This window comes from Flavobacterium calami (assembly GCF_038290035.1).
GTDB lineage: Bacteria > Bacteroidota > Bacteroidia > Flavobacteriales > Flavobacteriaceae > Flavobacterium > Flavobacterium calami.
The window spans coordinates 57672-115342 of record NZ_JBBYHS010000011.1 but is presented as its reverse complement, the minus strand read 5'-3'; the positions used below and the strand labels follow the sequence as shown (position 1 = coordinate 115342).

Here is a 57671-nt window from a genome sequence, read left to right as displayed (position 1 = left end):
TTTGATGATTTCAATTTTTTCGGCTGAAATTCCAATTTCTTCATGCGTTTCCCGTAAAGCCGTTTCCTGAAAATCAGCGTCAGAAGTCTCATATTTCCCACCGGGAAACGCAATTTGCGAGGAATGAACGCCGTTGTAAGCATTTCGAACAATTAAAATCAGATGTGTCTTTTTATTTTTAGGATACAACAACATCATTACAGCGGCAATTCTGGGATTCTTAGTCGATAAATCAAGATTCTTCATTAGCTGAACACGCTCTAAAGGAGCCATTTTTACATGTGCTTTTTCGGCCGGAAGTTCGGCCGGAATTATATTAGGAAGATGTTGCAAAAAATCTTGAAAATCCATAATCAAAGTTTATTTTTGTACTTTCAAACAAATAAAATATAAATATAGTCCAGAAAACGCGCTTGCACAAGTTTTCTAAAATCAAATCCCTGAAAATGTACAGCAGAGAAGAATCACAAAAAATGAAAAGAGAATTTTGGGTGGCTTTCGCCGAAAAGTATCCGCGTAAATGGATCCTATATGATACCAAAATTAAAGACTTTTCTTTTAAATTTTATGTCGACAATAAAAAGGCACAGGTTTTAATAGATATCGAACACCGAAGTGACGAAAAACGAAATGCCTATTTTGAAAAAATTGAGGCTTTAAAAAATATTCTGGAAGAGGAATTTGTTAAAGATTTGGTTTTCGAAAAAAACTATACTTTAGAAAGCGGCAAAACCATAAGCCGAATTTGGGTTGAAAAATCCGGTATTGGCTTTAGCAACCGAAATAACTGGGACGACATTTTTGATTTTTTCAACGAAAAAATGCATGCCCTGGAAATGTTCTACTTAGAATATGATGAGTTCATTAAGGATATTGAATAATTGTTAAACTTCTGAAAAACTCCCTAAAAGAAACCCTGCAATTTATAAAAATTGCAGGGTTTCTTTTTTTTTTAACTCTTAGACCGTAAAAATATTATAAACAAAAATATGATCGTCGTAATTAATATAAAGCTGCTTACGATAATCCTGTTTTTTCCGGGTTATAATTGAAAGTTTGCAATCTCTTCCTTCGTTGTCTTTACAGATAAAAGAATACACAATATCTGTATCGTTTTCTTCTCTATCAATATAATCCAGAATATTAAAAAGCTGAATTTCCTGAGAATAAACTACAATTCTATGTTTATCGGTATCTAAAACCACGGAAAGATTTACCAAATCTAAATTAGACCACTCTCCCCATTGTCCTTTTTGATTTTTCTGTAAAACACTAAAACCTGAAGTTTTGAAACGGTACGACTGCCCGTAAGATTGCTGTACAGAAAATGCTAAAAAAAGAAGAAAAATATAGTTGCGTAAAATATTCATAATGTAGTTTGGGGCGATTAAAATTCAAATTTACTTTTTTCCTGACAGGCAGCGTCAAAATCGGACATTATTTGCTGTATAATTTGATCAACAGGCAAAATATCATGAATTAATCCTGCAATTTGTCCTATTTCAAGTTCTCCTTCCTCAAGATCGCCTTCAAACATTCCTTTTTTTGCTCTCGCCCTTCCTAAAAGTTTTTCCAGGTCTTCTTTTGAAGGGCATTTTGCATATAAATCCTGAACATCCTGATAAAACTTATTTTTAATCAACCGAACGGGTGCCAGCTCTTTCAGTGTTAATTGAGTCTCTCCTTCTTTTATACTCACTATTTTTTCTTTGAAATTATTGTGGGCTGAAGATTCCAGAGATGCTGCAAAACGGCTTCCAATCTGTACACCATCTGCCCCCAGAACCATTACCGCCAGCATTCCTCTTCCGGTAGCAATTCCACCTGCAGCTATAATTGGAATATTGATTTTTTCTTTAACCATCGGAATCAGTGTCAGAGTTGTTGTTTCGTCACGACCGTTGTGGCCTCCGGCTTCGAAACCCTCTGCTACTATTGCATCTACACCTGCTTCCTGAGCTTTAACAGCAAACACACTGCTGCTCACAACATGCACTACAGTAATACCTTTTGATTTTAAAAAAGAAGTCCAGGTCTTAGGATTTCCTGCAGAGGTAAAAACAATTTTTACTCCTTCAGCAACCACTATATTCATGATTTCTTCAATATTTGGATACAACATCGGAATATTGACACCAAATGGCCTATCTGTAGCCTTTTTACATTTCTGAATGTGCTCCCGTAAAACTTCGGGATACATTGATCCCGCTCCGATAAGTCCCAAACCACCAGCATTACTAACAGCAGAAGCCAATTTGTAACCGCTGTTCCAAATCATTCCCCCCTGAATTATTGGATATTTTATATTGAAAAGCTGAGTGATTTTATTCATTCAAAAATTGTTATTGTTTTATAATTTTTCCTGTTTTGTGCAAATCGCCGGCATTTATAATGTAAAAGTAAAGTCCGCTTTTTAACGATTCTACAGAAATAACCGAATTTTGTTCCGTAATTTTTTTGTCCAATACCTTTTGCCCCAAAACCGAATAAACTGAAACTACAGCATCATTAATTTCGTTCAAAAACGAAAATGTAATATGTGTACTTGCGGGATTTGGATATACCTTAAAGTCGCTGTTTACAAAACTATCAACTTCCAAAGTTGTTCCAAAATTAGGGATTCCGTAACCGTAATTATTATCCGGTGTTAAATACTTATCAGAAGACTGCATAACCATATTTCTAATTTCCTGATTCGTTTTTTCAGGAAAAGCCTGCCATAAGCAAGCAATCATTCCGGCCATAATTGGACATGAAAATGAAGTGCCCTGAGAAGTACCAATGTTTCCTGAAGTATCAGAAATTACAACAGTCTCTCCTTGTGCCATAACATCAGGTTTTATTCTTTTGTCATAACTTGGACCTATAGAACTAAAAGATGATCTTGATTTGGCTGCGCTAACAGCTCCAACCGCAATAACAGAAACGGCATCGGCAGGCCCGCCAATATGTTTTTCGGTCTGTCCTCCTTCGTTTCCGGCAGAAGCCACCACAATTATCCCTTTACTAAAAGCTATTTCTGCACCACGCGAAATAAAAGTAGTCACTCCATTCATATCACTATAGGTATAATTATATCTTGAATTGTCACGATCCGCAAAATATCCTAATGAAGTGGTAATTATATCGACACCTAAACTGTCTGCTTTTTCAGCTGCTTCTACCCAAAGTGATTCTTCAACCGGATTTTCTTCTGCATCAATTTCTGTTCTAAACAGATAATAAGATGCATCCGGAGCTGTGCCAACTAAAGCATTTTCTTTATAACCGCCCATTGTAGAAAGCACCATCGTTCCATGATTTCCACCAGCATAAAAATTAGTATTTCTGGAAACAAAATCATATCCCCCTAAAATCAGGTTATTATCACGTAGTCTCTGAAAGGGCTGAGCCGTGTTTACACCCGGAAAACCTGCATCCATAACGGCAATTATTTTTCCGGTTCCGGTAAAATTTTGCTGATGTAAAACATGTCCGTTAAGCATCTGAATTTGGTTAGCCGAAGAGCCATAGTTATAATTAACTGTTGTATTTAGCTTTTCGCCTGTTTGGGAAATTTTAGTTTCTGCAGCTTTTTTTCCGGTTAAATTCAAAGATTTATCTGCAAAAACTACTTTGTCCACAAAGGCAAATATCTTTAAAGCATTAATATTAACCTGAGTTCCTCTGATATGAAGTGCATTCAGCCATTTAGACTGCGCCATTATCGTGATTCCTGTGCTTGCTTTTACCTGATTCACATAAGTGGTTTCCAAAGGGACATCGGAAAAATTTAAAGCAATATTTTGATTCGTCCTGCGGTCCAGAGCACGCTGCGAAAGCATTAATAAAGGAGAATCCAGATAAGTCTGAGCATTGGGTTTAGCATTAAAATATACCCAGGCCTCTTCCTGTGAAAACATCACAGTCGAAATCAATAAAAATAAAAAAGCGTAGTGTTTCTTCATAAAATATACTTTTTTAAGGTGAGAACCTTTTTAAAAAAGTATAAAGCTATGAAATTACTCCCGAACCTACTAATTCATTTTCTAAATGCCAGGCCACAAATTGCCCTTCTGTAATGGCTGATTGAGGTTCTTCAAAACTTACATACATTCCGTCTTCGAACTGATGCAAAGTTGCTTTTTGCAAAGGCTGACGGTAACGAATTCTTGCCATTACTCTCATACTTTCTCCCGCTTTCAAAGCCAAATCGGTACGAATCCAGTGCACTTCGGATTTTTCTATAAACAATGCTTTTTTAAACAACCCTGGGTGATTGCTTGTAAGACCTGTATAAATGGTGTTGGTTTCAACATCAGTTGCAATAACAAATAACGGATCAGTGGTTCCGCCCACATTTAGTCCTTTTCTTTGTCCAACAGTAAAATAATGAGCACCCTGATGTTTACCCATAAATTTCCCCATATCAGGACTATAATTTAATTTTTTGGCTTCAATTTTTAATTCTTCTTCTAAAGATAATCCGGCTGGTTTTTCAACAGCATAAATAGGATCATTTTTATCAATCTGAACAATTTTCCCCTCCTTGGGCTGTAATTTTTGCTGCAAAAATTCAGGCAAACGGACTTTTCCGATAAAACAAAGTCCTTGCGAATCTTTCTTTTCTGCTGTTACCAAATCCATTTCAGCAGCTATTTCCCTAACTTGTGGTTTTGTCAAAGCTCCGATTGGAAACAACGCTTTTGACAACTGATCCTGAGATAACTGACATAAAAAATACGACTGATCCTTATTATTATCTTCTCCGGCGATTAACTGATAAACTGGTTTACCGTCAACTTCTATTTCGTTTTTTTGACAATAATGTCCTGTTGCCACATAATCGGCACCAAGACCCATGGCGATTTTCATAAAAACATCAAATTTGATTTCGCGGTTACAAAGGACGTCAGGGTTTGGAGTTCTCCCCTTTTCGTATTCGTTGAACATATAGTCAACGATTTTTTCTTTGTATTCTTCGCTTAAATCAACGGTCTGAAACGGTATTCCAAGTTTTTCTGCTACCAATAATGCGTCGTTACTGTCTTCTAACCACGGGCATTCATTGGAAATAGTAACGGAGTCATCGTGCCAGTTTTTCATAAAAAGGCCAATAACTTCATATCCCTGCTGCTGTAGCAAATAAGCGGCAACACTGGAATCTACTCCTCCGGAAAGTCCGACAACTACACGTTTCATTCTAAATTGTTTATGTTTTTACAAGGGTGCAAAGATACATCAAATTATAGATAATCCGGGCAGTTTTCATCAGTTTATCCAATCCCGGAACAGATAAAACTTATTGTTTATTTAATTACTTTTAATGTTCAATAAAAAAGTCATGAAAAAACATTTTTACAGTCTGTTTTTATTTTTCATAATGGCATCCCTGAGTGCTCAACGTCATTCATCTTCCTTACCAAATTACGAAGCTTTTAAGGCCTTTCGGGGAAAACCTTTGTCTGATAAATTTTCGAATATTGAATCGGTAAAAGTTGTCTTTGATTTAAAAAAACAAAAAATGTATTATTTCGACAGCAGTTATATTCCGCTGCATTTTGAATTCGTTACCAATTATTTAGGTTACGACAAAGACTTAGAGATTTTCAACAATAACAATTACAGCAATACCGAAAAAAACAGGGAATTTTTACTTGGAAATCTGAATCATATTAAAGGTACTGACAAATGGATTTTTGAACTTGCCGCATCTGACCACATGCCAATTGTACTTACTGAACGCTTTTTTAATCTAATTGTACAATCGACTTTTATTGGAAAAAATTTAAAATTTTATCTCAACAACCCTGAAAAAACAGAATGGTATCAAAAGGGTAAATTTAAAATCCCCTGTGTAAAATCAGATTATATTTTTAACGAAGTTACCTATCAGGAAGTGGTTTCCGGAAACAATATTGGCATACTGAAACAGTATAAAATAAAGGATTTAGAACGTGTAACACCAAAACTTGATGAAATTATCATTTTAGACGGAACCCCTGATATTCTTCCCAACGTAAGAGGCATTATTGTAAACGAACTTCAGACTCCGTTGAGTCATTTGGTTCTTTTAGGTAAAAACAGAAAAATCCCGATTATGGCATACACAACTGTTGATAAAGACATTAATATCAAAAGATTACTTTCAAAAAAAGTAGAATTAAAAATTGAAACCGACACCTTTTTCATCAAAGAAAGCAGTAAAAAAATAATTGCAAAGATTAATTCAAAGAAGAAAAAATTAAGCATCGACAGCAGCGTCACTCAATTGGTAGATTTATCCAAAGTCCCTAAAAAAGGAGTGAATTATATTGGCTCGAAGGCTCAAAACATGGCTTATCTCATTGCCATTTCAAAAGAAATATCGTTTAAAACACCTGAAGATGCTTATGCCATTCCGTTTTATTTTTATTTAAAGCACACTCAGAAAAAAACCATTTCGCCCTTGATAAAAGAACTTTTATCTTCACCACATAAAGACTCAGTACAATGGGTCAATCAGCAGTTAAAAAAAATTAGAGATGCTATAAAAAAAGAACCCATTGATCCCGAACTAATTGCAAGACTGAATAAAAATTTTGAAAACAGGGTTTTTAAAAACTTCAGGTTCCGCTCTTCAACCAATGCAGAAGATTTAGACGATTTTAATGGTGCGGGTTTGTACGATTCGAAAACCGGAATTTTGGGAGACAGTATCAAAACTTTTGAAAAAGCGATTAAACAGGTTTGGGCGAGCACATGGAACGAAGGTTCTTACACCGAAAGAGAACTTTTTGGTATTGACCAGCAAAACATTGCCATGGGTGTTCTGGTACATCGGTCTTTTCCGGACGAACTTGCCAATGGCGTTGTAATCACAAAAAATATTTTTAGAAAAGATTTACCAGGTATTACTGTGAATGTTCAAAAAGGAGAAAACTCGGTTGTTAAACCTGAAAAAGGCGAAATCTGCGAGCAATTTGTTGCCTATTATTTTAATTCTGAAAAGGAAGAAGATTTTGAAGCCGATTATACTTCGAACTCTAATTTAAACGACAACAAACCTTTATTGACGAGAAAAGAAATGAGCTGGCTTTTTCAGGTCAGCAGGACAATTGAAGAAAAAATGTACCGTTACTGGAAAAAAAACCGATATCATCCTGTAGATATCGAATTTAAGATTGTCGGCGGGAAAAGAGACTTATATATTAAACAAGTCCGACCTTTTAATGAATAATCAATAGAAAACCAATACCTCAATTTCGTTTAAAACTCCATTTATACTGACAATTTTAAAATCAAAATCTTTGATATTAATTTTTTCCTGAACAGATTTCCGAATGGCCTGATTGTTTAATACAAAACTGGTTTCTAAAGCAATTTTTACCTCAACTGAATTAAGATATTTAGAAGCTTTTTTATTTACAATTACAGAAGCGATAATATAGAAGCCGATAATTATCAACTGAAAGAACAACAAAATTTCAATCTTTTCAAACGGATACATTATATCCAGAATAGAAAGTGTAATAGTAGCAAAAAGAAAAATAATCGCATTTACGGTAAACGATTGTGTTCTGAACCTTAAAATGGAGAAAATAGCAAATAATCCAAAACCTATTCCGACTCCAATTTCAATTTTGGTAAACAGATAACAAAGCGAAAAAGTACAAAGTCCAACAATGACCATCAACGGGTTTATAGTCTCATTATCTTTTCTATTGGAGAAAAAACACAAAACCAGAACTGAAAAAAACAATAAAAAAAATCTTCCTGAAAGTTCGTTTAAATCCATTTAAATCAAAATTTTAGCAAATCAAATTTAAACAATTTATCTTTTAAAAAATTTCATCCAAATCTATTATTTGGATGAAATTTTTAATTACTTTTTCCAGTTATATTCTGTAGACCATGTATAGAATTTCTCAAGTTCTGCCTGATTTTCCTGAAGCCATTTTGAAACATCTTCATTTCCTGAAGCTGCGAAAGCAATATATCCAAAAGGTTTAATCATTTTTTTCTTATTCATTTCTATAAAATAAGGAGTCAGGTTTTCCCAATAAAACCCCGAATTGCCTTTTTTGGTTTCATCAAGTGAAGCACAGATTGTTTCAAATTTCCCAATAAATTTTTCAACATCAGTTTTGTTTAGATTCTTTTCGTCAAAATCCAAAGCTGCAGCCATAGATAAAATCAAATCTGCCTGTGAAAAATCATTTTCTTTCTTTTTATTTTTTGAATCAGAAACTACATCAGAATTAATATTAATTGTAATCCCCTTATCCTCTTGCTTAACTCCCTGCATTAAGAGGTTTTTCAGGCTTCCAAGATTTTTTTCAGCTCTTGGTGTTTGCGGTTCTAATATTAAAAACCTTGAAAATGCAAGAATTGAAGGGATTCGGTTGCTTTCCGCTTCCATGATTGCGATTGCGTTTAATGAGCCCGGATGATTAGGATTAACTAAAAGTGCTTTTTGAAAACAGCCAATAGCTTCATGCGGTTTGTTGGTATTGGCATAACATATTCCTTTATTAAAATATAGCTGATAGTAATTTGGAAACTTCTGAATTCCCTCTTCATATATTGACAGCGCCTCATCCGTTTTTTTCAGGTGATCTAAAGAATTTGCATAACTAACATAAACATTACTTAAATCTTCATTTGAATGAGTAGAAATAATCTGTTTACAAGCTTTTATCGCTTCGTCATATTGACCTGAGGCACTTAAAGTCAATGCTTTTTCCGACAGCGCCATCAAGTTGTTTTTATCAACTTCCAGCGCTTTGCCATACTTGGCAATTGCTCCTGGATAATCACCTTTGTCATGAAGCTCAATCCCTTCTTCAACAAGTTTTTCGGCTTCAGCCGGATTTTGGGCATAAGATGCTGAGAAAAATAAAAATAGTAGTAAAGTTTTAACTTTCATAGATTAAATATTTTAGGTTATAAACTTACTATATTTAATTTAAAAAAGCATCGTTTTACCAAGAATACACCTACTCCATTTTAGGCTTTGAGTCTGCCTGATAATTGCTTTTCGGATCACTCATATTGACTTCTTTCGTTAATTTTCCTTTTAGGTAAAATTGCCACATCCCCACTTTTTTTCCGTTTAGAAATCTACCTTTTGAAGCCACTGCCCCGTCTAAATCATAAAAAACAGCCTCACCGTTAAACTGGTCTTTGACATAAGTTGTTTCCTCCTGAATAATACCGTTCTGCCCGATTTTTTTATAAATACCTTCTTTCATACCATTTTTGTATGTTACTTCTTCAGCAATTTTTGCATTCGGATAATAAACCGTCCTTTTTCCTTCCAGTTTTCCGTTTTTATAATTTTCTACAGTCATTAAAACTTTTGAAGCTTTATGGTAATATTTCCATTCACCCTCATAATTTTTCCCAACCACTTTTCCTTCACTTACAATATTTTTCTTCTGATCGTAAAAAATAGTATAGGCACTTCCGTCATTAGCACTAAAATCGCGTGTTGCTATAACGTCTCCTTTTTTAGTGTCATCAAAAAACTTAAAAACACCAACTTCTTTTCCGTGACTAAAAGTACCTTCGTAACGTAGTCTTTTAGAAACCTCATAAGTACCTTTCCAGACGCCATCTTTTTTACCATTGGAATCCAGTTTGTTAAAATCCTGAGCAAACGCAACAGCTCCCATTAAAAACAAAAACCAAAAATTTTTCATATTTTTCTTTTTCTATATAACAGCAAACATTGTTTTTTAGTATTGCAAATGTATAATCATTTCGAGAGAAACATATTCATTTCGCCAATAAAAAATTCATAAATAACTCAAAATAAAGCCTGTTTTTTTTTTACAATAAAATTTTAAAAAGCTTTAATAATTTATAGAATAACTGTTCCAATTTAAACTATATTCGCAAAAAAGAAATACCAAAAATTATTATAAACCCAAGTATTAAATCCATACCCTTGATGAAATCCTTAAAATTACTTTTTTTAACCTTTTTTATCGGTGCATCACAATTACATGCACAAGCTAAAATTGAAGCTATTACCTACAAATACCATCCCCATTTTATGACAACAGACGTAGGTCAGCCTGTTGCAGGAACTTATTTAATTGAAGGAAAAAAACAACCTATAATTCAGATAAATGCTGATGGAACGGGAATTTTTCAATTGGAAACTCTGTCTAAAAAAGAGATGATATGGGGAATCGAATGCACCGATGAAGGTATTCCTATTTATAAAGAAGGATACAACAGTTCGTCTTATACATTCTGGTACAAATTAAAAGGAAGCGGTGAATGGCTTTATACGCAATTTTTGATTCTTCCAAACAAGAAAAAAATGTATCTTTTGGGAGATCGTGTAAAATATTATGGCGATCCAAATGAAGTAAAAGATCCGGAATCTGAATAAAATCTGTTTATGCGAAAATAAAAATGTTTTTGCTCCTTTTTAAAACACATTCTTAAATTTCGGATTTTATTTTACCAAAATAAAAATTTTATCTATTTTTTATTTAATTTGCGATAAAATCAATAAATCTTATAAAATGGTTACAATCACTCGCCTTTTTGATTTTCCTTATTATCAACAAGAGACCTACAACCTTCAGGTTGCATTGGCTACCAAAAAAAACGGGGTCTGGGAAAAAACATCCAGCAATGACTATATTGCCAAAGCTAATGCTGTTTCAAGGGCATTGCTGCGTCTGGGTGTTCAAAAAGACGACAAAATTGCCTTAATCACTTCAAACAACCGCACAGAGTGGAATATCATGGATATTGGTATCCTGCAAACCGGAGCTCAAAACGTTCCGATTTACCCAACCATTGCAGAAGAAGATTACGAATATATCCTAAACCATAGCGGCAGTATTTATTGTTTTGTTTCTGATGAAGAAGTATTGCAAAAAGTTAATGCCATAAAAGCAAATGTACCTACTTTAAAAGACGTTTATTCGTTTAACGAAATTGCCGGCTGCAAACACTGGTCGGAATTACTGACTTTGGGTGCTGACGAAAGCAATCAGGCAGAAGTTGAAGCCCGAAAAAACAGCATAACGACAGACGATTTAGCTACTATTATTTATACTTCCGGAACTACAGGAAAACCAAAAGGCGTTATGCTTTCGCACAAAAATATTGTTTCCAATGTTTTAGACAGTGCACCAAGGATTCCGTTTGACGCTGGAAAAAGCACTGCACTGAGCTTCCTTCCTATCTGCCATATTTTTGAAAGAATGATTTTGTACATCTATCAATATTATGGTGTTTCGGTTTATTTTGGAGAATCAATTGAAAAAATCAGTGATAACTTAAAAGAGGTACGACCTACTGTTATTACAGCAGTACCAAGGCTTTTAGAGAAAGTTTACGATAAAATTTACGCAAAAGGATCTGATTTGACCGGTATCAAGAAAAAATTATTTTTCTGGGCTATTGACTTAGGATTGCGATATGAACCATACGGAGCCAATGGTTTCTGGTATGAATTCCAGTTAAAAATTGCCCGCAAGCTTATTTTTAGCAAATGGAAAGAAGGTTTGGGCGGAAGACTGGATTTAATGGTTTCAGGAAGTGCTGCTTTACAACCCCGTTTATCCAGAGTTTTTGCTGCTGCCGAAATTCCGGTAATGGAAGGTTATGGTTTAACGGAGACTTCTCCTGTAATTGCCGTAAACGACCAAAGAAATAAAGGTTTCAAAGTTGGAACCGTTGGTAAACCTATTCGTAACGTTGAAGTTAAAATTGCTGAAGACGGTGAAATTATTTTAAAAGGTCCAAATGTAATGTTAGGCTACTATAAAGATCCTGAAAAAACAGCTGAAGCTTTACAGGACGGATATTTCCATACGGGAGATATTGGAGAAATTGACAGCGAAGGTTTCCTTAAAATTACCGACCGTAAAAAAGAAATGTTCAAAACATCAGGAGGAAAATACATTGCCCCTCAGCTGATTGAGAACGCCATGAAACAGTCTCGTTTTATTGAACAGATTATGGTAATTGGTGAAGGCGAAAAAATGCCGGCAGCTTTTATTCAGCCAAATTTTGAATTTGTAAAAGAATGGGCAAAAATCCATAAAATTACTTTAGGAAATTCTACCGCTGAAATCGCCTCAAACCCTGATGTGATTAAACGCATTGATGAAGAAATTGAAGGCATCAACAAAAAATTCGGACACTGGGAACAAATCAAACGTTTTGAACTTACTCCTGATGTCTGGTCTATCGATGGAGGACAATTGACTCCAACCCTAAAATTAAAAAGAAAAATTATTAAAGAAATCTACAAAGATCTTTACGCAAAAATCTACGGGAATATTCAATAAATCAAAATAATACAAACCAACTAGAAACGGCTGCCTTTGAGGACAGCCGTTTTTTATTTGGAATATTTTACTTAAACAAAGACTTTGTCAATCTGACTTAAAATAGTCGGGTCCTGAATTTCATTGTCTTTGGCAAATAATAAAACTTTAGACATTACTTCAGCCGATTTCGGATCATCATCTGCAAATGGAAGAAACAAACGTCCTCTATGCTGCGAATGAATTGGCAGAACCGATAAATATTTACCCGGAAGCTGATGTACAACTGCACTTCCTAAATGTACACTATAATCGGCAAGTTTTCCTTTGATGATGGCATGGTTTTCTTTGATTTCAACATTTTTGACTTTAAACAATCGCAATGTTTCTCTCAATAAAACGCCTCTCATTTCGATAGAAGAATGACTTGCTTCCGGATCTACTCCACCAACATGCGCAACGCTTACCACCAAATCAATATCGCGCATTACTTCTGAGAAAATCCTCGGATTGATATCTTCGAAAGCAATATTTTTATAATCTTTTAAAGAATGGAATTCAATTGTTTCTAAAGTCGGACTTTCAACATCTGCCGGCGAAAACCAATCTGCCATGGCGTACATTTTGACCTGATAGCCTTCTTTGTGAAAAACTTTCTGCAAGCCTTCTTCATAATCTACTTTCCAGCCTCTTGTTTTCAATAAGGCCAAAGTTTGGTTTGGCTGTACCTGATGTCCGGCATAACGTCTTGAAATAGATTTCTCTTTCAATTCGTCTGGCGTTGGAACATATAATTCTCTGAAAATTTGTTTAAATGGCTGTTGCAATTTGTTATCAAAACAATATTTCTGATAATCTGTCCAAACATTATTTTTATGCAAATCAAAACAGTGTGCAATTCTAAAAGTTTGTTTTTCGTTTAACGAAATCATTTCACCTAAACCCGTTACCAAACTTCCATCGACATAAAAACCAATTTTATCGTCATTAGAAATAAAAACTAATTTCTCCAGGTGTTTTGAAATAATTGGATGCTCAAAAAGGTTTTGCATTTCTGCGAATAAAAACTCATCTCCGCGAATCATACTTTCCTCTAATCCTTTTCTTGAACGTGTCCATTGCTCGCGCATGGTTTTTCTGTAATTCGTTAATTCCAGAATACCTTTGTCTTTTTTGTATTTTGGCGGAATCGATTTTAATTCTTTCCCTGCTTTATACGTAACTAAATCTGCTTTTCCTTCTTTGTTAATGACCAAGCTAATTGTGACATCGTCTAAAACCACTTCGGTTTCTTTTGATAAGATATTCTGAACTTGCTTCGTTTCCATAGCCCAGGTCAGACGAACCGGATCCGGGTAACCGGCATTTCTGGCTAAGTTTTCTAAAGCCACACGAATCGCCAAAGCTTCGCTCGCCTGTTTCATCGAACCGAATTCTTTACTTTCTTTTTTAAATTGCTGTAAATATTCGTAACGCGCCAAAATATCTTTTTCCGGACTTGATTTACTTAACGGAACCAATCCATACACCCTTAAATAATCCTGATCGCGTTTGTCTTTTACCTTAGCGGTAACTTCTCTAATTTTCAAATCTCCCGTAATCGTATCAGCATACAATCTCGCACGTCTGTGACCATTTCCGTCTGTTACGTATTTGGCAGATTCGTATAAAAGTTCCCATTTTGCTCTTCCTAATTTTTTGTAAGCCGATGTAAACCAGTCTTTATCTACAGCGCCATCTTTAAAATCCTGCAAATCTAAAGTCGAAAATCTTGCTGCTTCACTTTCCAGTTCTGAATTAGTAGCACTATAAGACGCTGTTTTGGTGTGCGCATGAAACCACCAGATTCCTTCATCCAGACCCTTCCAGTCTAAATAACTGCTGATAAAATTTTGCCATTGCGGCGCATAAATCGCAGTCTGAATCAATCTTTCTTCTGAGATTTTGGCTTTTTTAATTAATGCATCAAAACTTTCCTGTGTATCGGTTTCTAACGGATAACATCTTTTCAATAAGAAACTGAATAATTTCTGTTTCGTTAAATCCGTATACCCCCATGAATAGATATAACCTTTGTACAAACTTGCTTTTCCAAGAGCCGTAATCAATTCGACCAAACGATTGGCACCAAATATCTTTTGGAAACTCTGCACCAAATGTGTGACCGAAGTATTAGAATCTCCTCTTTTTACCTCAACATCCAAAAATGTTTCCCTGATTTTGTCCATCATCGGAACCAGAAAAGGGAATCTTTTAATTAAATCCTCACTACCAAAATGTCTGTAATGTTTACTTTCACTAGTTAAAACTGAAATTCTTTCGCTTTCTAAAATTCCTTCGTACAATTCGCCTTCAGTAATTAATTTTTGCTCAAATGCAACACAATACAAATGAATTGGCGGCTTAGCAAAAGGTCTGTTTTTTTCTAAACCGTTTAATTGTCTCCACCTGTGCAGATTCCAGACTTTAGTATTTTGTTCTTCTGTTAAATCAAGTAAATCGATTTTATTCAGGTAGATATCAAAAAAGCCCTGACTCTGCCAGCCGTTCCCGTTGTTGTTATTGTAATAATACTCGTCTTTAGCAGGTTTGTAATCAAACTCGATTACCGATTTCGGAAGATCAGCATACAAAGTACTGCAGGCGTCGATTAGGAAATCGGCTTTTTCTTCAAAGGAATATTTTAATTGTAAAGCATTTAAAATCTGCAAAATAGCATTATCCCAATCGTAACCTCTTTTGTTTTGGTGCGGCAATAATTCTTTATAATAAAAAACATGCTTTTCCAGAAAATCCCTCCAGATTTTTCGGTCACAATTGCTTACCAGCGTCATTAAAAACAAATCTCTTTCGGCTAAACCTGAATTTTCAAACCAGTCCGCCCAAACCTCATACAACGGATAATTGGTTGCTGCTAATTCTGAGTCTTTTTCGTCTTTTAGATTTTTTAATGGTCTAAATGTATTGCCAAGCAAAACAGTCGATTTGCTGTTGTCGTAGTTCTCAATTTCGTATTCGTAATTTTTATTCGCTTCATATAATTTATAAAGCTTCGCAATCTCAGTTTTAATATGCGACATCGATTTGAAGAAACCGTATTGTTCTGCTTTTACCGCTTTTGTATACAAAGAATCTGCTTTTGGTTTTGGCAGTTCGTAAGGAGAAAATTCATTTGGCGTAAAAAATCCATAACCGTTTTCTGCACTTAAAAGATCTTTCTTTTTAGAAGGTTCTAGCTGCTCAATAAATTTGGTTTCTTTCTCGGTAATTTTCGGTCTTTGCTGATATTCTTTTACCCAGTCGTTTACTTTGTCTGTCAGTTTGTTATTTTTCTGAAGCTGGAGCATCAAATCCAAAACCGACATACGCTGTTCTAAATCGCCTTTTTCTAAAGTCTGATGAACAAAATTGATCACTTTTTGATCTTCCTGCTTTATCAGAATTGCCGTTAAATTCTTCTTTAAATTCGAATTTTTACGTTTAAACAATTCCTGAAAACCGGCTAATTCCTCTTCCGTTAAACTCAGATTATTCAAAACATTAACCGCCGAAGCTACAAGAGATTCTCCCCTGTCTTTTAGAATACGCAATGCAAAACTTCTCTGAAAATCGGTTGGTTCAGTTTTCGTTTGATTGTTATTATTTTGCTGACTGTAGAACGAATAGCTGTAAAAACTGCCCAATAAATTTCTGGTCAGTTTCTCTCTCAAATTGATAGAAAAGCCTTCAAAATGTTGTAGAACGGCTTCTAATCTTTCGTTGTTATCACCCACCAAATTAATCGCTGCGGCAAAAAGCGTATCTCTTTCGAACTTGATATTCAGCCACGAAAAAACTTTCCCTTCAAACGTTTTTTCTTTTTCGGTAATAGTTTGCGCAAGATGATACACTTTATCAAAGAAGTTCGGATAATCTGTATTTTCGATATAAAACTTCGATTTTGTGTTCGCTTCCAGCAAAGCATTCATTCTGGGAACTGCAAATGCCAGAACCTGTAAATTTTCATCTTCTAAAGCTTTAAAATACAGCGGCATTTCGATATACGGATCATTGGTTTCCCCTGCAAATTTCAGTGCCAGCGATTTCTTTTCAACCGTACCGTTTTGTAATAATTCGTGCAGATACGGAACTGTTTTCTCGACATCTAAAACGCCCTGAACCCAAAGTGCCATATACACTTCGTTATTATTTTTGCTTTTAACACCATTCGGAATCGTTTCCGGATTGGTAAAATATCCATGAGCCAATTCGATAATATTTCGAACCGTAGTTTCTTTTTCAGATTCCCAACCCAGACCTGTCCACGTATCGATTGCTCGTACGACCGATGAAAAACGGGTCAGCTTATTATCTATCAGCACTTTAATCATGTATTGCAAAGCTCCGATACTCGTTTCGTCTAAGGCTTCTAAAACCGTCTGACGCAAGCCTTCCTGACGCTGTGCAGCCAGAAGTAACTTTTCTACCAGTTCCCAGTTTTCCTGCTTTTCGCTGTTTAAAAGAGCTTTGATAATATTTCTGGACACTTTTCCGTGTGGCTCTTTATTGAAGATTATGTCTTCGAATAATTGAAAAAGACCTTCTTTACCTGCATCCAACGCTGCCGACCAAACCATGAACTTATTAACCGAATTTGAAATCTCCGTATCATAACGAATTTCATCTTCGATACTCAAATCATAATAAAAAGTAGTGCTGTCCTGATAATTGTATTTACTCGGTCCGTTTAATAAAGAGCGCAGAAAATTGACCTGATTAACCAACAAATAATTTTTATGGTTTGGCGCCCTAAAAGAACGTCTTGTATAGCCATCCTGATACATTTTTTGAGGCAGTCTGTTCCATGCTTCTTTTACGTAAGCAGCGTTTTCTTCTCCGAAAAAATAAAGCAGCAAATCGTAGTAATTTTTGTCTTCCCACAAATTCTCTTGTATCAAAGCCGCAAACTTTTCGGCTTCTTTTGATCCTAAAGAAATATAATTACTGTAATAATTGTCCTTAAGTTTCAGCAGTTCGAGACCGAACTCCGCCACTTCTTTTTTCAGTTTTGTTTTTGAAAGCAACTTCGAAAGCAGACTGCTGTTTACGATTTCTTCCAGTTCTTTTTTAAATCTCTTAATTGGATTTTCAATTACTTTACTTTTTAAAAGATCTTCTATTGTCATATATTTTTATTTTTATTTTTGAAATGTGAAATGTGAAATGTTAGATGTGAAATGTGGTTTGTTTTGTGTGAAATGTGAGATATGTGAAGTAGATTGTTTAAATCGAGTTTACAAAATGTTTAATGTTTTACTTATTACGACTTACAAATAACTTTTTACATTTTACAATTCACATTTTACATCTCACAATTCACAATTCACAATTCACAATTACCAATAGCTTCCCGCCAAAAAGGTCAGTCTGATAAACGTAATCGCTTTATTTTGAGATAAATCAATTTGTTCCGTTAGCGTTTCCAGTTGATCGTCGCCGTAGAAAATAGCATATAAACCGTCTTCGAAAGCCTGAATCGCTGTTTCCTGCGCTTTTATCAGATTGACTTTGTTGTGGTTGTAAATTGCCCCGAAACCTGCTTTTCCGGTATCGGTAAGGATAGGTAAATAGTTTTCTTTTGGAAGATGGATTTTGTCTTCGTCTTCAAACTCAAATGAAGAAGCATGGAATAATTGTACCTGATGATCTACAATCGATTCTATGAGCTTTTGCGTGGTAATTACAGGATTTTCTATTGCCAGCGCTATACTTTTTTCCTGCAGGAGCGGATGTTTTTTTCCTAATTTTTTAACTGAGATGCTTATATTCATTGATACCGGCTTTTATTTTGAAAGATGTAAAATACTAAATTAAAAAATAGGATTATACTGAGATAACCTTATTTTAATGTTAAAAATAATGCTTACAACCTGACTATAAAAGTAGTCTTTGATTTCCAAAAAAATACCCTGCCAATTGGTATTTGCGGGGTTTGGGTTTTTATTGGGATGATTTAGATTCTTTTCTTCTTTACTTTAGAAGTACTTACTTCACTGATCCATTTTGCTTGTGCTCTTGCTTGTTCTAAAGTAACTCCTTTCTGTTTGGATATTTGCTCCATGCTTAACTTGGCTCTTTCTTTAAAAGTTAATTTGCAGTTCATATTTTGTGAAATTTATAATGAAAATATCAAAGATTTAATTTATTACTTCTGCCAAATGGTTTATTACCCTCAAATGACTTCGAAAAGCATTACTTTTAGATTTTAGAAATAAACAAAAAATCACGATTATCGACTCTATATTTTGATTTTGTTTTCATGCACTATCCATGCTTTATCCATGCTTTATCCATGCTTTATCCATGCTTTATCTATGCTTTATCTATGGCTAAGCTATATAGATAAAATTACTAATTATTTAAACTTACGAAAGTAAGAAAAAGCATATATTTACGCTGTACAAAAAATAACCTAAAGAGTATTTTACCAAATTAATCGTGTTTTTTACAGATCACTATTTTTTTTAAAAAAATTAAATATCTTTGAATTATGAGCACAGCAACAAAACCAAAACACATTGGCAGAAATATTAGCCGAATCAGAGAGCTTCGTGGTATGAAACAAGAAGCGCTTGCAGCAGCTATTGGCATAAGTCAGCAAACTGTTTCCGGAATTGAAGGAAGCGAAGAAGTTGATTCTAAAAAACTTGTAGAAATTGCAAAAGCACTTGGCGTAACGGTTGAAGCTATTGAAAACTTTTCGGAAGAATCTGTTTTTAATTTCTTTAATAATTTTTACGATAATAGTGCTAATAATGGTCAGGGAAATGGAAACACTAATCATAATGCTTGCACTTTCAATCCTCTTGATAAAGTTGTTGAGCTTTACGAACGTTTGGTTCAGGCTGAAAAAGATAAAGTTGAATATTTAGAAAAATTGATGAAATTGAAATAATATTCTTGATAAAAGAATTTCTTATATATAAAATGCGCAATGGGAATTGCGCATTTTTTTTGTTTTTAAAGATATAATTCTTCTCTTATTTTGATTAAATTTTGGATCGCTTTTTCTTCATCCGGCTTTTCAGGTAAAGTTGAGGTTTGATAATGACTTTCGATTGAAGCAATTAGATTATCTGCCATTTCGAGTAAATCATCGTATTCTCTGTTTCCGGCTTTTATGTCGAGTAATTCCTCCCGATTTGAAACCCTGATATTTAATTTTCCCGTCGAAAGAATTTGTTCTGCGGTTTGCAAAAGCCTGATGGTGTGCATCATATTTTTACTGTCGTAATTTTTTCCGTGCTGCTGGTTGGTGTTGTAGCGGTCTTCGTTTCGTTTTTCTATCCAGTTCCAGTACTCAGTATATTCTTTACAGTATTTGGAATAGCCATCCTGATTGCAGGATAAATAACCGATTAGTTTTTCACCTTTTGGAATCGATGAAAGCGAAACTTCATTGGAGTTTATTTTCTGAATAATGCCTTTATAACCCAGTGTTTTCCCGGAATCGTAAAACATCGCAAACATTCCTTTTGAATTGGGAAGATCGACCAAACCAATCTGTTCCTGCTTTAAATCATTTTCCGTCAGAAATTCTAATACCGAAACGGTTTTATAACCTTCTAAAACATAACAAAAATCCAAAAGGCTTTTCTTTTCCTTTGGTAACGGATTTACGATTTTCTTGTTTAAACCTCTCGCCTTTTTGATTTGCGTTACGGCATAACCCGCAAAAGAATCTTTGCAGAGTTTCGACAGAAAATCTTCGATTTTTAACTGCTCCATCAACGGATGTTTGTACAAAATACAATCGTCCGGCGAAGCCAGAATCTCCAGAATATTTGGATTATTTTTAAGCAGTAATTCGACAAAACGACCAATTTCATAATATACCTCATCATTGGTTTCATTACTGATCTGCGGAATATAATCCAGCCCAAAGAATTTTTCTTTAGGTAAATAATAAACCCCTTTTATATCGGTATCTGATGTTGGTGTATTTAGCCCAAACGATTTACTTCCTGAGATTACTTCGAAAAGGATTAGGTTTTGGGATTTTAGATATTGAATGGTCATAGCTAATGTTTTAAATTATAACGCCAATAATCTGGAAAATATGGAGTTTTAAAGTAATAATGTGCAATTGTTCTTAATGAAGAAAATCCATATTTATCAGTCCTGTATTCATATTGAAATTCATCTTTTCTTTTTAAAATTTTACTCTTGAAATCTTGAAATGATAATTCTTTGTCAAATTCAGAATACATACTTGTTTCAATTTGATAACCGTCATTAATTGACCTCGAAAATAATTGCTCTTCTAAATCATTCTCAGTATCTTCAATAAGATGTTTTGAATTGGAGTTTATGCTATGATGCGGTATAAATAAACCTAAAGTAATATCATTTTCAATGATGAATTTCCTAGTTTCATAGTATGTTTTTTCTAAATCTAATATTGCGATATATTCCATTATAATTGCTAATAATGGTGAAACAGAGTCAATATAATAAACAGGTTTTATGCCAGTAACGGTGTATTTTATGACGCTTTCTATATTGTTTGCTGCATCAGGAAATTTATTATATTTCTTTTTAAGAAACTTTAAATAACCTAATATGTTAAGAAGATATTGCTTCGCTGATTCAACATCACCAAAATAAATTAACAAATTAATATTGTCTATTATTGGAATTGAGTGAATATCGAGTAATGGTCTTGATAGAACATTTATATTCTGCAAGGTATTGTTTATTCTATCATTATAGCCTTTATACTGGTCTTTTTGAATTTTATCTTTGAAAGAGATAATAAAACTATTTAGTAATACATTAAAATCATAACTTCTAATTGTATATCCTATCTGTTCATATCTACCTCCATTTTCATAGTGTAAGCCATCTTTTAACTCTAATAGATTTAAATTCCTTTCTAAAAGTTCTTCAATAGTGAAATTAAAAAAGATGTAAAATTGATTGAATAATGCTAAAACTTCTTTGTTTGTTTCTAATTTGTTTTTCAAAATCCAATACCAATATTTTAGTATTAAATGAGTTAAGTATTTTTTTGCAATTGATAAATTATTGTAGTTTTTTGATTCTGTGTAAATTATATATGCTATTAAGTTAACGGATTGAAAAATAAGTTTTTGTGAACGACTTAATCTACCTTTTGTTATAGAAAATGAATTTTTAAATAATAAATTATTTAATAATGAATCAAAATCATTCGAAACATTTTCACCTACATTTAGATTTACTAAAACTCTATTGAAAAGCCTAATATTTTCATCGTCTATTAATAAATATTTACTGAAAATTTCTTCTGATAATAATTTTGACAAATCAAATATGTTCCATTCTTTAAATTCAATCCCTTTATTTACAAATTCTTTAGTCGAAAAATCATTCAAAATTGCTCTGATTTTCTCTTCTATCATTCCATTATAAACTAAAACAACTTTAACTGGAAGTTTGTCAAAATCTTTATATGTAGTTTTAAAATCTTTATCAGCTGTCATTAATAGAGTATTTCTTACTCCATTTTTTTCTCTAAACCATTTATGACTATCAATATTGCCTGCTTTTAATTCAAAATAAAAACGTTTCTTTTTATTATCCTCTGGATCAATTTTTACAGCAACAATATCTTTACCATATTGTGAAAATCCTTTATACTCTTTAGGAGTAGAAAGGATTTCATATTCCAAAGTTTGAAGAAGAATTGTAAAAACTACATCTAATTCATTATCTTCTTTTAAAGATTCTAAATACTCTTTTATTATTGTTGGTTTAATATTCATTATTTATTAAATCTTTCAAGTTGATATTCGTATAATTCGGGATTTTTATATACTCTTGTATCTATGTACATTTGAGACTCTACTTTACCTAAAGGCATTACATTCTCCTCGTGTTCAAATTTCCAACTATTCCCTCTAATGATTGAAGTACTTTTGAATAAACTAGATAGCCCGGAAGGATTATTTCTAACGCTTTCCATCATTTTAGCTCTATTTTCATTTTCTAAATTATAATATAAATCCATTAATGATTTTTCATTGTAATAAGGATTTAGGTCGTTATTCTTATATTTTAACTCTTTAATCTCTTTATATAGTTCAAGTGATTGTTTTATAGGTTTCAAGAACGCTGTTTTTTTTCTTGATTTAGGGATTAAGTTTTCCAACCATTCAATTAATGTTTCGTTATAACATTCATAAACAAGAATGCTTAACTGCATTTGAAGGTTTTCAATCACTTTATGAAATTTAGAATCTTTTAATTTGATTAATATTGGTAAAAGTTTGTCAAATGAATGTGGAAAATTGCAAATCATTGCTATTGCTAAAACTTGTTCCTCTTCAGTATTAAGTTTTAATAAATTAATTTGCATTGGTTTTTCTCTTCCTGACATTATCATTTCAATAGGTAATAATCCTGTTCTTTGTTTGGTAGATATTAATGATAAAATAAATTCTTCTGTTTTGTCTCTTGAAGTTGACCAAAAATGTGATAAAGGTTCTTCAAAAAGACTAATAGAATTTCTATACCAACCATTACTATAAATTACTCCAATTAGATGAAATAAATATTTAGGTTCTTTAAAATTATAAAAGAAAGAACTTATTGCTTTGATGTTCTGTGTTCGGTTTAGGTAACCATGTAAAAGTTCGTATTTTAAATCTTCAAATTTTTCAAAACCATATGTAATTGAATGAAAATAACTGTTGATTTCATTTTCATCAGGATTTTCAAAAAACTCAAATAATTTGTTAGAAAGCGTTTCAGAATCTTTAGGAGTTATGAATGGAGAGTTCATCAAGCTTTCAATAATTCTAGTTTTATAGTATAAATATTCTGTGCTACAATCCTTAATTAAGATTTCTAATAGTTCATTATAAATTATTTGTGAATTTATATTCAATAACGAATAAGACCAAAAAGTTTCTTTTGCGGAGTTTGTTAATCGCTGTTTAAGTTTTTCTAAGAATTCAACTTTACCTTTATTTATTAATGAGCTAATTAAACTTACTAAATAATGAGGTATTGCGGTTTTGTATCTGTCTAAAAGATAGTTGGTCAGTTTAATTGAGAAATCTTCTTTTTTATTAACAAGCGAATACAAATATTCATTTAAATAATATCTGCTTTCTTCTTCCTTATTAGAATCTAAAAAATCACTGATTTGTTCAATACTTATATCTTTGGAAACAAGAAAAATATAAAATATTTTCCCAAAGTTTCTTAACTCATAAATTATGTTTAATTTTTGTTTTAATTCATTTTTAAATGATACAACATCAGTTCCTTTACTATCTAATTCTACTAAATACTTAACTCTAAAGGCATCAAATATTTCAGTGTAAGCATTTATAATATTACCATAACTATACTCATTTTTTATAAGTTCCTCAAATTCGTGAATTGTTTTAAAAGATTCTTCAATATTATCAGATAAGCTAATAGTTAGCTTAGAAGTAATCATTGTTTTTAAGTAATCATATATTTCTGTGGAATATAAATCTACTACATAATTACCATCGGAATTCTTTATAATAATCCCTTTTATTTCTAATTCAGAATACTTCTTTAGATCAAGAGAATCAATTAAAGTTTCTCTAGTTTTGAAAATATGTGTGAATAGATTCTCTAGTTGTTTCGATTGTTCCATAATCTATTTTAGCATTTTTAAAAAAAACAAATCCAACTCCTCATTCAACTTCTTCCCGCTTCCCAACTTACCCGCATTTTCCTGATTAAATTTTACGGTTTCCAGTAAAAAATCAGTTATTAAAGCTTCTTTTGGGTGCAGGTATTTTTCGCCTTGAGTGGCTTTTATTTGCTGTAATTCCAGTATTTTTTCCTGTATGTTTTTCGGTGCAATTGACAATACATCAGCAAAAGCTACGGGCGGAAACGTATTGTTTTCTATAATCCATTTTCCGGCTAATGCGGTGCGTAAGGCGTAGAAATAACTTTTTAGTTTTACTTCTTCCATTTCGCAGACTTCCATGAAATTTTTTGTCGTTCCTAAATAATGGTGTAAAACCGCTATTGGCGAGAAACATTCCGTGGCTATCTCACGCATTTGTTTTGCAAATTCTTCGTTCTCTAAATACACAACAGGCGAAAACAACCACTCGATCAAAGGTGCGTTAGATTTTGCTAATAATTTTATGGCTTTCCGTAAATCCCAGCCGGAACCGTCAAGATCGTCTTCGGTCATGAATTCGATTACGTCGGATTGTTCCCAAAGCGACAAATAATACTCGGGTTTGTGTTTGTAGATAAAACGAATATCATAGTCGCTGTCCGGAGAAGCAAATCCCCAGGCACGGCTTCCGGATTCTACGGCAAAGAGTATTTCTACGTCTTTTTCGAGTTCTATCTGTTTTAATTTTTGGAGTATTTTTTCTTTCATGGCTGGTTTCAAATATAGATAAACAACAAAGCTTTAAAGCAGGTAATAATACGTGATTTTTTAAAGGTGCTGAGATTCTAAGTTGCTCAGGTTTTTTCTTTCCTGTGCTATATTAATCTCGCAAAGTCGCAGAGTCGCAAAGTTTTTTGTTTCACGCAGATTCTAGCAGATTTAAAATGATTTTTATAAATAATCTGCGAGCATCTGCTTAAATCTTTTTAAATCTGCGTGAAAAATTATTGACAGTCAAAGTAACCATAATATTTGTCATTTCGACGAAGGAGAAATCTTCGCGAGAAACTCCATACAGAATGTCGCCAATCTTTATCGAATCCCGTGTGAGATTTCTCCCTTCGGTCGAAATTGACAAACTATGCGTAAAAATTCTTTGTGAACTTTGCGGTTAAAATCACTACAAAGCGTTAGACGCACTGCAGTGCGTTTCTGCACTGAATGCTGTGACCGCGACTGAACACTAAAAATCAATCCTCACGGCTCCCGTCATCTGCCATTCTGACCAACTTAGGCGTAAACTTCGCTACAACATCCACTAAATCCTGTTGCGCTTCCATTACCTGATTGATATCTTTATACGCCATTGGGGCTTCGTCCAGACCTGCTCCGATAAGCGTAACGCCATGATCTTTCAGGATCGATTTCATTTCGGTTTGTGTGATGTTTTTTATAGCTTGGGTTCTGCTCATTTGTCTTCCTGCTCCATGCGAAGCCGAATTGATGGCGTTCTCCTCGCCTTTTCCTCTCACCAAAAATCCCGGTGCGGTCATACTTCCCGGAATGATTCCCATAATGCCTTTTCCAGCCGGAGTTGCTCCTTTTCTATGCACAATCACTTCTTCGCCGTTCCAGATTTCTTTCCAGGCAAAATTATGGTGGTTTTCGACTTTGACTAAAATCGTGGCTCCTAGAGCGCGTTCCATTTTGTTATGGATAATCTCGTGACAAGCCGAAGCGTAATCTCCCGCCAAGTTCATGGCAAGCCAATATTCTTGTCCTAATTGTGAGTTCATATCTAAATACGCCAAGTTTTTTGCTACTTCTGGAAGTTTACATTCGTCTTTGGCGATTTTAGTATAATGTCCGGCAATTGTGGCACCCATTCCACGTGAACCGGAGTGCGTTAGCAAAGCGACGTATTTTCCTTTTGGGATATCCAAAACCGCATCGTCTTTGGCAAATTCCATGATTCCGAATTCTACAAAGTGATTTCCACCACCCGAAGATCCTAATTGCGACCAGGCTTTATCTTTTAAATTCTTCACAAACGGATTCATATTGAATGTATCGTTCTCCAAAACCGCGTGATCTGATTTGTACTGACCGTGAAATCCGTGACCTGCTCCAAAAATAGAATTGGCAATTAATTCTCTTTTGAATTTAGCTTCGTTTTCAAAGTAAAAATCCTCCGGAATATCATAAACCGACAAAGCCATTCGACACCCAATATCAACTCCAACACCATACGGAATAATGGCATTTTTAGTCGCTAAAACTCCGCCAATTGGTAATCCGTAACCCTGGTGCGCGTCTGGCATTAATGCTCCCGCAACCGTAACAGGCAGTTTCATGGCCACTTCCATTTGTTTTCTGGCTCCGTCTTCGATATGATCCAATCCGTAAGCCGAATACGCATTCGGATTTTCATTTAAAGCGATGAAATCTTCTGGTTTTTCATTCGATTTTTCAATCAAAGCCACAGCCAGTTTGCTGAAGATTTTATCGTCTATATAATTTTCCGGAGTTTCTAAGACGTTTTTGAAATTTGTAATCATTTCGTCTCTTGTGAATCCGTTTCTTTTGCTGTTTATTTTTAAGGCAATCCCAATTATTTTTCCTTCTGGGAATCCTAATTCTAATATATCTGTTCCGTTTATTTGTGTTTTCATTTTTTTTTGTTTTTAAGGGATAAAGGTTCATAGGTTCATAGGTGTAAAGGTTTTATATTGCTGTGCAGTTATTTTAAAATCGACTGCCGTTTTTTTGTTGTTGTAATAAAATCTCATGAATTCTTCTAATTTCAGCTATAATTGGCTCCATTTCATATTCTACGTTGAACATTTTAAAAATATCCTTATCATAAAAATATGCTCTGAAAAATGTTCTATTATCATCTACAAAAGTTAATGGTCCCACATACTTTCGCGTTACTTTCCATGTAGAAAATTCTTTTAAAAAATCATCTAATTTTTCATCAAAATGTTCGATGTGATTCCGCATATCTCGATTTTTTAAAACATTTGAATCATTAATTTCATAAACTTCGCGTAGTTTTTCCCCTCTAATTTTATAATGTACTTTTTTGCTTGAAGGCCAAAAAAATCTGGAAATTCCTCCCGCATTAAGAATAATATTCTCAAATAAATCTAGAATCATATCGTCATTTTTACAATGATAGTTCCTCTTCATCCAAAATTTATTTAATGATTTAGCATCATTTAAAACTGAATGTGTTTTCTTTAATAAAGATTCAATATAGAAAGCTTGATCAAAAGGATGGATTTCAAATTCTGAATTTCTCATATCTCTCAATTTATTTTTTCAAAGATTCAAACACTACTACGCAGTTATTCTGCGTAGATTAATTCATTCTACTTTTTACTCAATTTATGTCATTTCGACGGAGGAGAAATCCTAGCGAGAAGCTAGCCACAGTATCTCCAATCTTTGTCGAATCCCGCGTGTGATTTCTCACTTCGTTCGAAATGACAAACTGTACCTCTTCACAAGATTAAATTTACCAATCTTTGCGGAGACGCACAGCAGTGCGCCTCTACAAACCTTTGTTACTTTGTCACTTTGTCACTTTGCAACTAATCTACCAACAATTGTGTCACAACCGCTGGATTCATGGCCCATTGCGCTGTATAAACCTCATCGGCAATTTCATTTTCGGTGATTGTTAAACCTTGGGCTTCTGCTTTTAGCTGTAACAAACTACCAATATTCAATTTGCTGTTTAGTTTTGCCAACAACGCCTGAACGCCTTTGAAATCCAAACCGCCTACAACCTGACCTCCGAAAGTCATCTCTAACCAAACGATTTCTCTTTTGGCTACATCCAACACTCCAAAAACCAAACCTTTGGCAACATTCTGCGTCACACGAACCTGATGATCTACGCACGACGGATCGTACGCTACACCTGTTCGCTCCGAAATTTTCATCGGATATTTACTGTTCATCCAACCTACAACCAAATTTGGAGTTATACTTCCGTTGCTGTAAGCATTACAGGTAAAAGTCACAAATTTTGCATCGGCTTTCGCCAATTCGTCGATGTTGATGTTGATGTATTCAGCAGTTCCAATTTTATTCGGAATACTTCTGATATCACCACTATGCTGACAACCTGTTGTGGTTAATCGGCTGAAAGAGCAGATATCTGAACGTATTTCATATGCGATATGACAGCTTAAATCCATATCCAGATGTTGTGCCGGCAAATCTTTCCCCCATTGCATAAACAATCGTACTTCGTTTCCTTCAATTGGGAAACGTGTTCCCATTAAAGCAACTGGTAAATCCTGAACCGTTTCGCTTCGATCTCCTATAGAAACCGGAATGTTAAACAATTGCGGATCGATATAGATTGTTTTGTTGGTGTTCGCTATTTTCACAAATCGTTTTTTCATGGCCAAAAGACACAATTCTTCGATTTGATTTTTCATTGCTTCCAACTGAAAATCTTCGTACAACTTCAATAAAGCGTTTGCTTCAATTCGTTTGTTTGTTCCACCCAAAGGTTTCACGCTTCTCTGCATGTTTTTATCAAAATAATTTTGAGCATACATATTTAATGTAAACACCAATCTCGCTGGAACTTTATCGATGATTTCTTCAAAATGAGCAATAGTTTCATCCGCTCCAAACCAAAGCATATTCGAGAATAACGAACGTGCAAATAAACCTGGACGCTGTTTCAATAAAGCAAACGTTTTATCGGCATCAAATTTCAATCTTGACGAATTCACTTTGCTTTGCCAAACATCGTACACCTGGTTATAAAATACATCCATTAAAAAATTCAATTTCTCAAATCCTTTTCTTTTGCTGTATTCTGCCAAACGAAGCGCGCGGATAAAACGAACCCACATTCCTCTTTTTGGATGCATCGTTTCGCACATTGCTTCAACATCCATATTCATATTGTTTAACCAATTTGCGACCATTAAACATTCTTTTCGGGAATATTTTAGTTTCAAATCTTTTTGAGATGCAATTCTTGCCTGAGCGCTTGTATCTAACGAATTATGAAAATGCTGACCGTTTTTAGCCGCTCTTTTGATAATCGTTTTTGGTTCGATAATCTGCAGCATTCCGGTATTTTTATACCATAAATAACGCAAAATATCGGTTGGCGTTTTCAAAAACTGCGAAGCCAGATCTTCAGTGCCATTTTCAATCAAAAGATCGATCACCAGCATTAAAGTTTCCTTCATCGCCACTTCTGTTTTTGGCAAAGGCAAATACTTCATCGCCAATTTTAAACTATCTACCTGAGTAGCGTCTAAAGCGGTTTTAGATTGCAATAATGAGATATAGAAGTCATTTAAATCTTTTTCTGTCCAAAATTCAAGCATTTTCAATTTGCTTCCTTGACCGATATTTTCGAGTTTTCCAAATTCAAACGGAGTTCCGCAAAAAGGGCAACCATTGTATTTTTCTAACGGAAAAGTATTATCCGGGATAATATGTCCACATTTTAAAGTTGTTCCGTTTTTCACACCTAAAACATTCCAGAAATAAGTTAGAATATGATCTATAACAGATTCACCTGTTGGAATATTCCATTCTTTTACCAATGGCGTCCAGTTTTTATCTGTTCCTAAAACTTCTCTCAAAACTTCTAAAACCTCGATTTTATAATTCGGGGTCACATTGTTTAAAGCGTGAAGCAAAGTTTCAGAAAATGTAAATCCAAGTTTTGAAACATTGGCTAACAAAACGGATGTCGTTCCTGATAAATTTTTAACATGATTCGCAATCATTTCTGATGGAATGAAAATAGCATTTTGACGTAAACTGATTTTTAATAATTCTTTTGTTTTCATTTTTTTTAATTTTTAAAATTTAGATAATGGTGTTTCTGAGTTCTACCTAAAAGAGTTTTGAAGTAAGAAACACTTGACCTGAAATTGGAGTGTAATTGATGAACTATTTATCTGGTGGGTTTCCCCGAAGAAGTAAGTTGATCTTGACCCTCGTTTTTATTAATGATGATTTTAAAACTTGTTCGGACTCGAACCGAAAGTAGCCGTGTTCTGAAGTAAGTTTTAATTGACCATTAATTGTGAAGCAGATGGGATTCGAACCCACGACCCGGACATTAAAAATGTACGAAGTAAGTTTTGATTGACCTTTGATGGATAATTTCAAAACTACCTGCTCTAACCACTGAGCTACTGCCTCAATTATGATTATAAAATAAAAAGGTAATGGTGTAAGTGGTACATTGGAAAGTGTTTTCGAAGTAACTCAAACTTGACCTGTTTTATTCTTTTTTTTTATTTCTATGAACGTTTGTTTTTATTTCTTGAACAAAGATTTCAAAACTAGTGCGCAGTTATTTTGCGTAGTGAAATTTTTGTTTTCATTTTTTAGAAATACTATTTGTTTTATTTCCTGAACAAAGATTTCAAATTCACTACGCAATTATTTTGCGCAGTAAAAAAAGAATTTTAAATTTGAGTAAAAAAGATCATGGATTTAGATAAAATCTATTCTGAATTACTTCTGAATATTGGCTTTTCAACAAATGAAATTCAACAAAACTGGCAGGATTTAGAAAAAGCATATTCCAAGAAATCAAGGCATTATCATAATCTCACGCATTTAAAAGAAATGATCGAAAGTTTTGAAATGTATTGCGATAAACTTCAAAATCCTAACGAAATATTATTTTCTATTTTTTATCACGATTTTGTGTATTCGGCTTCTAAAAAAGATAACGAACTCAAAAGTGCTGAGTATGCTTTGTCGATTTTACCTGAAAATGTCAATCTAAATAAACAATTAGTCTTTGATGCCATCTGCGCCACACAACAGCATCAGCAAAACGCAATTGAAGACATCAACTGGTTAATTGATTTTGATTTGAAAATTCTGGCGAAAGACTGGGATGATTATAAAATCTATTTTGAACAAATTCGAAAAGAATATCGCATTTACCCTGATTTTCTATACAAACCCGGACGCGCCAAAGCGTTGAAACATTTTCTGGAGAATGAATTTATTTTTCAGACTGATGAGTTTAGGAGTTTGTATGAAGAGAAAGCGAGAATTAATATTGAGAACGAAATAAAGTTATTAAGCTAAAAATTGAATCTCGCAAAGACGCAGAGGCGCAAAGTTTTTATTTAAAGTATTAATTAAACGCACAGTTTGTCATTTCGACCGAAGGGAGAAATCACACGCGGGATTCGACAAAGATTGGAGACGTTCTGTGCGGAGTTTCTAGTGTGATTTCTCCCTTCGGTCGAAATGACAAGAAATGAGGAAAATCCTTTTAATCCTTAAAATCTGTGAAAAAAAAACTTTGCGCCTTTGTGCCTTTGTGGCAACACACACAACCATGTCACAAAACAAAAACGCCTTAATTCGATACAAAACGATCGATAAATGCCTGCAGAATAAATACAGGCAATGGACCTTGGAGGATTTAATAGAATGCTGTTCTGAAGCTTTATCTGAATATGAAGGACGTCAAAACCCCATCAGCAAACGAACTATTCAGATGGATATTCAGCTGATGCGAAGTGAAAAACTGGGTTATAACGCTCCGATCGTGGTGTACGATAAAAAATATTATAAATATGAAGACGACGATTTTTCGATAACCGATATTCCGCTGACGGAAACCGATATGAATGTCTTGACAGAAACGGTTTCGATGTTAAAGCAGTTCAAGGATTTCTCTCTATTTAATGACGTATCGGATATTTTACAGCGACTGGAAGATAAAATCTATGCTGAAAAGTCGCATACAAAACCGGTAATTTATCTGGATAAGAATGAAAAACTCAAAGGCCTTCATTACTTAGACGAAATATATCAGGCAATTATCAAAAAAATGGTTTTAATTATTACTTATAAATCTTTTAAATCACGAGACGAAACCAAATTTCATTTTCATCCTTTTATTTTGAAGGAATTTAATAATCGATGGTTTTTGGTTGGGAAGAAAAAAGCATCTCAACCTATAACCAACTTGGCTCTGGACAGGATCATTTCGATTGATTACGATTTTAATCTTCTGTATTTAGACGAAGATTTTGATGCCGAATCGTATTATAAAAATGTAATTGGGGTAACTGTTAACTCAGGTTTACAACCGAGACGAATCGAACTTTGGATTGATTCTGAGAATGCGCCTTATGTCCTGACAAAACCTTTGCATCATACACAAAGACTGATTCAGGAAAATGAGGATAAAAGCATTATTGTTCATCTTTTTGTGATTCCGAATTATGAAATGGAGCGCCTGCTATTGGGATTTGGCTGCGGAATCGAAATTCTTCGTCCGGAAAGTTTTAGAAAACGAATAAAGGAAACACTTCAAAAAACACTTGATAAATATGATGAACAAATCCCGACTGAATAAACCGGATTCTTCAAAAACATAAATCAGACACTTCATTTTATTATAACAATAATTATTGCTATGCTAAATTCATTAAAACTTAAAAAAAGAATGGTATATTTCAATTAAAAAGATTCCTTTAAAACCCACAAATTCAAAAACATTTACTAATTAACCTAAAATTTATCATAAATTAATATGCATGCATAGTATTTTTTGATTATATTTGAAATCGATATAGTTATTTATGAAAGATAAAACGATAGATTATATTTTAAGAGCCACCTGGCAAGCCGTTTCCCGAATGTATAACGAGGAAGCTGCTAAATATGATGCGACAATGGCAACGGGATTTGCACTTTTAAGCATTGATAAGGAAGAAGGAACTCCATCAACCGCCCTTGGTCCAAGAATGGGAATGGAAGCTACCAGTCTCACAAGAACATTAAAATCGATGGAAGACAAAGGTTTGATTGTTCGAAAGAAAAATCCAACTGACGGAAGAGGTGTTTTGATTTACCTGACCGAATTTGGAAAAGAAAAAAGAGAGTTATCTAAAAATACTGTTCTGAAATTTAATGAGACCGTTCGAAAACATGTTTCAGAAGAAAAGCTTCAGCATTTTATCGAAGTTTCTGAAATCATCAACGAATTAATTCAGGACAAAAACATATTTAATCACACGAGCGCCAGCGAACTGGCGAAGCAAACAGAAAATGAATAGGTTTTCCTAAAGCCAGTTTAAATTCTATTAAAAAAAATAAAATATCTAATATGAAACGCACAATTAAAAAAGTTGCTGTAATTGGATCCGGAATTATGGGTTCAGGTATAGCTTGTCATTTTGCCAACATTGGTGTCGAGGTTTTACTGCTTGACATCGTTCCCCGCGAACTGACTGAAGCTGAAGCTAAAAAAGGATTAACACTTGAAAGTAAAGCCGTTCGCAACCGTGTGGTAAACGAACATTTGGCGAATTCATTAAAATCAAAACCTTCTCCTATTTACAGTCAAAAATTCGCAAGCAGAATCACAACTGGAAATACAACTGATGATATGGCAAAAATTGCCAATGTGGACTGGATTATTGAGGTTGTAGTGGAACGTTTGGATATTAAAAAAACGGTTTTTGAACAAATCGAGAAATTCCGTAAACCGGGAACTTTAGTTACCTCTAATACTTCTGGAATTCCAATTCACTTTATGAGCGAAGGAAGAAGCGAAGATTTTCAACAACACTTCTGCGGAACTCACTTTTTTAACCCTGCGCGTTACTTAAAATTATTCGAAATTATTCCTGGTCCAAAAACTTCAACTGAAATATTGGATTTCTTGAACGAATACGGATCTAAATTCTTAGGGAAAACTTCGGTTGTTGCTAAAGATACTCCGGCGTTTATTGGAAACCGAATTGGTATTTACGGAATCCAGAGTTTATTCCACTTGGTGAAAGAAATGGGATTAACGATTGAAGAAGTTGATAAATTGACTGGTCCGGTTATCGGTCGTCCAAAATCGGCTACTTTCCGTACCGTTGATGTTGTTGGTTTGGATACTTTGGTACACGTTGCCAATGGTATTTACGAAAACTGCCCAACAGACGAACAACACGAATTGTTCAAACTTCCTGAATTTGTTACAAAAATGATGGAGAATAAATGGTTGGGAAGCAAAACCGGACAAGGTTTCTACAAAAAAGTAGATAAAGATATTCTTTCTCTTGACTTAGATACATTAGAATACCGTGCTGCGAAAAAAGCAAGTTTTGCTACATTAGAATTGACTAAAACTATCGATAAACCAATTGATCGTTTTAAAGTTTTGGTTAAAGGAACAGACAAAGCAGGAGAATTCTACCGTAAGAGTTTCGCTGGAATGTTTGCTTATGTGTCAAACAGAATTCCTGAAATCTCAGACGAATTATATAAAATTGATGATGCCATGAAAGCTGGTTTTGGATGGGAAAATGGTCCATTCGAAATCTGGGATGCTATCGGTGTTGCCAAAGGAATTGAAATCATGAAAGCTGAAGGTTTAGAGCCTGCTGCATGGGTTACTGAAATGCTGGCTTCTGGAAGCGAGAGTTTCTATACTGTAAAAGAAGGAGCGACTTATTTCTATAACATTCCAACAAAATCACAAGTAAAAGTTCCTGGACAAGATTCATTTATTATTCTGAACAACATTCGCGAAAGCAAAAAAGTTTGGAGCAACAGCGGTGCAATCATTCAGGATTTAGGAGATGGAATTTTGAACTTAGAATTCCAATCTAAAATGAATACAATTGGTGGTGATGTTCTACAAGCTATCAATAAAGCAATCGACTTATCTGAAAAAGAATATCAAGGTTTAGTTATTGGAAACCAAGCAGCGAATTTCTCTGTTGGGGCTAATATCGGAATGATTTTCATGATGGCGGTTGAGCAGGAATACGACGAATTGAACATGGCAATTAAATTGTTCCAAGATACCATGATGCGCGTTCGTTATTCTTCAATTCCAGTTGTAGTTGCGCCTCACGGAATGACTTTTGGTGGTGGATGCGAAATGAGCTTACACGCTGATAAAGTGGTTGCTGCTGCAGAAACGTATATGGGATTAGTTGAATTTGGTGTTGGCGTACTTCCTGGTGGTGGTGGATCTAAAGAAATGGCTTTAAGAGCTTCAGATTTATTCCGTAAAAACGATGTGGAATTGAATGTTCTTCAAGAATATTTTTTAACAATCGCTATGGCTAAAGTTTCAACTTCTGGTTACGAAGCTTTTGATACAGGACTTCTTCAACATGGAAAAGATGTTATCGTCGTAAACAAAGATCGTCAGATTGCTGAAGCTAAAAAACATGCTTTGTTAATGGCTGAAGCTGGTTATACACAACCAATCAGAAGAACGGATGTAAAAGTATTAGGAAAACAAGCTTTAGGTATGTTCTTAGTTGGAACAGATCAAATGGAAGCTGGAAAATACATTTCTGAGCACGATAAGAAAATCGCTAACAAACTGGCTTATGTAATGGCTGGAGGTGATTTATCTGAAGCAACTTTAGTATCTGAACAATATTTATTAGATATCGAACGTGAAGCTTTCTTGAGTTTATGTACAGAGCGTAAGACTTTAGAAAGAATTCAATACATGTTGACTAAAGGAAAACCGCTTCGTAACTAGAAAAATAGATAAAAGAAGAAAGAAGCAAGAGAAAAGACAAAACTCTGTTTTGAAATCTTGCTTCTTGCATCTTGCATCTTTCTTCTACCAATCTTAAAAAAACAAAAACAAATGAAAACAGCATATATAGTAAAAGCATATAGAACAGCAGTTGGAAAAGCTCCAAAAGGTGTTTTTAGATTTAAAAGACCTGATGAATTAGCTGCAGAAACCATTCAATTTATGATGGATGAACTGCCTGATTTTGACAAAAAACGTATCGATGACGTTATGGTAGGAAATGCAATGCCGGAAGCGGAACAAGGTTTAAACGTTGGGCGTTTAATCTCTTTGATGGGATTAAAAGTAGAAGACGTTCCTGGTGTTACCGTAAACCGTTACTGCGCATCTGGATTAGAAACTATCGGAATGGCGACTGCTAAAATCCAATCAGGAATGGCAGATTGTATCATCGCTGGTGGTGCAGAAAGTATGAGTTATATTCCGATGGGAGGTTACAAACCAACTCCGGATTATAAAGTTGCTGCTGCAGGTCACGAAGATTATTATTGGGGAATGGGCTTAACTGCTGAAGCGGTTGCTAATCAATATAAAATTTCAAGAGAAGATCAGGATGAGTTTGCTTACAACTCTCACATGAAAGCGTTGAAAGCGCAGGCAGAAGGAAAATTTGACAAACAAATCGTTCCAATTACTGTTGAGCAGACTTTCATCAATGAAAATGGTAAAAAAGAAACTAAATCATACGTTGTAAATAAAGACGAAGGTCCAAGAGCAGGAACTTCTAAGGAAGCTTTAGCAGGTTTAAAACCAGTTTTCGCTGCTGACGGAAGCGTAACTGCTGGTAACTCTTCTCAAATGAGTGATGGTGCTGCTTTTGTTTTAATCATGAGCGAAGAAATGGTAAAAGAATTAAACCTTGAACCAATTGCACGTTTGGTAAACTTTGCTTCTTCTGGTGTTGAACCAAGAATTATGGGTATCGGTCCTGTAAAAGCAATTCCGAAAGCATTAAAGCAAGCGGGATTAACATTGAATGATATCGAATTAATTGAATTAAACGAGGCTTTTGCTTCACAAGCTTTAGCAGTAACTCGTGAGTTAAATATCAACCCAGATATCGTAAACGTAAACGGTGGAGCGATCGCTTTAGGTCACCCGCTGGGATGTACAGGAGCGAAACTTTCTGTTCAGTTGTTTGATGAAATGAAACGCAGAGGTAATAAATACGGAATTGTGAGTATGTGTGTGGGTACTGGGCAAGGTTCTGCGGGGATTTACGAGGTGTTGTAGTTTTTTAAGAGGAAAGAAGCAAGAAGCAAGACTTAATTTTGAGATGAATATGTTCTGAAAAAAACGGTTTTAAAAAGTAGTAAAAAACTTACTTTTAATTTTTCTTTCTTATCTTGCCTCAAAAAACATGAAACACAATTTTAAGAATTTGAAAATTTGGATTTTAGCTATGGAAATCACTAATGATATCTATAAATTAACCGCCACTTTTCCGAAATCAGAAACGTACAGTTTAACAAGTCAAATGAATAGATGTTCTGTTTCAATGCCTTCTAATATTGCTGAAGGTTCAAACAGAGGAAATAAACATTTTCAGCATTATTTGAATATTAGTTTAGGTTCGTCATTTGAATTACAAACACAATTATTGATAGCTTTTCAAAATGATTATCTATCCAAGACAAAAACAGAAGAAATAGAAAACAAAATAATTGAATTTCAAAAGATGACCACAGGCTTCATAAATAAGTTAGATTAAAAATCTTGCTTCTTGCTTCTTGCTTCTTTCATCTTTTACCTAAACAAAAAATAAAATGGCAGATACAATCGAGAAAAACGTAACCCGTGGTGGTCAGTTTTTAGTTAAAGAAACAAAATGCGAGGATATCTTCACACCAGAAGATTTCTCGGAAGAGCAGTTAATGATGCGTGACTCTGTAAAAGAGTTCGTTGACAAAGAATTATGGGCGCATAAAGATCGTTTTGAGAAAAAAGATTACGCTTATACAGAATCATCTATGCGTAAAGCTGGTGAACTAGGACTTCTTGGAGTCGCTGTTCCTGAAGAATACGGCGGATTAGGAATGGGATTTGTTTCTACAATGTTAGTTTGTGACTACATTTCCGGAGCAACAGGTTCTTTCTCAACTGCTTTTGGTGCTCACACAGGAATTGGAACTATGCCAATTACACTTTACGGTACTGAAGAACAAAAGAAAAAATACGTTCCGAAATTGGCTTCTGGAGAATGGTTTGGAGCTTACTGTTTAACTGAGCCAGGTGCAGGATCTGATGCTAACTCAGGAAAAACTAAAGCAGTTTTATCTGAAGACGGAACTCATTATTTAATTACAGGACAAAAAATGTGGATTTCGAATGCAGGTTTCTGTAGCGTTTTCATCGTTTTTGCTCGTATTGGAGATGATAAAAATATTACAGGTTTCATCGTAGAAAACGATCCTTCAAACGGAATTTCTATGAATGAAGAAGAGCATAAATTAGGAATCCGTGCTTCTTCTACTCGTCAGGTTTTCTTCAACGAAACAAAAGTTCCAGTTGAAAACATGTTATCTGAAAGAGGAAACGGTTTTAAAATCGCAATGAATGCTTTAAACGTTGGGCGTATTAAATTGGCTGCTGCTTGTTTAGATGCACAAAGAAGAGTTACTTCTGGAGCTGTAAAATATGCTAACGAAAGAATTCAGTTCAATACTTCTATTTCAACTTTTGGAGCAATTCGTTCTAAATTAGCTGAAATGGCAACTAGCGCATACGCTGGAGAAAGTGCTTCTTACCGTGCTGCAAAAGATATCGAAGACAGAATCGCTGCTCGTGAAGCAGAAGGAACTTCTCATCAGGAAGCAGAATTGAAAGGTGTTGAAGAATATGCTATCGAGTGTTCTATCCTGAAAGTAGCGGTTTCTGAAGATATTCAAAACTGTTCTGACGAAGGAATTCAGATTTTTGGTGGAATGGGATTCTCTGAAGATACTCCAATGGAAAGTGCCTGGAGAGATGCTCGTATCGCTCGTATCTACGAAGGAACAAACGAAATCAACAGAATGCTTTCTGTAGGTATGTTGATTAAAAAAGCAATGAAAGGTCATGTTGATTTACTTGGACCAGCAATGAAAGTTCAAGAAGAATTAATGGGAATTCCATCTTTTGATACTCCAGATTTCTCTGAATTATTTGCAGAAGAAAAAGTAATCGTGGCTAACTTGAAAAAAGTTTTCTTAATGGTTGCCGGAAGCGCTGTTCAAAAATATGGTCCAGATTTAGATTCTCATCAGCAATTATTAATGGCTGCTGCTGATATTTTGATCGAAATCTACATGGCTGAAAGTACAATTTTGAGAACTGAGAAATTAGCAAAAACTCAATGCGAAGACAAAGTTCAGGAGCAAATCGCTATGGCAAAATTATACTTGTACAAAGCGGTTGATATCGTAAACTCAAGAGGAAAAGAAGGAATCGCTTCATTCTCTGAAGGTGATGAGCAACGTATGATGTTAATGGGACTTAAACGTTTCACAAAATATACTAATCTGCCAAACGTGGTAGCTTTGAGAGAAAAAATCGCAGAAAAATTAGTTGCAGAAAATTCATACTGTTTCTAATATTCACAATAGTTTTTTAGCTTTTAATTTGTTAAATCCGCATTTGTCCCGAAACAAATGCGGATTTTTTATTTTGAGATTTAAAATCTTAAGCTCTTAGTCTGAAGGAGACTACATTTGAACTTTTGTTTTATCTAACTCACCTATAAAAGGAATAGACTCCTGAATTTTATTACGAATTACGGTCTGCAAGTAAACTTCTAACTGAATGAACTTTGCCGCATTAATTGCTCCAATCGCTTTTTTTGCCTGACTATAAGTTTTTGAGTATAATTTTTCATAATCCTGATTATTTTTCAAAGCACCTTTGGCTAATTCGTCTGCTTTTTCTTCTGTAAGGGTTGCATAATTTACCGCATAATCATTAATCAGTTTTAACTTTGTTTGTCCAAGTGTTTTTCGTACCGATTCATAATTTTCGTAAACCTTTGTAAAAGCTGCTGCCTGTGTTTCTGAGAGATTCATATATTCTCTCACAAGATCACTTTTGGTTTTTCCGTAAAAACTCTGTATTAAATCTACATCATCTTTGTAGGACTGAGCTTGAGATGTAAATGAGACAATTACTAAAATAAGAACGATACTTAATTTTTTCATATTTTTAATTTTAAGTTGATTTATAAATATTCTATACTCAATAAATAAAATATTCAAACACATTTTTTCCCTAAAAGAAAGAATACTGATACGCCGCAGTCAATGCATAATAATTTAACCCGTTATTAGTGTAAGCTCCTACATGATATTGAAATCGGAGTGATTGTCCTTTGCCTATTGGTGTAGAAAATGTTCCGCCAATACGCCAGTTATCAATTTCGCTGTCATCAGAAACACCATCTATGATTGTTTTACCTCCAAAAAACCAGTTGGTATTAAAACCAAGCCACATATTATTTTTGAAATAATAACTTGCATGTCCCTGCAAACTATAAGTGTGTTTCTGTTCCAGTTTTTTACCTAAAAAATCATTATTATCGGTGTAAAACCAGATTCCGCCATAAAGCTCTGCATATACATGGGAAAATCGTTTAGAAATACCTATTTCAGGCTTAAATGCCCAACGGTTTGTTCCTATATTAATTCGTTTGTCACCATAATATTTTCCTGTTGGAATTGAGGTTACCAGACTGACCCCTAAAATTGTCTTTTGCTCATAATTCCTGAATTCGGATTTATCAAGAGCCGGAGATCCCAGCAAATTGATTCCAAATCGGATTTTTGTATCTCCGAAACCTGTTCTGGAGCCTGTTAAAAGTTCTCCGCTTACATTGGCAGATCCATCCATAAAAGAATATGGCACTGCTATTTGTATACGTGCCAGTTTATTTGCCAATCCAAATGTTCTTACATAAGTAGCTAAAAGATTGTGGCTTTGAATTGTAAAATCATAAATAGGTAATGATGGCTCTGTCAATACGTTTCCATCTATAAAAGCATATCCAACCGAAGCTACATTTAATTTTTCAGGAACATTGGCATAAACTCTGGGTTCTAAATCCTGACTATAAACAGACATTACAAATAAGAAAGAGCATAATGTAAAAAAATGCTTTTCTAATAGGGCATAAAATATTTTTTCTGGCATAAATCAGCGGTTTCAGAACATTATATCCTATTTCTTTATTCTTTAATTTCTTCCGGTTTTGGCGCATGAATTTCACCATCATAAGAAATAAAAGCCCTATTATTACTATTGACAGAAAGAGATGTTCCTCCATCAAAATAAACTGAAAAAAGAAGGTCATAAACATCCTCTTTGCCTTTTACAGTCGCCTTTACATTATATGACTTTTTCTTTTTTTCAATTTGAATATTTTCAGGAACTCCTTCAAATTTTATCCCGCCATCGCCTCCTCCGTAAGGCACATTAAATGCACGCCCAAAAAAAGGCAGATCGCAGGTTGTCTTAGTTTCATTAAATTTTAAAAAATAGGTATTATAGTCTAAATTCAGAAGTCTACCTCCTTGAGGCATGGCTTTTTGTGCTTCAAAAACAAAATTTTTAGAATCAATCATGGCTTCGATTTCTTTTTGTTTTTGCAATTCTCTTTCTGCTTTTAACTGTTTCTTTGATTTTTCCTGAGCTAAAACCGGAAAAACTAAAAAACATAATAATACTAATAGGCATAATTTACTTTTCATAAAACAAATATTTATTAGTTAATTAAGAAACAAAAAACTATTTTTTGGTGAATCGCATAGCAGTGATATTGCCTGAGATAAGATTTAGTGTCTTACCATCATCAGTTATAGTATAGGTGGTTATTTTTTGGAGTGTACTCATATAAACCTGTTCCCCCTGTCCATCCATACACATCATTTTCGTCATCGCCATCGGCTGTGTAAAATCAATTTTATTTCCCGTAACATTTAGCTTTCCGGAAAAGGAGTTACAGCTGCTATTACCAGAAACCTGATTTTCTTTAATATTAAAAATTATTGTTGGTTTTTTATCTGGATATAGACCCTCAAAAGCGATTCGGGGTCCTGTTATATAATTCAGTTCCCAGTTCCCTTCTAATTCAGAAACAGCATTCTTTTTTTTACATTTAAAAACGTTACAGGAAATTAATATGAAACTGCAAAATATAAGTACGGAAACATTCTTCATCATAATCTTAAGAATTTAAATATTAATGAATTAGAAAAACAGAAAACAGGATTTTTTTATTAAATACCTATACGAATTTAAGGATTATTTTTTAGTTCACCATCCAAAGCAAATTAAATTAAAACAAATAGTTTTAGATTTTTTTAACGTAAACAGTTAATGATTTTCTTAGGTTTTAAGCTAAATTTACTTAAATTTTAATTTAAATGCCTCACTTATGAAAAAAATAATTGTTTCTTTCGCAATAATTGCAGTCTTAATAATTGGCTGTAAGACCAGTACAAAATCAAATGACACAAAAACTTTAACGGTAAATTTAGAGCCAAAAAGTAATAGCACAGTTACCGGGACTGCAACCTTTACCGAGAAAAACGGCAAAGTGACTTTTACGGCAAAAATAGCAGGTCTGCAGCCGGGAGTACACGCTATACACATTCACGAAAAATCAGATTGTTCTGCTGCTGACGGAAGTTCTGCAGGTGGGCACTGGAATCCAACCTTTAAAAAACATGGGAAATGGGGAGCTGGCGAATATCACAAAGGTGATATCGGTAATTTTACAGCTGATGCAAATGGCAACGGAACTATAACCCTGACCACAGACGAATGGGCAATTGGAGGTGATGACGAAACCAAAAACATCTTAGGAAAAGGGCTAATTGTTCATCAGGGCGCTGATGATTTTACTACCCAGCCAACTGGGAATGCAGGAGGTAGAGTTGCCTGCGCAGGAATCATTAAATAAATAAATCTATAAAAACGTAAATTAACCACTATTTTCACAAAATTTAGTGGTTATTTCATTAAAAATTAACCTTAACACAAGAAAAAGATATAGCTTTGTATCCTCAAATTTAAAAGTTAAATGATTAACCCATCGGCACCAGGCTGGATAGATAAGTTTTTTAGCGAACAAAAGTTTTCAGAAGCAATTCCTTTTGAAAATCCGGATTCGTTTTACTATAAGGTCAGAGAAACCGGTTTTATCTACGGGCACATCATTTCTATTGATTCTCAAATTCCAATTCAGATAAAAGGCTGGTTTAAAAGTGAAATTTCAAAAACAGCTTTATTAAACACTTTATATAATGTTTTCTGTCTGGAAAAAAAGAATTCGGAACCTGAAAATTTCATAACTGAAGTTTTAAAATTTTATAAAGAAATGAATCCGGAAGGGTTTAATTTATTTAAAATGCTGCTTCCAAAAGATACTCCTGCCCTTTCTTTAGAAAATATAATCGATCAGAGGGTACAGACAAACGACAGCATCATTAGTAAAAACTTTTCGCATTTAGTAACCAATGCACTTTTATTCATAGATGTACTGGCTTTCAGGCAATATCTGGAACATGGCGCTATCCCCGACAAATACCTCAAAAGAATTGAAGAAACTGTTCTTGGAATTGTAGGTTTAGCGTTAAAAACTAAGACGATAAAATCCCAGCACGACGATTTACTGATTAAACTTTTTGAAGCTTCAATTCGATACTCAAAATTTTCAAAAGTAACTGTTGAAACTTTAGAAACCTTAAATCTTGATTATTTTAAAAATAAACTGGAACAGTATTATTTAATCGACATGGCGGGAATGGCTTTGTGGAGTGACGGAGTTGTGGAAAATGAAGAAGCTTATTTTTTATATTCACTTGGTTCAATGATGGAAGTTTCAGATGATTTTGTAACCAGGAGCATCAATACGACTAATGCATTTATAACCACCCATAAAAAGGAAATTCCGTATTTCAATTATTCAAATCCGGTAAAGCATTTTTATGATCAAATGACGCATACGGTTATAAAATTAATTATTCGCAACAAAAACAGGCTTTTAAAAGAAATTGTCCAGAGTAAGGAATTGATGGTTTTACTGGCTTATTCTACAACAAGGGATTTAGATGCCAAAGAAAAGAAAAAAGTAAAAAAACAGCTTTTGGATATCTGCAAAACTATTCCGTCACTGACAATTTTTTTACTTCCGGGTGGCAGCCTGTTATTGCCTATTTTAATAAAATTTATTCCAACAATGCTGCCATCAGCTTTTAATGAAAATCTTGACGAAAATGAATAAAAAAAATCGCCTAAACTGGCGATTTTTTTATTCTGATATTTTTTTTAGATTATAAATCCAACTGATAAACACTATCAAGTTCATCGTTTGAACTAATAGTCACATTCAGATCAGTTACAAATCCTGAATTCAGTCCATAAACCCAACCATGAAGCATTAGATCCTGTCCATTTTTCCAAGCTCCCTGAACAATAGATGTTTTAGCTAAATTGTAAACCTGTTCTTTTGCATTTATTTCAACAAAAGCATTGAAACGCTCTGTTTCATCTTCAATTGAATTTAAATATTTATCATGCAAACGGTATTCGTCTTTAATATGACGAATCCAGTTATCAATTATTCCTACTGACATATTTCCCATTGCAGCTTTTACACCACCACAACCATAATGTCCGCAAACAATAACATGCTTTACTTTTAGAACATTTACTGCGTAATCCAGAACACTCAGCATATTCATATCTGAGTGGACAACCATATTTGCAATGTTTCTGTGTACAAAAACTTCTCCCGGTTTTGCTCCAACAATTTCATTTGCAGGAACACGGCTATCAGAACATCCAATCCATAATAATGGTGGCTGTTGCCCTTTTGCCAAATCGGCAAAATAGTTCGGGTCTTTTGCTAATGAAGTTTCAACCCATTTTTTATTATTTTCTAATAACTGCTTATAAAATTCTTTCATTGTTTTTATTTTTTGAATGGTATTTCTATGTAAAGTTATCTAAATTTTGATGTTTTTCACTTCATAGAAATACTTTAATTTATTTAATTTGTTTTAAAAATCTTCCTTCACTTCTTGTTTTTTCACCAATGCCCTTTTAGCCACATCATAATAATGTTCTATAGAAACGTGGTTATTGTTATCAGGAGTGTTCTCCAGCTCATAAGCCTCCTTGAATCCTTTAAGCTTTACCTTGATATTTTCATCAATGGCACGTGTTTCTTTAAATTCTCTAATCAGATCAAGTACATCGTGAGCAATATACTCCGTATCATGCGCATTAATAATGACTTTTGAATTCTCAGGAATATCATTTAAAGTCTGTTTGATAGCTGCTTTATTCAAAAATGAGACTTCCTGAGCTAAATCAATATGAATAATGTCACCATCTTCGTATTCTTCTTTTTTGAAATTGTAAGCTCTCTTCAAGTTCCCTCTCAATACAAAAATGATACTGATTATGATTCCCAACGCAACACCTTTCAGCAGATCCGTAGCAACAACAAAGACTAATGTCGCAATAAAAGGAACAAACTGGTATTTCCCCTTTTCCCAGAAATGCATGAAAGTTGCTGGTTTTGCTAATTTATATCCCACTAAAATCAAAACAGTCGCCAAAGTTGCCAATGGAATCTTGTTTAAAATTGCCGGAATCGATAATACACTGATTAATAAAAGAACCCCGTGAATGATAGTGGACATTTTAGATTTTGCCCCTGCATTGTTGTTTGCAGACGACCTAACCACAACTGATGTCATTGGCAAACCTCCTAAAAGGGAACTGATAACATTTCCTACCCCTTGTGCCTTAAGCTCAACATTTGTATCTGTATAACGTTTTTGAACATCCATACGATCTGAAGCTTCAATACACAAAAGTGTTTCAATAGAAGCCACAATGGCAATTGTAACTCCTACAACCCAAACTTGCGGGTTTGTTATGGCAGAAAAATTTGGTGTCACGATAATCGCCTTAAAATCATCAAAAGATTTTGGAACCGGCAAAGAAACCAAATGTTCTTTTCCGATAGCAAGTGTACTTCCGGAAGAGATAAAAAACTCATTCAATACTACTCCCAAAATTACAGCTACCAGAGCACCAGGAACCAATTTTAATCTCTTTAAAAAAGGAACTTTGTCCCAGGAAATCAAAATAACCAATGATATCAGAGAAATCACTACAGCTCCTAACTGAATATGATTGATTACATCAAATAAAAACGAAAAAGAATTGCTTCCGTCATTTTGAATAAAGGCCTGATCTCCTTCATAATCGGCATCATAACCAAAAGCATGTGGGATTTGCTTCAGGATAATAATAATTCCGATACCTGCAAGCATACCTTCGATTACGTTTGTCGGAAAGTAATTTGATATACTTCCGGCTTTTAAAAATCCTAGTGCTAACTGAATTACCCCTGCTATAAAAACAGAAAGTAAAAACACATCAAAAGCACCAAAATCGGTAATAGCAGTTAATACAATTGCAGTTAATCCGGCTGCAGGTCCTGAAACGCTGATATGTGACTGGCTTAAGTAACCAACCACAATTCCGCCAATAACACCCGCAATAATTCCCGAAAATAAAGGTGCGCCCGAAGCCATTGCAATACCTAAACACAATGGAAGAGCCACCAGAAAAACCACTAAACCTGAAGCAAAGTCAGATTTTAGGCTGGCAAAAAGATTTATTTTTTTTGTCATAATACAATACTAAAAATGATACATAAAAACCTTATGCATTTGTAATAAATACATCTTGGTTCAAGATAATCGAACGTATTATATCAAATTGGGAGGAGGTGCAAAAATACTTGGAGAAATATTATCCAGCTTTACAATATTACCGGATAAAATAATTTTTGATTCTGTATAAGCAGGTATCAGCAGCTCATGATTAAAAGCATCTGTATAAACAGCTGCTTTGATTTCTTTATTAGATTTCTCTTCTTCTGACATGCTGATTGTAATAGCCGCATTGTTGCTTTTCTTAATCACTGACACAATTGTCGGGGTTGATAAGAAAGCAATAAATATGAATAATAATATGCGGGCAACTAATTTCATCTGAACAAAAATAATGTTAAACAAATAAAATCAAAGTACCTAGTTAAAATTTTTATAGAACTTTAACATTTGTAAAAAGGCCGAATAATCAAATATGATTATTCGGCTTCATAAACAATTAAAAAACAATATTTTACACCTCTTCTTCGAGCCAGGCATTCATCATCCAAATTGTTTTTTCCTGCTCTGCAATGAAGTCACTCATCATAGAATTTGTACCTTCATCATTGATTTCTGCAGACTTATTAAGGATATTTCTTTCAATTTTCAATAAGTCTGACAATGAGTTTACAATCAATTGTACAGCTTTTTCATCATGAGAAATATTCTTCCCAATCGTAAGCTTATTATTTTTGATATAATCCTCAAAAGTATGTAAAGGTGTACCTCCAATAGTCAGAACTCTTTCAGCAATCATATCAATTTTTAATTGAGAATCAGTATATAATTCTTCGAATTTTACATGTAAATCAAAAAAACGTTTTCCTCTGATGTTCCAATGGATTCCTCTCAAATTTTGATAATAAACCTGAAAGTTCGACAGTAATACATTGAGTTCTTTTACTAACAACTCTGATTCTTTAACCGGTAATCCTAAAATATTTGTTTTCATTATATATCGATTTTATAGTATGTTTATTACAAATTTAAAATAACTTCTTCGAAATAATTATAAAAAAAAATTATATTTTCTTATTTTTGCATCATAAAATACTATCAAAATGACTATTACTCAATTACAATATGTTTTAGCGGTTGCCGAGCATAAAAATTTTACGTTAGCAGCAGAAAAATGTTTCGTGACTCAGCCCACATTAAGTATGCAGATTCAAAAAATCGAAGAAGAACTCAATATTTTAATTTTCGACAGAAGCAAAAAGCCTATTCAGCTTACAGATATAGGACAGAAAATTGTAAATCAGGCTAAAAACATTGTGAACGAAGCAAATCGTATTCAGGATATTGTTGAGCAGCAAAAAGGCTTTATTGGCGGCGAATTTCGTTTAGGAATCATTCCGACTATTATGCCAACGCTATTGCCAATGTTTTTAAATAATTTTATAAAAAAATACCCAAAAGTGAAGCTTTTAATTGAAGAGCTAAATACCGATGATATTATTGTAAAATTAAAAAACGGTCATTTGGATGCTGCCATTGCCGCTACGCCACTTGAAGACGAAAAAATCAAAGAAATTGTATTGTATTTTGAACCGTTTGTAGCTTATATTCCTGAACATCATTCTGTTTACCAAAAAGAAGAAATTGAAGTTTCTGATTTAAATATCAATGAAATTTTATTATTACAGGATGGACACTGTTTTAGAGACGGAATTTTGAATTTGTGCAAAAACGGAACTGATATCGAACAAAACAATTTCCAGATACAAAGCGGAAGTTTTGAAACATTGATAAAATTAGCAGATGAAGGATTAGGAACAACATTACTCCCTTATCTTCATACTTTAGATCTAAAGGAATCTGATAAACTAAAACTGCGAAACTTTAAAGAACCTAAACCAGCACGCGAAGTCAGTTTAATTTATCCAAAAAGCGAATTAAAAATGCAAATTATCGATGCTTTAAGAAGTACAATTGCGGGGGTTGTAAAAGGAGCAATTGTTTTTCAGAATGTTCAAATTATAAGTCCGCTGCAAAAAAAATAAAATCGATTTCCTGATTAGTCATTAAATAAAAAATCGTATCCGAAGTTTTAAAACAAACTCTTCGAATACGATTTTTTTTGATGCTTAAAGAACTTTATTTGATTCCCTTTTTAAGTTTTTCAACAGTAGGATCATCCAAAAGTTTTATTTGATTAACCACAATTTGCGCTATTTCTGTGGCTCCTTTTAAAGAAAGGTGTGTGTCATCTGCTTTTTCTTCTTTATAAAAAGGATTTTCACCTGCTTTAAAATGCAAATGCAATTGCTTTGATTTTTCCGGACCGTAAGATTGTTCCAATAATTCAGTATAATATTCTAAATCTATAAAAGGGACTTTATATTCCTGAGCTACTAATCTCGTTTCCAAAGGATAATCGCCATGCGTACCAATCAGCACTCCCTTTTCATTAAAATTTCTTCTTGCAATTGAAGTCAGCAAAATAGGAATTGCTCCCTTTTCACGGCTTTCTTTTACAAAACGGATTAAATTATGTCTGTAGGCAGTATGCGGATTTGTGTAACGCAATGAATCCATGTTTTTGCTATCATTATGTCCAAATTCAATAAAAACATAATCTCCTTTTTTCAGTTTTTGATATACAGCATCCCATTGTTTTTCAGCTATAAAACTTCTGGTACTTCTACCGTTCAAAGCCCTGTTATCGATTACTATATTGTCTTTAAAAAACTGTTGTAACACCTGAGCCCAGCCGTGTTCAGGGTTTTTTTCAGGATCTTTTTTGTTTGCCATTGTCGAATCTCCGATAGTATAAACGGTAGTCTTTTGTGCAAAACAAGCGGCTGAAACGAACCAAAAAATTAAAATATATTTTTTCATTATTATTTGTATTAAACTATTTTGCTGCTGAAGGAACTGTGGCTTTTTCGCCAATGAAAACTTCATTTAGAATTACATTTTCAGCATTTGTACTTGATATGGCATTTTTTGCCAACTTAATTTCGATATTATTCAAAGAAATATTTTTGATCTTTTTGTCGGGAAATCCCTGAAGAACAATTCCCGAAGCTGACGCCTTATTACAAGAAATGTCAGAGAAAGATACATTGGATATTTCTGATTGATATCCTTTTCCTTCTCCGTGATAGTTAGCCGTTATGTAAAGACAATCTTCAACTTCGTCCAATTGAATATTTCGTACAAAAATATTTTTTATAAATCCGCCTCTGTCTGCGTTAGTTTTTAAATAAATACCTCTTTTCAGATAACCAACTGTTTTGCAGTTTTCAACAAACACATTTTGTACGCCTGCAGACATTTCACTGCCAATTACGACTCCATGAAGTCCCTTAAAATTGCAATTTCGGATAATAATATTTTCACTTGGAGTCGCAGAATTGGCTCTTCCTTCATGATCTCTTCCGGCTTTTATAGCAACATTGTCATCGCCGTTATTGAAAGTTACATTTTCAATTAAAACATTTTTAGCATATTCGGGGTCAATACCATCATTATTATAATTTAATGATTTATAACTTATTCCTCTAATTGTTATGCTTTCAGACTTGAGTAAATGAACACACCAAAAAGGAGAATTTTCAATTCGTACATTTTCTACCAATATATTTGAACAGTTAAAAAACTGAATCATTTGCGGACGTAAAAAATAATCTGCTCCAAATTTCCTGTCTTTTAACGGAACATTGCTATGATTCATTTCACGGCTGAGTTCTTTTCCTTTTCCTTCTTTTGCTTTAAAAGTTTTCCAGGTTTTACCTCCTTCTCCATCAATAATCCCTTCGCCTGTTATAGCAATATTTTTGCAATTATATGCATATATTAGAGGACTGTAGTTGTAAAGCATTGTACCTTCCCAACTGGTTAAAACCATCGGCAAATAATCTTCAGGTTTATCACTAAATTTAATTTTAGCTCCTTTTTCAATCTTTAAATTGACATTACTGACAAAGTGAATCGGTCCGTTTAAAAGATAAATACCTTTTGGAACCACAATTGTACCCCCGTTTTTCTTTTTACACAATGCCATTGCCTTATCAAAAAAGGGTTTGCTATTAGAAACTGAATCCCCTTTAGCACCAAGTTTTGCTACATTCACCTGGTAAGAAGGAATCTTTGGCAACTGAATGACGTTTACAATTGAATCTACTTTTGCAGATGGAAATTTATTCTCCTGAGCGAAAGCAAAAGCAGTAAATAATAAAAAGAAAAGAAATCTAAAATTCATGTTTTTGTTTTTGGAAAGCCAAATCTTTACACATATTTAAAGATCTGCCTTTTTATTAAAATTAGTTATAAAGAAATTTATTCTCCATATTTTTTAAACCACTTTTTGTATTTTTTCAAAACTTCCTTAGGCTCATTAGAATACCATGAATATCCATTTCTTCTCTCCTCGCTTATATCTGTTATATATTTCTTTTTAATACCATCGCGGTCACAGAAAAACGGTTCGTTTGTATCAAGTTCTGAAAATCTTGGCCAAATTGGTGCAACCTCTTCAGAAGGATACATTTTCTTGCCTATAACTTTACCCTCTTCATCATATATACGCTCTTCTCTAAGGTTCGTAATTTTTGTTTTTTCAAACCAGTCGTATGCACTTTTAATAGCCGTTTTGATTTCAGGTGAAGGATTATCAATAGACATCAGCAACAAAACAATTTTTGCTGATTCTTTACCACTCAGTGAAGCTAATTCGTAAGCTCTTGCATCAGCAGGTGCAAAGGTAACTTCATCGTGTTGTGCACACCAAACCGTTAAAACACCATTTTGTTTATATTGCGTTTTTAAGATACAATCGATCCCTTTATCAAAAGCAATTTTAGCTTTGTCAACAATTTCCTGAGATGGCTTGATACTATAATATTCTGTCTGATTTGCAATTTCTTTCATTACATTCAACACATCTACCATTGAGTTGTCATTGTAAGTGATATGAGTATAATATCCTTTTTTCAAAGGAAAATACTGAGGCCAGCCTCCATTAGGATATTGTGCAGACAATAAATAGTCTACTGCTTTCAAAAAAGAATCTTTGTATTTTTCTTCTTTTGTCTGTGCATACATTTTTGATACAAAAAGGATTTCCTGTGTTGTAGCTCTGTTATCAATGGTACAATCTTTTCCAGATGGTTTTAATGCTATTAGTGTGCTTTTTTCATCTTCTGTTAATTCTTTTAACATCGGAATGTTTTTTGGCCATCCTCCGATATCTCTTTGGTAAAGCAGGACATTTTCTCCCACTTTTTTACCTTCTTCAGAACCAAACCAGGCAGAGTAGCTTTTTATAATTAAATCTGGCCACTTTTTGGCTTTATCCTGTGCATTTACACAAAAACTGCTACCGATTAAAAGTAATAATGCTGTTTTTTTAAGTTGATTCATTTAGTTTAGTTATTAATTTAGTTTTAGTTATATTCAGTTATTTATTTAGTTATTCTAAACCAATCTATCGCCACACTTCCGGCATCATTAATTATTCCTTCCCTCAGTGCTAAAAAGCCAATTTTAGCACCAATCCATTTACCTTCCTTTGCTGTAAAACTTTCGCCAACAGGATAAAATTTTTCTCCGTCTTCACTATAGAAAAAATTGCAAATTCCGCCAGCTTTCACTTTTACCTGCAGGAAAATTGTTTTATTTGCTATTGCAATTCTTTTACTTTCAGATTCAACTCCCTTCTTATCAGATTTCAGGGTTGTTTTTTGAGAAAGAAATAATTTACCTTCATCTTGTTTCAGACATAAAAAACTATAATCCAGCCCCATAATTACCAAACCGGTAAATTCGCCGTCAAATCGGGAATTAAATGTCATTTTTGTTGTAGCAGTAAACTCATTTGCCGGTAATTTTTGCAAAAGCAGGTTTGGGACATCAAACAGATTATTATAATCTTTTGGAACAGGAATACAACTTAAATTATAATATCCCATTGTGGTAGGAAGTCCCCAGGTTATCTGTGGGTTGGCATGCCACTGCCATTGAAGGCCCAGTTTTGGACTATTGAATTCATCACTTTCAGGCGGTGTTACAACAGGAAATGTTTTTTTACCAACGTTAGGTTTTTTATACATCATGACAGGCTCTCCTACACCATCTTTATCCTCATCATTTCCAATTACAGGCCAGTCATTCTGCCATTTCATAGGCTGCAGATGAACAACCCTTCCATACGCAAACTGATCCTGAAAATGAATAAACCAGTCTTCGCCAGTTTGGGTCTGTACCCATGCACCCTGATGAGGACCATTTACAACTGATTTGCCCTGATCCATCACTTTTCTTTTTTCATAAGGTCCGAAAACATTCTTAGACCTCATAACAGTCTGCCAGCCAGTTGCTACTCCTCCTGCAGGAGCAAATATGTAATAATATCCGTTTCGTTTATAGAATTTAGGCCCTTCAATAGTTGGTTCATCCTGATGTCCGTCAATAATCATAACGTCATCATTATTCGCCGACAAGCCATCCGGATTCATTGTACAGACAGCCAAAGCACTTTTTATTCCTGCACGACTGCCTGCAAAGGCGTAGCCCAGATATGCTTTACCATCCTCATCCCATAAAGGCGTCGGATCAATCAAACCTTTCCCTTCTTTTACCATAACAGGTTCAGACCATGGCCCTTGAGCTTTTTTTGCTTTCACAACATAAATTCCAAAATCAGGATCTGGGTAATAAATATAAAATTCATTCTTGTGAAAACGAATGCAAGGAGCCCAAACACCGTTTCCGTGCTGCACTTTGTTATAAACCTCCAAAGGTTTTTGCTTAGAAAGGGCATATCCTATTAATTTCCAGTTTACCAAATCTTTTGAGTGAAGAATCGGCAGTCCAGGAATACAATTAAAAGATGAAGCCGTCATATAATAATCATCTCCAACCCTGATAGCATCAGGATCAGAATAATCTGCATACAAAATAGGGTTTTTATAAGTGCCATCACCCTGATCAGCTACCCAGACATTCGAATTGTTTTTATTCTCCTGAGCAACTAAATTTTGCATCAGAATACTGCATAAAAAAAGAGATGTTATTTTGAAAAATTTCATTTAAGGAGTATTATCTGTTTAATTCTAATGCCGCTAAAATAAAAGGTCCTGTAGCCTTAGGATCATTATCCTTCTTTTTTTCATTCACATAATATTCATAAGAACCATCTCTGTAAGGAGTCCCTCCTAATCCCGCAACCTGACAAGCCTGAGTTAATGTAATTGTACCATCAGCATCTACTTTGATTAATTGAGTAGTCAATCCATCAAAAGCTTTGTTTGCCAGTTTTTTGAATTTTGATGGCAAATAACCTTTATTTACACCTTTTGCAAATGCATAAGCAAACATTGAAGAACCAGAAGCTTCTAAATAATTTCCTTCTTTACCCATCTTATCTGTCACCTGATACCATAAACCAGATTTATCCTGATATTTCGCTAAACTTTCAGATACATTATTCAAATAACCAACCAGCTCTTTTTGTTTAGGATGATCTTTCGGAAAATAATCCAGAGCATCTACCAGAGCCATTACATACCAGCCAAGAGCTCTTGACCAGAAGTTCGGAGAATTTCCTGTTTCTTTATTTGCCCAAGGCATTTGTTTGCTTTCATCCCAGCCGTGATATAGCAAGCCTGTTTTTGGATCTGTTGCATGAGATTGAATCTCTTCGAACTGATGCGCAATATCGTCAAGATTTTTTCCATTTTCAAAAGTTACAGTATATTGTGCATAAAAAGGCTCTCCCATATACAATCCGTCAAGCCACATCTGGTACGGATAAATCTTTTTATGCCAAAATCCACCACTGTTGGTTCTTGGTTGTTCTGTAAGCTGTTTGCGCAGCAACTGAAGTGATTTTAGGTATTTTTCGTCTTTTGTTTTATCATACGCATTAAAAAGCAAACGACCAGCAACAATCATATCGATGTTGTATTTTTCCAGTTCGTATGTTTTAATTGAACCGTCACTTTCAATAAAATTATCTAAATACCCCTGAATATAGTTTGCATATCTTATATCCGGATTCTTTTTGTATAACTCCTGAAAAGAATACAAAACCAGTCCATGAACATAATCCCATTTTGGAGCTTTTGCATCGTCAATCTGCCAGGACTCCGGATGACGTTTCATTAATGTTAAAGCCATTTTATCAGACCATTTCAAATCTTTGGAAACTACTGTCTGACTTTGAGAATCTGAAGTTTTTGATACTTCCGGTTTGGCTGTTTTACAACTAAAAAATGCAAATGACATTATAAGTGTTGCAATCTTAAAAGTATTTAACGTACTATTTATCATAATATTTATTTTGACTTTTTATTGAAATTTATTTATCTAATTCTATTGCTGCCAGTAAAAATGCTCCTAGTCCGTGAGAATTGTCAGTTACAATCTTTTCGCTCATATAATATTCAAACGAACCATCTCGATAAGGATTCCCTCCTAATCCTGCACTCGCACATACCTGTGTGATATGAACTTCGCCATCCTTATCTACCTTTATAAGATTTTTTATTAATCCCTCAAAACCTTTATTGGCTACCTTTTCAAATTTAGGAGGCAAATAACCTTTGTGTACTCCTTTTGCAAGAAAATAAACCAGCATTGAAGAACCTGACGCCTCTAAATAATTTCCCTCTTTATTTTGCAGGTTCGGAATTTGATACCACAACCCAGATTTATCCTGATATTTGCTTACCGCAATAGCCAATTCATTTAAATACTTTATCAATTCATTGCGTTTTGGATGCTCTTTTGGGAAATAATCCAAAGCATCAACTAATGCCATACCATACCAGCCAAGTGCTCTTAACCAAATGTGAGGAGCTGTTCCTGTTTCTTTATTGGCCCATGCCATTTGTTTGCTTTCATCCCACGCATGAAAATACAAATCCGTTTTTTTATCAAATGTATGCTGATGAAGCAATTCAAATTGATGAGCAACATCGTTTAATTTTTCTCCTTTTTCATATTCAGTAGTATATCTTGCATAAAAAGGCTCTCCCATATACAAACCATCTAACCACATTTGATTGGGATATATTTTTTTATGCCAAAATCCTCCTGATTGGGTTCTTGGATAATCATCAAAATTATTTCTTAATGTTTTTAAGGCTGTAAGATATTTTTCTTCTTTGGTTTTGTTGTATAGATCAAAAAGTATTTTTCCTGCATTTATATTATCAAGACTATGATTTTTAGGATCAAACTTTTTAATTGTACCCTTTTCATCAATAAATGTATCTGCATATCCTTTTACATAATCATAATATTTCTGATTATTGGTTTTCTCATAAAGCTTTTGGTAAGCAGTCAAAATCATACCAATTTTATAATCCCATTTTGGAGCTTCGTGATTATCAATTTTCCAGGCATCAGGATGTCTTTTAATGATTGATAAGGCCATCCTTTCTGACCATTTTAAATTATCAGCAATATTGTTCTGACTTTGATTGTTGACCTGAGCAATTGTTTTACTACAGAAAAAAATCAATAGGATAATTAGAGTTTTAAAGAAACCTGTATTTATTGAAATCATCTTAATTATTAAAATTTGGATTTTATTTTTTTAGTAAAAAAATTATATTCATGACTAATCAGTACAAGATATTATTTGATTAAAATTCAAATTTTAATCTTTAATTGATTCTATTCTTTTTTGATTGATATAGGTATCAATAAAATTAAACTTTTTGATATTTTTTAATAAATAAATAGAGTCCGCTTTTTCTATAACTACATTTTTGAGTGTTACGTTTTCTACAGGAGATTCTTTATATCCTTCAGCCCAGACCCCATATCTTCCTGCTTTTTTGACTTTTATATTCTCAAGACTTATATTTCTAATAACGGGAATAAAATTTCCTGTTTGAGATCCATATACATTATAAAACATATTTAATTTCAAAACACATTCCTTAACAGTGCCTACTTCCAGATTTCTCACATAAACATCTTCAATAATCCCTCCTCTTCTAGAATTTGTTTTAATACGAATTGCTCTGTCTAGATTTGGGCTGTCCATAACACAATTCTCAACAAAAACATTATTTACTCCAGCTGAAATTTCACTCCCAATAACAACACCTCCATGCCCATCAATCATTTTACAATTTTGCACAATAATATTTTTGCTTGGTATTGCAACCCTTCTTCCATCTGCATCTCTCCCTGATTTTATAGCAATACAATCATCCCCAGTATTAAAAACACAGTTCTTAATAATTATGTTTTGAGAATATTCTGGATCACAGCCATCATTATTTGGACCATGACTATTAACCGTTACTCCGTCGATAATAATGTTATTGGATTTTAAAGGATGTAAAATCCAAAAGGGAGCATTAATAATCGTAACATCCTTTATTAAAACAGTACTACATTCAAAAAATTCAATAAAATTAGGACGTAAATAACGTCCTTCCCCAAAAACTCTTTCTGAAACAGGCACACCTTTCTCAGCCATATCAACTAAAACTTCACGATTCGTAGGATCATTTTGAGAAGGAACTCCTTTTTGCCACCCATAATTTTTACCACCCGACCAAATCCACCAATTAGTACTATCAGCCTGACCATTTAGAATCCCCTTCCCTGTAATAGCAACATTGGTTTTATTTTTAGCATAAATAAGAGGCGAATAATTCATTAATTCTGTACCTTCAAAAGAGGTATGGACTATTGGATAATCTTTTGGGTTTATACTAAAAAGAATTTCAGCATTATCCTCTAAGTGCAAATTCACATTGCTTTCCAAATGTATTGGTCCAGTTAGATATTTACCGTTGGGTACAATTACTTTTCCACCTCCATTTAATGAACATTCTTTTATCGCTTTTACAAAAGCTGTAGTATTTATTGTTACCCCATCAGCAATAGCTCCAAAATCATTTATATTATAAATTTTATTGGCAAATCTAACTTGTGGTATACTTTTAACAATCAAATCCTTCCTTACCCATGGATCAATACTTGTAATCTTCGTGTTTTTAGTACCACACGATATGACTAACAAAACAGATGCACCTATAAAAAAAAACCTGTGAATCAAAGCTTTACAGATATCCATATTTAAAATATTTTCAATTTTTAAATCAAACCATCACTAACAATGTAATCGATTACACGAAAGTAAATAAATAGAATGAACTCAACAAATTTATTTAAAAAAAAATTATACATTTAATTTTTATTATAAAATTAATTTACATTTTTTGTAAAAAAATATATAATTTTTCACTATTGTCTTACTATATTTGACAAATAAACTGACTATAGGTAATCGATAACATTTTAAGTTGGAATATCCAAAAAAAATGTATTTTTGTGTTAAAATAATCAAAATATTTTTTTGAATGAGTGAAAAAATAACAATTTATGACATCGCTAAGAAACTAAACATCACCGCTGCAACTGTTTCCAGAGCCTTAAACAATAATCCCAAAATAAAAGAAAGCACTAGAGAGTTGGTTCTTGAAACAGCAGCTTCAATGAACTACAAA

General features: G+C 33.8%; 49 protein-coding genes and 1 tRNA gene (2 of these 50 cut by a window edge). 16 read left to right on the top strand and 34 right to left on the bottom strand.

Annotated elements, in window-relative coordinates; genetic code table 11:
* Positions 1–351 carry the 5' portion of an NUDIX hydrolase gene (locus AAEO57_RS11725; protein ID WP_341692787.1) on the bottom strand. 300 nt of this gene lie to the left of the window's left edge, so only the first 351 of its 651 coding nucleotides appear in the window; the start codon lies at positions 349–351; its stop codon lies beyond the left edge, outside the window.
* Between the two features lie 95 nt (positions 352–446).
* Here AAEO57_RS11725 and AAEO57_RS11720 point away from each other — a divergent pair, with 95 nt between their 5' ends.
* Complete coding sequence (locus AAEO57_RS11720; RefSeq protein WP_341692785.1) at positions 447–881, top strand: DUF4268 domain-containing protein; 435 nt, start codon at positions 447–449, stop codon at positions 879–881.
* A gap of 78 nt (positions 882–959) precedes the next feature.
* Here the strand turns inward: AAEO57_RS11720 and AAEO57_RS11715 are convergent, their stop codons facing one another.
* The 4 genes from AAEO57_RS11715 to mnmA are packed head-to-tail and all read right to left on the bottom strand — an operon-like array spanning position 960 to position 5181.
* The gene (locus tag AAEO57_RS11715) at positions 960–1370 is read right to left on the bottom strand and encodes a hypothetical protein (protein WP_341692783.1); all 411 of its coding nucleotides are present in this window, start codon (positions 1368–1370) and stop codon (positions 960–962) included.
* Positions 1371–1387: 17 nt separating this feature from the next.
* On the bottom strand, positions 1388–2332 hold the full coding sequence (locus AAEO57_RS11710; RefSeq protein WP_341692781.1) for an NAD(P)H-dependent flavin oxidoreductase: 945 nt from the start codon (positions 2330–2332) through the stop codon (positions 1388–1390).
* A 10-nt stretch (positions 2333–2342) separates the two neighbouring features.
* Entirely contained in the window at positions 2343–3947 is a 1605-nt protein-coding gene (locus AAEO57_RS11705; RefSeq protein WP_341692779.1) for a S8 family serine peptidase, read from the bottom strand.
* Between the two features lie 46 nt (positions 3948–3993).
* Positions 3994–5181 carry a tRNA 2-thiouridine(34) synthase MnmA gene (gene mnmA / locus AAEO57_RS11700; protein ID WP_341692777.1) on the bottom strand — a complete coding sequence of 396 codons (1188 nt, stop codon included), beginning with the start codon at positions 5179–5181 and terminating at the stop codon, positions 3994–3996.
* 142 nt (positions 5182–5323) lie between these two features.
* Here mnmA and AAEO57_RS11695 point away from each other — a divergent pair, with 142 nt between their 5' ends.
* A complete protein-coding gene (locus tag AAEO57_RS11695; RefSeq protein ID WP_341692776.1) occupies positions 5324–7198 on the top strand; it encodes a PEP/pyruvate-binding domain-containing protein in 1875 nt (624 codons plus the stop codon).
* On the opposite strand, the gene AAEO57_RS11690 is transcribed toward AAEO57_RS11695, so the two are convergent.
* From AAEO57_RS11690 to AAEO57_RS11680, 3 genes are all read right to left on the bottom strand, one after another.
* Positions 7199–7756, bottom strand: coding sequence for a DUF4956 domain-containing protein (locus tag AAEO57_RS11690; RefSeq protein ID WP_341692775.1), 558 nt, complete (start codon positions 7754–7756; stop codon positions 7199–7201).
* A gap of 87 nt (positions 7757–7843) precedes the next feature.
* On the bottom strand, positions 7844–8887 hold the full coding sequence (locus tag AAEO57_RS11685) for a tetratricopeptide repeat protein (protein WP_341692774.1): 1044 nt from the start codon (positions 8885–8887) through the stop codon (positions 7844–7846).
* Positions 8888–8957: 70 nt separating this feature from the next.
* On the bottom strand, positions 8958–9662 hold the full coding sequence (locus AAEO57_RS11680; protein WP_341692773.1) for a toxin-antitoxin system YwqK family antitoxin: 705 nt from the start codon (positions 9660–9662) through the stop codon (positions 8958–8960).
* 251 nt (positions 9663–9913) lie between these two features.
* On the opposite strand from AAEO57_RS11680, the gene AAEO57_RS11675 reads away from it, so the two are divergent.
* Positions 9914–10363 (top strand): hypothetical protein, encoded by a 450-nt coding sequence (locus tag AAEO57_RS11675; protein ID WP_341692772.1) that lies wholly within the window; start codon positions 9914–9916, stop codon positions 10361–10363.
* A 136-nt stretch (positions 10364–10499) separates the two neighbouring features.
* Entirely contained in the window at positions 10500–12281 is a 1782-nt protein-coding gene (locus AAEO57_RS11670) for an AMP-dependent synthetase/ligase (RefSeq protein WP_341692771.1), read from the top strand.
* Between the two features lie 71 nt (positions 12282–12352).
* Here AAEO57_RS11670 and AAEO57_RS11665 read toward each other — a convergent pair whose 3' ends face one another.
* The 3 genes from AAEO57_RS11665 to AAEO57_RS11655 all read right to left on the bottom strand — a co-directional run bounded on the left by AAEO57_RS11665 (position 12353) and on the right by AAEO57_RS11655 (position 18402).
* Positions 12353–17425, bottom strand: coding sequence for a DUF4132 domain-containing protein (locus AAEO57_RS11665; RefSeq protein WP_341692770.1), 5073 nt, complete (start codon positions 17423–17425; stop codon positions 12353–12355).
* 210 nt (positions 17426–17635) lie between these two features.
* A complete protein-coding gene (locus AAEO57_RS11660) occupies positions 17636–18070 on the bottom strand; it encodes a hypothetical protein (RefSeq protein WP_341692769.1) in 435 nt (144 codons plus the stop codon).
* 182 nt (positions 18071–18252) lie between these two features.
* Complete coding sequence (locus AAEO57_RS11655) at positions 18253–18402, bottom strand: hypothetical protein (RefSeq protein ID WP_341692768.1); 150 nt, start codon at positions 18400–18402, stop codon at positions 18253–18255.
* Positions 18403–18789: 387 nt separating this feature from the next.
* Here AAEO57_RS11655 and AAEO57_RS11650 point away from each other — a divergent pair, with 387 nt between their 5' ends.
* Complete coding sequence (locus AAEO57_RS11650; RefSeq protein ID WP_341692767.1) at positions 18790–19194, top strand: helix-turn-helix domain-containing protein; 405 nt, start codon at positions 18790–18792, stop codon at positions 19192–19194.
* 65 nt (positions 19195–19259) lie between these two features.
* On the opposite strand, the gene AAEO57_RS11645 is transcribed toward AAEO57_RS11650, so the two are convergent.
* The 8 genes from AAEO57_RS11645 to AAEO57_RS11610 form a co-directional block, all read right to left on the bottom strand.
* Entirely contained in the window at positions 19260–20318 is a 1059-nt protein-coding gene (locus tag AAEO57_RS11645; protein WP_341692766.1) for a nucleotidyltransferase domain-containing protein, read from the bottom strand.
* A gap of 2 nt (positions 20319–20320) precedes the next feature.
* Positions 20321–22045 carry a hypothetical protein gene (locus tag AAEO57_RS11640; protein WP_341692765.1) on the bottom strand — a complete coding sequence of 575 codons (1725 nt, stop codon included), beginning with the start codon at positions 22043–22045 and terminating at the stop codon, positions 20321–20323.
* Positions 22045–23916 carry a hypothetical protein gene (locus AAEO57_RS11635; RefSeq protein WP_341692764.1) on the bottom strand — a complete coding sequence of 624 codons (1872 nt, stop codon included), beginning with the start codon at positions 23914–23916 and terminating at the stop codon, positions 22045–22047. The genes AAEO57_RS11640 and AAEO57_RS11635 overlap by 1 nt, the downstream gene beginning before the upstream one ends.
* Positions 23917–23919: 3 nt before the next feature.
* Positions 23920–24666: a nucleotidyltransferase domain-containing protein gene (locus AAEO57_RS11630; protein ID WP_341692763.1), complete on the bottom strand. Its 747-nt coding sequence runs from the start codon at positions 24664–24666 to the stop codon at positions 23920–23922.
* 482 nt (positions 24667–25148) lie between these two features.
* The gene (locus AAEO57_RS11625) at positions 25149–26570 is read right to left on the bottom strand and encodes an RtcB family protein (protein ID WP_341692761.1); all 1422 of its coding nucleotides are present in this window, start codon (positions 26568–26570) and stop codon (positions 25149–25151) included.
* 73 nt (positions 26571–26643) lie between these two features.
* Positions 26644–27204, bottom strand: coding sequence for a hypothetical protein (locus AAEO57_RS11620; protein ID WP_341692759.1), 561 nt, complete (start codon positions 27202–27204; stop codon positions 26644–26646).
* 290 nt (positions 27205–27494) lie between these two features.
* Positions 27495–29735, bottom strand: a complete 2241-nt coding sequence (locus tag AAEO57_RS11615; RefSeq protein ID WP_341692757.1) for an RING finger protein — start codon at positions 29733–29735, stop codon at positions 27495–27497.
* Positions 29736–29975: 240 nt separating this feature from the next.
* Positions 29976–30093 (bottom strand) — tRNA-OTHER (locus AAEO57_RS11610).
* A 291-nt stretch (positions 30094–30384) separates the two neighbouring features.
* Here AAEO57_RS11610 and AAEO57_RS11605 point away from each other — a divergent pair.
* The 7 genes from AAEO57_RS11605 (at position 30385) to AAEO57_RS11575 (ending at position 39060) form a co-directional block, all read left to right on the top strand.
* Positions 30385–30999, top strand: coding sequence for an HD domain-containing protein (locus AAEO57_RS11605; RefSeq protein WP_341692755.1), 615 nt, complete (start codon positions 30385–30387; stop codon positions 30997–30999).
* Positions 31000–31255: 256 nt separating this feature from the next.
* The gene (locus tag AAEO57_RS11600; RefSeq protein WP_341692753.1) at positions 31256–32284 is read left to right on the top strand and encodes a helix-turn-helix transcriptional regulator; all 1029 of its coding nucleotides are present in this window, start codon (positions 31256–31258) and stop codon (positions 32282–32284) included.
* Positions 32285–32510: 226 nt separating this feature from the next.
* Positions 32511–32987 carry a MarR family winged helix-turn-helix transcriptional regulator gene (locus tag AAEO57_RS11595; RefSeq protein ID WP_341692751.1) on the top strand — a complete coding sequence of 159 codons (477 nt, stop codon included), beginning with the start codon at positions 32511–32513 and terminating at the stop codon, positions 32985–32987.
* Positions 32988–33037: 50 nt separating this feature from the next.
* Positions 33038–35428: a 3-hydroxyacyl-CoA dehydrogenase/enoyl-CoA hydratase family protein gene (locus AAEO57_RS11590; protein WP_341692749.1), complete on the top strand. Its 2391-nt coding sequence runs from the start codon at positions 33038–33040 to the stop codon at positions 35426–35428.
* 111 nt (positions 35429–35539) lie between these two features.
* On the top strand, positions 35540–36721 hold the full coding sequence (locus AAEO57_RS11585; RefSeq protein ID WP_341692747.1) for a thiolase family protein: 1182 nt from the start codon (positions 35540–35542) through the stop codon (positions 36719–36721).
* A gap of 127 nt (positions 36722–36848) precedes the next feature.
* Positions 36849–37199 carry a four helix bundle protein gene (locus tag AAEO57_RS11580; RefSeq protein ID WP_341692745.1) on the top strand — a complete coding sequence of 117 codons (351 nt, stop codon included), beginning with the start codon at positions 36849–36851 and terminating at the stop codon, positions 37197–37199.
* Between the two features lie 55 nt (positions 37200–37254).
* Positions 37255–39060: an acyl-CoA dehydrogenase family protein gene (locus AAEO57_RS11575; protein WP_341692743.1), complete on the top strand. Its 1806-nt coding sequence runs from the start codon at positions 37255–37257 to the stop codon at positions 39058–39060.
* A gap of 111 nt (positions 39061–39171) precedes the next feature.
* Here the strand turns inward: AAEO57_RS11575 and AAEO57_RS11570 are convergent, their stop codons facing one another.
* The 4 genes from AAEO57_RS11570 to AAEO57_RS11555 form a co-directional block, all read right to left on the bottom strand.
* Positions 39172–39657, bottom strand: a complete 486-nt coding sequence (locus AAEO57_RS11570) for a hypothetical protein (RefSeq protein WP_341692741.1) — start codon at positions 39655–39657, stop codon at positions 39172–39174.
* A 70-nt stretch (positions 39658–39727) separates the two neighbouring features.
* Positions 39728–40645 carry a transporter gene (locus AAEO57_RS11565; protein ID WP_341692739.1) on the bottom strand — a complete coding sequence of 306 codons (918 nt, stop codon included), beginning with the start codon at positions 40643–40645 and terminating at the stop codon, positions 39728–39730.
* 35 nt (positions 40646–40680) lie between these two features.
* Entirely contained in the window at positions 40681–41202 is a 522-nt protein-coding gene (locus AAEO57_RS11560) for a DUF4251 domain-containing protein (protein ID WP_341692737.1), read from the bottom strand.
* Positions 41203–41239: 37 nt separating this feature from the next.
* Complete coding sequence (locus AAEO57_RS11555; protein WP_341692735.1) at positions 41240–41674, bottom strand: META domain-containing protein; 435 nt, start codon at positions 41672–41674, stop codon at positions 41240–41242.
* 214 nt (positions 41675–41888) lie between these two features.
* Here AAEO57_RS11555 and AAEO57_RS11550 point away from each other — a divergent pair, with 214 nt between their 5' ends.
* Both AAEO57_RS11550 and AAEO57_RS11545 read left to right on the top strand, forming a co-directional pair.
* The gene (locus tag AAEO57_RS11550) at positions 41889–42416 is read left to right on the top strand and encodes a superoxide dismutase family protein (protein WP_341692733.1); all 528 of its coding nucleotides are present in this window, start codon (positions 41889–41891) and stop codon (positions 42414–42416) included.
* A gap of 120 nt (positions 42417–42536) precedes the next feature.
* Positions 42537–43739, top strand: coding sequence for an LETM1-related biofilm-associated protein (locus AAEO57_RS11545; protein WP_341692731.1), 1203 nt, complete (start codon positions 42537–42539; stop codon positions 43737–43739).
* 49 nt (positions 43740–43788) lie between these two features.
* Here AAEO57_RS11545 and can read toward each other — a convergent pair whose 3' ends face one another.
* The 4 genes from can to AAEO57_RS11525 form a co-directional block, all read right to left on the bottom strand.
* Positions 43789–44424: a carbonate dehydratase gene (can, locus tag AAEO57_RS11540; RefSeq protein ID WP_341692729.1), complete on the bottom strand. Its 636-nt coding sequence runs from the start codon at positions 44422–44424 to the stop codon at positions 43789–43791.
* Between the two features lie 93 nt (positions 44425–44517).
* Complete coding sequence (locus AAEO57_RS11535; protein WP_341692727.1) at positions 44518–46167, bottom strand: SulP family inorganic anion transporter; 1650 nt, start codon at positions 46165–46167, stop codon at positions 44518–44520.
* A gap of 78 nt (positions 46168–46245) precedes the next feature.
* Positions 46246–46530 carry a hypothetical protein gene (locus AAEO57_RS11530; protein ID WP_341692725.1) on the bottom strand — a complete coding sequence of 95 codons (285 nt, stop codon included), beginning with the start codon at positions 46528–46530 and terminating at the stop codon, positions 46246–46248.
* A gap of 133 nt (positions 46531–46663) precedes the next feature.
* Positions 46664–47143: a Dps family protein gene (locus AAEO57_RS11525; protein WP_341692722.1), complete on the bottom strand. Its 480-nt coding sequence runs from the start codon at positions 47141–47143 to the stop codon at positions 46664–46666.
* A gap of 109 nt (positions 47144–47252) precedes the next feature.
* Here AAEO57_RS11525 and AAEO57_RS11520 point away from each other — a divergent pair, with 109 nt between their 5' ends.
* Complete coding sequence (locus AAEO57_RS11520) at positions 47253–48194, top strand: LysR substrate-binding domain-containing protein (RefSeq protein WP_341692720.1); 942 nt, start codon at positions 47253–47255, stop codon at positions 48192–48194.
* Positions 48195–48288: 94 nt separating this feature from the next.
* On the opposite strand, the gene AAEO57_RS11515 is transcribed toward AAEO57_RS11520, so the two are convergent.
* From AAEO57_RS11515 to AAEO57_RS11485, 7 genes are all read right to left on the bottom strand, one after another.
* On the bottom strand, positions 48289–49032 hold the full coding sequence (locus AAEO57_RS11515; protein ID WP_341692718.1) for a rhamnogalacturonan acetylesterase: 744 nt from the start codon (positions 49030–49032) through the stop codon (positions 48289–48291).
* 16 nt (positions 49033–49048) lie between these two features.
* Entirely contained in the window at positions 49049–50398 is a 1350-nt protein-coding gene (locus tag AAEO57_RS11510; RefSeq protein WP_341692716.1) for a glycoside hydrolase family 28 protein, read from the bottom strand.
* 77 nt (positions 50399–50475) lie between these two features.
* Positions 50476–51558 (bottom strand): pectate lyase, encoded by a 1083-nt coding sequence (gene pelA / locus AAEO57_RS11505; RefSeq protein WP_341692714.1) that lies wholly within the window; start codon positions 51556–51558, stop codon positions 50476–50478.
* Between the two features lie 41 nt (positions 51559–51599).
* The gene (locus AAEO57_RS11500; RefSeq protein WP_423972147.1) at positions 51600–53225 is read right to left on the bottom strand and encodes a glycoside hydrolase family 43 protein; all 1626 of its coding nucleotides are present in this window, start codon (positions 53223–53225) and stop codon (positions 51600–51602) included.
* A 10-nt stretch (positions 53226–53235) separates the two neighbouring features.
* Entirely contained in the window at positions 53236–54468 is a 1233-nt protein-coding gene (locus AAEO57_RS11495) for a glycoside hydrolase family 88/105 protein (protein WP_341692709.1), read from the bottom strand.
* Positions 54469–54496: 28 nt separating this feature from the next.
* Positions 54497–55708, bottom strand: a complete 1212-nt coding sequence (locus AAEO57_RS11490) for a glycoside hydrolase family 88/105 protein (RefSeq protein ID WP_341692707.1) — start codon at positions 55706–55708, stop codon at positions 54497–54499.
* 93 nt (positions 55709–55801) lie between these two features.
* On the bottom strand, positions 55802–57238 hold the full coding sequence (locus AAEO57_RS11485; protein ID WP_341692705.1) for a glycoside hydrolase family 28 protein: 1437 nt from the start codon (positions 57236–57238) through the stop codon (positions 55802–55804).
* A gap of 286 nt (positions 57239–57524) precedes the next feature.
* On the opposite strand from AAEO57_RS11485, the gene AAEO57_RS11480 reads away from it, so the two are divergent.
* Positions 57525–57671, top strand: the start of a protein-coding gene (locus tag AAEO57_RS11480) for a LacI family DNA-binding transcriptional regulator (RefSeq protein WP_341692703.1). The gene runs 882 nt beyond the window's last position; only the first 147 of its 1029 coding nucleotides appear in the window; it begins with the start codon at positions 57525–57527; the stop codon falls past the right edge of the window.

Bases quoted from the DNA above. Each gene is read 5' to 3' on its own strand.
- AAEO57_RS11660 (WP_341692769.1), bottom strand. From the start codon at position 18,070: ATGAATATAAGCATCTCAGTTAAAAAATTAGGAAAAAAACATCCGCTC.
- AAEO57_RS11530 (WP_341692725.1), bottom strand. From the start codon at position 46,530: ATGAAATTAGTTGCCCGCATATTATTATTCATATTTATTGCTTTCTTA.
- AAEO57_RS11720 (WP_341692785.1), top strand. From the start codon at position 447: ATGTACAGCAGAGAAGAATCACAAAAAATGAAAAGAGAATTTTGGGTG.
- can (WP_341692729.1), bottom strand. From the start codon at position 44,424: ATGAAAGAATTTTATAAGCAGTTATTAGAAAATAATAAAAAATGGGTT.
- AAEO57_RS11580 (WP_341692745.1), top strand. From the start codon at position 36,849: ATGAAACACAATTTTAAGAATTTGAAAATTTGGATTTTAGCTATGGAA.
- AAEO57_RS11630 (WP_341692763.1), bottom strand. From the start codon at position 24,666: ATGAAAGAAAAAATACTCCAAAAATTAAAACAGATAGAACTCGAAAAA.
- AAEO57_RS11500 (WP_423972147.1), bottom strand. From the start codon at position 53,225: ATGAAATTTTTCAAAATAACATCTCTTTTTTTATGCAGTATTCTGATG.
- AAEO57_RS11575 (WP_341692743.1), top strand. From the start codon at position 37,255: ATGGCAGATACAATCGAGAAAAACGTAACCCGTGGTGGTCAGTTTTTA.
- AAEO57_RS11515 (WP_341692718.1), bottom strand. From the start codon at position 49,032: ATGAAAAAATATATTTTAATTTTTTGGTTCGTTTCAGCCGCTTGTTTT.
- AAEO57_RS11520 (WP_341692720.1), top strand. From the start codon at position 47,253: ATGACTATTACTCAATTACAATATGTTTTAGCGGTTGCCGAGCATAAA.
- AAEO57_RS11605 (WP_341692755.1), top strand. From the start codon at position 30,385: ATGGATTTAGATAAAATCTATTCTGAATTACTTCTGAATATTGGCTTT.
- AAEO57_RS11635 (WP_341692764.1), bottom strand. From the start codon at position 23,916: ATGGAACAATCGAAACAACTAGAGAATCTATTCACACATATTTTCAAA.
- AAEO57_RS11585 (WP_341692747.1), top strand. From the start codon at position 35,540: ATGAAAACAGCATATATAGTAAAAGCATATAGAACAGCAGTTGGAAAA.
- AAEO57_RS11565 (WP_341692739.1), bottom strand. From the start codon at position 40,645: ATGCCAGAAAAAATATTTTATGCCCTATTAGAAAAGCATTTTTTTACA.
- AAEO57_RS11545 (WP_341692731.1), top strand. From the start codon at position 42,537: ATGATTAACCCATCGGCACCAGGCTGGATAGATAAGTTTTTTAGCGAA.
- AAEO57_RS11715 (WP_341692783.1), bottom strand. From the start codon at position 1,370: ATGAATATTTTACGCAACTATATTTTTCTTCTTTTTTTAGCATTTTCT.
- AAEO57_RS11650 (WP_341692767.1), top strand. From the start codon at position 18,790: ATGAGCACAGCAACAAAACCAAAACACATTGGCAGAAATATTAGCCGA.
- AAEO57_RS11645 (WP_341692766.1), bottom strand. From the start codon at position 20,318: ATGACCATTCAATATCTAAAATCCCAAAACCTAATCCTTTTCGAAGTA.
- AAEO57_RS11705 (WP_341692779.1), bottom strand. From the start codon at position 3,947: ATGAAGAAACACTACGCTTTTTTATTTTTATTGATTTCGACTGTGATG.
- AAEO57_RS11655 (WP_341692768.1), bottom strand. From the start codon at position 18,402: ATGAACTGCAAATTAACTTTTAAAGAAAGAGCCAAGTTAAGCATGGAG.
- AAEO57_RS11525 (WP_341692722.1), bottom strand. From the start codon at position 47,143: ATGAAAACAAATATTTTAGGATTACCGGTTAAAGAATCAGAGTTGTTA.
- AAEO57_RS11695 (WP_341692776.1), top strand. From the start codon at position 5,324: ATGAAAAAACATTTTTACAGTCTGTTTTTATTTTTCATAATGGCATCC.
- mnmA (WP_341692777.1), bottom strand. From the start codon at position 5,181: ATGAAACGTGTAGTTGTCGGACTTTCCGGAGGAGTAGATTCCAGTGTT.
- AAEO57_RS11535 (WP_341692727.1), bottom strand. From the start codon at position 46,167: ATGACAAAAAAAATAAATCTTTTTGCCAGCCTAAAATCTGACTTTGCT.
- AAEO57_RS11615 (WP_341692757.1), bottom strand. From the start codon at position 29,735: ATGAAAACAAAAGAATTATTAAAAATCAGTTTACGTCAAAATGCTATT.
- AAEO57_RS11490 (WP_341692707.1), bottom strand. From the start codon at position 55,708: ATGATTTCAATAAATACAGGTTTCTTTAAAACTCTAATTATCCTATTG.
- AAEO57_RS11665 (WP_341692770.1), bottom strand. From the start codon at position 17,425: ATGACAATAGAAGATCTTTTAAAAAGTAAAGTAATTGAAAATCCAATT.
- AAEO57_RS11625 (WP_341692761.1), bottom strand. From the start codon at position 26,570: ATGAAAACACAAATAAACGGAACAGATATATTAGAATTAGGATTCCCA.
- AAEO57_RS11560 (WP_341692737.1), bottom strand. From the start codon at position 41,202: ATGAAAAGTAAATTATGCCTATTAGTATTATTATGTTTTTTAGTTTTT.
- AAEO57_RS11600 (WP_341692753.1), top strand. From the start codon at position 31,256: ATGTCACAAAACAAAAACGCCTTAATTCGATACAAAACGATCGATAAA.
- AAEO57_RS11710 (WP_341692781.1), bottom strand. From the start codon at position 2,332: ATGAATAAAATCACTCAGCTTTTCAATATAAAATATCCAATAATTCAG.
- AAEO57_RS11675 (WP_341692772.1), top strand. From the start codon at position 9,914: ATGAAATCCTTAAAATTACTTTTTTTAACCTTTTTTATCGGTGCATCA.
- AAEO57_RS11510 (WP_341692716.1), bottom strand. From the start codon at position 50,398: ATGAATTTTAGATTTCTTTTCTTTTTATTATTTACTGCTTTTGCTTTC.
- AAEO57_RS11685 (WP_341692774.1), bottom strand. From the start codon at position 8,887: ATGAAAGTTAAAACTTTACTACTATTTTTATTTTTCTCAGCATCTTAT.
- AAEO57_RS11640 (WP_341692765.1), bottom strand. From the start codon at position 22,045: ATGAATATTAAACCAACAATAATAAAAGAGTATTTAGAATCTTTAAAA.
- AAEO57_RS11620 (WP_341692759.1), bottom strand. From the start codon at position 27,204: ATGAGAAATTCAGAATTTGAAATCCATCCTTTTGATCAAGCTTTCTAT.
- AAEO57_RS11550 (WP_341692733.1), top strand. From the start codon at position 41,889: ATGAAAAAAATAATTGTTTCTTTCGCAATAATTGCAGTCTTAATAATT.
- AAEO57_RS11555 (WP_341692735.1), bottom strand. From the start codon at position 41,674: ATGATGAAGAATGTTTCCGTACTTATATTTTGCAGTTTCATATTAATT.
- AAEO57_RS11485 (WP_341692705.1), bottom strand. From the start codon at position 57,238: ATGGATATCTGTAAAGCTTTGATTCACAGGTTTTTTTTTATAGGTGCA.
- pelA (WP_341692714.1), bottom strand. From the start codon at position 51,558: ATGAATCAACTTAAAAAAACAGCATTATTACTTTTAATCGGTAGCAGT.
- AAEO57_RS11495 (WP_341692709.1), bottom strand. From the start codon at position 54,468: ATGATAAATAGTACGTTAAATACTTTTAAGATTGCAACACTTATAATG.
- AAEO57_RS11590 (WP_341692749.1), top strand. From the start codon at position 33,038: ATGAAACGCACAATTAAAAAAGTTGCTGTAATTGGATCCGGAATTATG.
- AAEO57_RS11690 (WP_341692775.1), bottom strand. From the start codon at position 7,756: ATGGATTTAAACGAACTTTCAGGAAGATTTTTTTTATTGTTTTTTTCA.
- AAEO57_RS11670 (WP_341692771.1), top strand. From the start codon at position 10,500: ATGGTTACAATCACTCGCCTTTTTGATTTTCCTTATTATCAACAAGAG.
- AAEO57_RS11595 (WP_341692751.1), top strand. From the start codon at position 32,511: ATGAAAGATAAAACGATAGATTATATTTTAAGAGCCACCTGGCAAGCC.
- AAEO57_RS11680 (WP_341692773.1), bottom strand. From the start codon at position 9,662: ATGAAAAATTTTTGGTTTTTGTTTTTAATGGGAGCTGTTGCGTTTGCT.
- AAEO57_RS11570 (WP_341692741.1), bottom strand. From the start codon at position 39,657: ATGAAAAAATTAAGTATCGTTCTTATTTTAGTAATTGTCTCATTTACA.